This window comes from Pseudomonas sp. Soil_N_39 (genome assembly GCF_057655955.1).
This window is the reverse complement of sequence record NZ_JBDGLI010000016.1, coordinates 57,124-112,377: the sequence shown is the minus strand read 5'-3', so window position 1 is coordinate 112,377 and position 55,254 is coordinate 57,124. Positions and strand designations below refer to the sequence as shown.

Sequence of the window (55,254 nt, the reverse complement as noted above, 5' to 3'; positions counted from 1 at the left end):
TCCAGTACATGTACTGGGTGTTGCTCAACGTCAGGCGCTGGGCCGACAGGTTCTGCTCGACCATGGCCTCGGTCAGCAGCAGGACTTCCAGCTCGATGTCGAAAGCACCGCCGGCCTGGTCACGGGTGTCCAGCAGATACGGCAGCGGTTGCGGATCGCCTTCCGGGCGCGCCGGTTGCGGGCGGCGGAACGGTTCCAGGGCTTCAGCCGTCACCACCCACGGCGAAATGCTGGTGAGGAAACTCTTCGACAGAAACGGCCCCAGGGGCTGGTATTCCCAGGCCTGGATATCCCGGGCCGACCAGTCGTTGAGCAAGCAGAACCCGCCAATGTGCTCGGCGGCATCGCCGATGGGAATCGGTTCGCCCAGTGCGTTGCCTTTGCCGATCCAGATGCCCAGCTCCAGCTCATAGTCCAGCCGCGCACACGGGCCGAAGGTCGGTTCGGTCTGGCCGGCCGGCAAGGTCTGGCCCTTGGGCCGGCGCACGTCGGTGCCGGACGGGCGAATGGTCGAGGCGCGACCGTGGTAACCGATGGGCACGTATTTGTAGTTGGGCAGCAATGGATTGTCGGGGCGAAACAGCTTGCCGACATTCTGCGCGTGCTCGATACCGACGTAGAAGTCGGTGTAGTCGTTGATCCTGGCCGGCAGGTGCATTTGGCAGTCAGCGGCGACGAGCAGCAGCTTCGCCTCCAGCGCTTCGACCTTGCCGCGCAGCGGACTGTCTTCGCGCAACAGTTCCAGCAGCCGTTCACGCAGGGCCACCCGGGCGTTGCGGCCCAGGTCGAAAAAACCATTCAACTGGCCGCCGGCCATGGCTTCGACGGCTTGTTGCGCCGCGCCATCGAACAAGCCCGCGTGCAATGCCGCCTGCAGATCGAAAATCCGCTCGCCAATCGCCACGCCGCTGCGCAAGGCACCGCCATCGACGCTGAAGACACCCAATGGCAGGTTCTGCAACGGGAAGTCGGCATGGCCGTTGGCGCTGGCGACCCAGCTACGGGCAGGGGAAAGTTGAGTCATGGTTATCTCCGGGTCGGGTCGAACGTGACAGGCAGCGAGGCCCAACAAGCATCGTAGTCGGTTTGCAGTTGCGGGCAGTCCAGGGCGAAACGGCTTGGGCGCAATACCTGGCTGGTCTCGAACATGAACGCCATGGTGTTGTCGATTTTCGCCGGCTGAAGGTCAGCGTTGATCGCTTTGGTACAGGTCTCGCCGTCCGGACCGTGGGCGCTCATGCAACTGTGCAGCGACGCACCGCCCGGCAGGAAACCTTCGGCCTTGGCATCGTAGGCGCCTTGGATCAGGCCCATGAATTCGTTCATCAGGTTGCGATGGAACCACGGCGGACGGAAGGTGTTTTCCGCCACCATCCAGCGTGGCGGGAAGATCACGAAATCGAGGTTGGCCAGGCCGTGGACGCTGGTGGGCGAGGTCAGCACAGTGAAAATCGACGGGTCCGGGTGATCGAAGCTGACCGTGCCAATCGTGTTGAAGCGGCGCAGGTCATATTTGTACGGCACGTTGTTGCCGTGCCAGGCCACCACGTCGAGGGGAGAATGATCCAGCTCGCACCCCCACAACTCACCGAGGAATTTCTGCACCAGGGTGGTCGGTTGCGCGAGGTTCTCGTAATGGGCGACCGGCGTCAGGAAGTCCCGTGGGTTCGCCAGGCCGTTGCTGCCGATGGGCCCTAGGTCCGGCAAGCGCAGCGGCGCGCCATGGTTTTCGGCGAGGTAACCGCGGGCCTGCGGGTCGAGCAGTTCAACGCGAAACTTCAGGCCCCGGGGCAACACGGCGATTTCCAGCGGCGCCAGTTCCAGCACGCCCAGCTCGGTGGCGATCCGCAGCCGTCCCAGTTGCGGCACGATCAGCCATTCACCGTCGGCATTGAAAAACACTCGCTCCATGGCGCGGTTGGCCCGGTAGTGATAAAGGCTGACGCCGGCCGGTTTGTCCGCGCCGGCATTGGCCGCCATGCACACCAGCCCGTCGATGAAATCGGTGGGCTCGGCGGGAATGTCCAGCGGGTTCCAGCGCAGGCGATTGGGCGTGACTTCGCCCAATGGACCGCCCGCCAATTGCCGTTCGAGCTTGGTGAAGGCCGGGTGATTGGCCGACGGCCGGATGCGATACAGCCAGGTACGCCGCGCTTCGCTGCGGGCCATGGTGAACGCCGTGCCAGAGAACAACTCGGCATAGAGACCGTACGGGGCTTTCTGTGGGGAGTTCTGGCCGACGGGCAAGGCGCCGGGCAAGGCTTCGCTGGCAAATTCGTTGCCCAAGCCTGATTGGTAAGCCAGGTCCGACGCGGTGGAATCGAGGTTCATGGAGCCTCCTGGGGATGCGGCCCGTCACTCATCGGAGTGATTGAGGCGCACCGGGTTATTTTTATCGTAATCCAATTACGCATAACGTAATTTGCTCGACAGCGACCGTCAAGCTATAAAGACGCCCATTCGCCTCTGGACCCTGCGCCTCCATGGAAACCCCGCTCAGCAACGGTAAACAGAAAGTCCGCTCGGCCGAAGTCGGCACCGACATTCTCAAGGCCCTGGCCGAACTCTCCCCCTCCACGTCGCTGTCGCGCCTGGCCGAACACGTGCAGATGCCGGCCAGCAAGGTTCATCGCTACTTGCAGGCCTTGATCGCCAGCGGGTTTGCCGAGCAGAACGCCGCCACCAACCACTATGGCCTGGGCCGCGAAGCCCTGCGCGTGGGCCTGGCAGCGCTGAACGGCATGGACGTGCTGCAAGTGGCCGCCCTGCCCCTGGCCGAACTGCGCGACGACTTGAACGAAACCTGCTTCCTGGCGGTGTGGGGCAACCATGGCGCGACCGTGGTGCGCATCGAGCCCGCCGTGCGGGCCGTGACCGTGGTGACGCAACTGGGCTCGGTACTGCCGCTGCTCAGTTCGTCCACGGGGCTGGTGTTCAGCGCTTATCTGCCGGCACGCGAGACGATCGGCCTGCGCGAGCAGGAAGTGCAAGGCACGGAACACCACGCCCTGGCCGACGACCGCGCCTATGCCGCGCTGTGCGAGCAAATTCGCAGCCGTGGCCTGCACCATGTGCATGGCTTGCTGATGCCGGGCGTGGACGCCTTGTCCGCCCCGGTCTTCAATGCGGTCGGCGAGGTGAAGGCGGTGATGACCATCGTCGGCCCGACCTCACTGTTCCACGCCGACGAAAACGGCCCGGCGGCGCAACGCCTGTTGGCGGCGACCCGGGCCGTGAGTTGGCGGATGGGGTATGAGGCGGGTCCAGGATCAGCCCAGGAAATCCGGGACAATCCTGATCACTAGATCGTTGAGATGCGAGGTGATCAGTTGCGGATGGAGATAGCGATCTTCGCCATTGAAGGGGACGGTAAAGACCCCTTGGTGGCTGCCCTTGGAGTGATAGGGAATCACATCATTCTCGAAGTGGCCCAGTAGGTACTCGATCAGTCCCTCGGAAGACGACACCAGGCGCTTGCCGTGGCCATCCTCAACAAAGCTGGTCAGGTACACGCCGTCCGGATCGACGCTGGGCACATGGACTTTCAATGCACCGTGAATATCCTCGACGGTCAAGGGCCTGAGGGTACGCGGGGCTAAATCGATCGCAGGTTCTTCAGTCAAACTTACAACAACGGCGGTGACGATTTTTTCAAAGGCTATCAAGTCCAGCGCCTTTAACCGGTCTTCGGCGGCGAAGGAATAACGCTTGCTGAATAGATTGCTGGAGCCTTGCGTATAAGTGGGCAGGTTTTGCTTTTCAACCCAGGCCAGGGTTTCGTCGAACAGTGTTCGAGAACTTTCCACTTCAGGACTTGGAAAGGGTTTCAATGTATTTACATAGGCCGTGAATGGGTTAACGCCCAACGGCTCCAGGTAATGCCCCAATAGCACCTGCACGGCAAAATCCACGCGGGTGCTCTTCAGCGCGATCAGTCTTTCGGAGTGGGAAGAAAACAACGGGGTATTCATAAGACATCCTTGTCATTTCATGGACTCGAACTTCCTGTTCGAGCCGTTTTTAGTTATGCGGCTGATGCAACAGTACGGCATCTCGGTTCAACTGAAGCGGCAACTTAGGCTTGAACTTCAGTCACGCAGTTATACACAGGCCAGTGCCCGACTGTAAAAAAGGCAAGTGTAAGCGTGCGTGAAGTTTCGAAATCATTGCATCTAACCCATCACGCCCATGACCTTGGCTTTTGCCACCGCCTGTGTACGCCGTTGTACACCCAACTTGCTGTGGATACGCCGCGCATGGGTTTTCACCGTATGCAACGAGATGAACAACTGTTCGGCAATCTGTTGGTTTGAATGACCCTGGGCAATCAGCTCCAGGACCTCCAGCTCGCGATGGCTGAGCAAGGTGTCCTCGACGGTGACGGGAGACTCGACCTGTTCTGCCGATTGGCCCCAGCGCAACAGCTCGGGCTGGCGCATGCGCAGCTCCCACAATGCCTGGTGGGCCCGCCAGCACGTGACACGCTTGAGTCCCTCTTGCAGGCGTTCCCGGGCCTGGGCGCGATCGCCGGACAACCAGACGACCTCCGTCAGCACCAGGTGCAGTTCGGTTTCCAGGCTGTGCATTTCGCCGTGCTGCGCCTGGGCGATCAGGACCTGCAGGCGCGCCTGCGGATCCTGTGCCCGCTGCAAGTAGACCTCGGCCAGCACCAGCAGATATTCAAGTTTCGCAATCAACTCCAGGGTCGCGGGAGGCGCGTGCTTGGCCTGCGGCCCGCGGAAATGCCGCAAGACGCGGGTCAAGGCTTCATGGGCCAGTTCCGCCCGCCCCTGTTGCAACCAGAACTGGCAGCTGGTTTGCAACAACACGCCACGGTAGACGGTATCGGGGATGTGCCGTTGCTGCATGGTCCGCTCGGCGTCGCGCAGGTGCATGAAGGCCTCGCCATAGTCACCCTGGTTGGCCGCCAGGCAGGCCTTGCCGAGAAAACCATAGAGCACCTGTTTGTCTTGGCTGTGCAGGCCCGTTTCCAGGCCCGTTTGAAAGTGCTCGGCAGCCCGTTCCTCAAACCCCATGCGCAGCGCCAGGCGACCGCGCCGCAGGACAATACGCCCCAACAATGGAGAAAAATCCTGGCCCGGTTTATCCAGCAGCGCCTGGACGGCGGCCAGCAAATGATCGGCCCGATGCGGCGCGCCGCGTTGTTCCAGGACCTGGGCGTGATCCAGTTCCAGCAATCCTTCGAAGACCAGCGAGCCTTGCGCACGCGCCAGGCATAACGCCTGACGGTTGAGCCCGTGCGCCGAGGCCAGTTCTCCAGCAAGCAGCGCCTGCTGCGTCAGTCCACCCAGGCACAGCACCCGTTGGGCCCAGGCCTCGGGGTCCAGGCTGGCCTGGGCCTGGAGGAAATGTTCACGCGCCGGTTCACCATCGCCCGAAAGGTGCAGCAACCAGCCGCGCAAGACCAGCCACCTTGCCAGCACCTGTCGCTGTCGACAGGCCGAAGGCTGCGGCAGGAACCTGGCCAGTTGCTCGATACAGGTCGACGCCTGGTCGAAGCGTCCGGCGAACAACAGCGCAGCGGTGACCAGCCCCACCGATTGCGGCGTGCCGAGGGTCAGCGCGTCGCCTTGTTGATCATGCAAGCTCAGCAACAGCACCGCGTTGCGGCGCTGCAAGACGTGCTCGAAGCTCAAATGCTGCAAAAAACTGACGGCGGTCTCGAATTCCTCGGCCAACATGGCTTGCTCGAACGCCATTTGCCAGTCCTGCTCGGCCGCAAACCACTGGCAGGCCCGTCGATGCCAGGAGCGGCCTTGCGACCAGGGCTCTTCACGCACCAGCAGGGCCAGGGCTGGGAAGATTTGCAACCAGTCCGAGGTCTGCTCCCACGGCTCGATGAAACATCCCAGCTCCAGCAACAACGGCAGGCATTGCGCACCCACCGTGTCGCCGAACAGGTGCTCGCACAGCCGGGCATTGAAACGCGGCAGATGCGCCAGTACCCGCCAGGCCTGTACGAGGTCCGGGGTCAGCGTGCTGAACAGTTCGTACTCCAGGTAGTCGAGCAAGGTCCCTGGCCGGCCTGGCGATGCATGACTGCGCGCCCATTCGCAGCGCTCAAGCAGGGTGATGCGCACCCCGGCACACCAGCCACCGTTGCGCTGAATCACCTCGCGGGCCGTGCGGGCGGCCTGGGGAGCGGGCAGATGACGAAGCAGTGGCTGGACATCGTCAGGGGTGAAGAACAACGCCTGCGGGTCAAACTCGTACAACTCGTCATCGAGCAACAACCGCGGCCAGTTGCAGTGGGGGCGGCGGCGACCATTGAGCCACAGGTGCAACGCCGGGCTGCTGGTGTTCAACAAACGGTCGAGCAGTTGGTCCAGCTCGGGATTCGGCACCCGGCAATAGTCGTCCAGGAATAACCAGGTAGGCGTCTGCAAACGCGCCAGGTGGGCCAACAGCCCCGCTTCATCCAGCATCGCCAGCGCGAGGGTCTGTGCCAGGAGCTCGCACATTTGCACCACGCTCAATGCCGCGCCCCCCAGGGGCAGCCAATGCAGCCGACAGTCGCCGGGGGCCTGCAGGAAACACTCGGCGAACAACGCACTCTTGCCACTGCCCGCCGGCGCGCAGAGCAGTTTTACCCGCGCCTCGGAAGTCAGCAGCGACTCGCTCAGGGACCGCCGCGGCAGATGCGTCGAGGACAGGCGAGGCAGCAATCCTGGACGGTCCGGACACGGGGTCATGGCGGTCATGTGGGCGATCCTGTTTATTGTTATCTCAACACCCTAGTCCTGTGTCGCCGACCTTTGGAGAAGTATTCAGCGCGCTGATTGGCGCCCATAAAAAAACGACCGGCAGGGGCACTGCCGGTCGATCACGATTATCAAGTCAGGCACAACCTTGCGAGGGTTGGATTTACTGTGGGAGCAAGGCTTGCCCGCGATAGCCTCACTGCGGTCCAAAAGCTGAACCGCGTTATCGTTCATCGCGGGCAAGCCTTGCTCCCACAGATAAATCCCCTCGCCACAGTTGACTGCAGACCTTAGCGAACCCCGGTCGAGCGCAGCGCCGCCGGCGTGTAGTCGGCTGCCCGGGCTTCGAAGCCGTACTCGTAGCTGTGTTTCTCTTCGTTCTTCATCCCCAGCGCGATGTAGCGGCCGGCGATGATGTCGTAGAGCGCCTCCAGGGTGTAGCCCGGGTTCTGATGGTCGTAGTAGAACTGGGCATGACCTTCGGCCACCCGCCACAGTTGGCCGCGACCGTCATAGTGATCCACCAGCGCCGCCTGCCAGCTGTCCTCGTCGATGTACATGTGGCGCTTGGCATAGATGTGCCGTTCGCTGGGCTTGACCGTCCCCACCACTTCCCAGACCCGGTGCAGCTCGTAGCGGGTCAGGTCCTGGTTGATGTGGCCGGCCTTGATCACATCGTCGTACTTGAGGCTTGGCGAATCGAGCTTGTAGCTGTTGTACGGGATGTACATTTCCTTCTTGCCGATCAGCTTCCAGTCGTAGCGGTCCGGCGCGCCGGAAAACAGGTCGAAGTTGTCGGAGGTACGCAAGCCGTCGGCGGCGGTGCCCGGGCCGTCGTAGGCCACTTGCGGGGCGCGACGCACACGACGCTGGCCGGCGTTGTAGATCCAGGCCAGGCGTGGCTCCTTCACTTGGTCGAGGGTCTCATGCACCAGCAGCACGTTACCGGCCAGGCGCGCCGGGGCGGTGACCGACTGTTTGAAATAAGTCAGCACGTTGCTGGCCTTTTCCGGGTCGGCGTCCTTGATCAGGAACGGCACGGCGATTTCTTCTTCGAAGCGGATCGGTGTGAAGCTGCCATTGGTCTGCGGCGTGACCTGGGTGATGACCCGACGCAGGTTGCCACCGTGATAACGGGTGACGTGGTTCCACAGCACTTCCACGCCATTCTTGGGAATCGGGAAAGCGTAGTAGCGGTTGCCGGTAAAATTCGACAGGCCGTTACCGTCGTTGATGGATGTCACGTTGAGGGCGCTGCGCTTGGCCGACTCGTAGATTTCCGGCGGCAGGCCGACGCTGCGATGGGTCGGGTAGACCGGAATCTTGTAGGTCTGCGGGTAGCGCTTGAACATCGCGACCTGGCCTTCGGAGAGTTTGTCCTTGTACTTGTCCACGGTCGCGGCGGTGATGGTGAACAGCGGTTTTTCATTGGCGAACGGGTCGGCCAGAAAGCCCTTGCTGTCCACGGCCCCGGCATTTTTCGGGATGCCGCCGGTCCAGGCCGGGATCGAGCCATCGGCATTGCCGGCCTTCTCCGCACCGATTGGCGTGAGGCTGGTGCCCAGTTTGTTCGCTTCCTCCGGCGAAACCGCCGCCATCACATTCGCGGCCAGCAGGCTCAAGGCCAGGGCACCGCATTGCAGGATCATCTTGCGCATTGGGTTTTCCTTGTCAGCCAGATCAGAAGTTCACGCCGAAGCTCAACGCGAGGAAATCGCGGTCTTCGAGAACGTTGTAATCGCCGCCAAAAAAGTCGGTGTAGCTCAAGCTGGCGGTGTAGGTGTTGCGGTAATCGGCATCGACACCAACGCTGACGGCCTTGGCGCCTTCGTTGAACAGACCGTTGGGGCCATAGCCGGCCACGTCGTGGGACCAGGACACGTTGGGCTTGAAGTTCACCCCGCCGATCACGTTGGAGTAGTCGAGAATCGCCCGGGCGCGATAGCCCCAGGACGTCGAGGTGACGAAGCCATCGGTGTCACCGTTGAAGCCGTACTGGCCGTAGACCGAATCACGCCCATAACGCAGCTTGTCCTTGGACTCCAGACCGCCGACATGCACCACCGCCGCCTCGCCGACCAGGGTCAGGCGATCAGCCCCCAGCACCTGATCGAAGAAGTGCGTCAGGGTGCTCTGGACCTGGGTGACTTCCTTGCGGCGGTAGCCGGTGTTGTCGGCGCCCGGCGTGGTCGCGATGGGCGACGCCGCGCCACCGGCAATCGGGTTGACCAGGGCCAGGGTCAGGTCGTTGGTATTGACCTGCACTGGCGCGTTTGGACGGTAGCTGACTTCCCCGGTCCACGCCGTGCCGGTGGGCAACGTGGTGGAGAAACTGGCGCCGTACAGGCGGATGTCTTCCGGGTATTCAAGGTAGTACCCACCACGGCCCAGCATCACGCTTTGCGCCAGACCCGCGCCACTGCCAGGGGCCAGGCCGTTGGCAATCGTGACCATGCCCGGCAACGCCGCCAGCGTCGAGAGCCCCGCCGTGGTCGTCCCGACGGTAGGCGTACGGCTGTGGTAATTCATGAAGTACAGGCCGTACTCGGTGTCATCACCGAGCCAGCGCAACGCCGTGCCCCACTGGCCGGAGTCGCGGGCGTCGCGGTCGCCGCCACGGGGAATGATCACCCCTTCGCTGGACACCTGGATCCCCTGCCCGAATGCCTGGGTCAAGGGCACGAACGGCGCAATCGCCGGGCTGCCCACGGTGTAGCCACTGGTGCAACCGTCCGCCACCACGTCATTGCCGAAGAACGTGCCGCAGTTATCAACAACCGTCTGGTCCCACTCCAACTGGTAGAAACCTTCGATGGTCAGCTTGTCGGTCAGGCCCTGGGAGGCGAACAGCATGTTCACCGGGATCAGGCCTTCCTTGATCTCCGCACCGGGACGACGGAACGCAGACACGTCCACCGGGTTGATGCTGTTGATGGAGTTGCCGATGAAGGTACTCTCACCCCAACTGACCACCTGCTTGCCGGCGCGCACGGTGCCCGGCAAATCGGCGATGGAATAGTTGTGATAGACGAAGGCATCGAGAATCTGCGCCCCCGAGGACTTGGCGCCTTCCTTGCGATTGCTGTCGCTGATGTCCTTGAACTCGCGCCCCTCATCCTTGAGCTCGAAGTCATACCAGTACTTGCCACGCACGAACACACCAGTATCGCCGTACTTGAGCTCGAGGTCGTGCAGGCCCTTGAAGATTTTGGAAAAGGTTTCGCCTTTCTTGAAGTTCAGCCGTCCGTCATCACCGGTGGAGGATTGGCCCCGCCCGCCGTTGACCGTGCCGACCAGGTCCTTGTCGGCATCGCGCATGCCCCAGCTCGCGCCCACGGACAGCGACGAATCGAACTGACCCTCGATCTCGCCAATGTTGAATGAAACGGCCTGCGCCTGGGCACAGCAACCCAAGGCCACCGCGACGGCCAGCGCCTGCGGCTTGAAGATGGCGCGCATTGTTATTGTTGTCATGCGTCTTCCCCGGTGAGTGACAGAGGCTTCACCCTACTGCCGCACGCCATGGGCGATAAGCGCACCAAGGAGGTATTCGCGCTGTACCTCAAAAGGATTACAGCCCCTGCGCAGCGGGCCTTTGCGCGGCGCATGGACAGACTGGATGATGGGTCATCAGCGCCACGCATACTCCTGTCCCGCCTGCGACTGTTACGCGCCCTGCAACGGTGCATGTCCGGATCCGGGCTGTTTCCCGTCGGGCTCGATCCCTATGCTGGCCGGGCTTGCAGAGCAACGGGCCTGCAAGCGCAAGTCGGCCATGGCATTCCTCCTGCCTGGCGCACCGTCATTCGGATGGATTGGCGCATCGGTCCATCATCCCGTGTTCACCGACGTTGGTTTGTAGCTCCTTTGCAACGTCACGCTTAGGCCGCTGCTTTTGCAGTGGCCTTTTTTATGTGAACGAAAGACAGCGCGCCCGGCATACGGGGATGAGCCGTTGGGGAGTCGACGCAATCTGAACGAGACTTCGAGTGGCGTTGAAATCGTCGACCTCGTCACTGATCACCAAGGGCACTTTCGCCCGGCGAAATATGACGGTGTGATGGATATCGAGACCGCCGAGAACCCGGCGGCCCTAGCGAAAACATTGTCCATGAGCACGGTTGCCACAGCTGGCAGCAACCGGCCCGGGCAGTGAGTCTTAAATGGCGTGATGTTGCAGATTCGCCATCATTTCCTTCAAGGCTTCCAGATTGTCGTTCGGGTGCACGGCATTTTCGAAATCGCAGATCTGCTGCCAATGGGCGGCGACGTCTTCAGGTGAAAAGCCTTTGCGCGGGTCGAAGCCCGCCCCCAGGCTGCGCTCCCAGCGCACCTTGCCCATCCAGCCGCCGCCCACTTCGAACAAGCCGGAGGTTTCCTGGCAGGTTTCGCTGGCCAGGTACACCACCAGCGGGCTGACGAGTTCGGGCTTGAGTTGTTCGAAGACCTGCGGCGGAATCAGGCCTTCGGTCATGCGGGTGCCGCCGGTGGGGGCGATGGCGTTGACCAGGATGTTGTTCTTGCGGCCTTCGATGGCCAGGGTCCGCGTCAGGCCATAGAGGCCGAGCTTGGCCATGCCGTAGTTGGATTGGCCGAAGTTGCCGTAGATGCCCGAGGTGGAGGCGGTGAAGATCACCCGTCCGTAGTTTTGCTCACGCAGGTGCGGCCAAGCGGCGCGGGTCACCTTGTAGGCGCCCTCGACGTGGACGCGGTAGACCAAGTCCCAATCGGCGTCGTCCATTTTGTGGAACGTCTTGTCCCGCAGGATCCCGGCGTTGTTGACCACCACATCGACGCGACCGAACGCGTCGAGCGCGTTTTGTACCAGCTTGTCGCCATCGGTCACCGAGTCGTGGTTGGCCTCGGCGACGCCGCCCGCCTCGCGGATTTCGGCGACCACCCGGTCCGCAGCCGAGGCATTGGCCCCTTCCCCTTGCGCCGAGCCGCCCAGGTCGTTGACCAGCACTTTCGCGCCTTGTTTGGCGAACAGCAACGCATGGGCGCGTCCCAGGCCTCCGCCAGCTCCTGTGACGATCACGACTTTATCTTCGAAGCGCACAGACTCACTCATGGCAGAACTCCAGCAGGCGGATAGGACAATGGGTACGAGTGTCCGGCACCTGTCGGCCGGTCACAATCAACACGGTTGCCAGTGAATGGTGGGCGATAAGGTGGGGGGATGATGCACGCTCAAGCCTCGGCGGCGCATTCGATTTTCCCGCTGGCAAATGCACCGCCATCGCGAGCAAGCTCGCTCCCACAGGGGGATTTTTGTTGTCCACAAATGCTGTATTCACCATCAATCCACTGTGGGAGCGAGCTTGCTCGCGATAGCGGTCTTTCAGTCAATACACAGGGTGGCTGTGCTGACGCCATCGCGAGCAAGCTCGCTCCCACACACAGATCTGCTTCTGCAGTGCCGAGTCGTCAGGAACAGGCCATTTGTCTGTGCGGCGCGGCGATGGCTTCGCGAAACGCCTGGTAATGCTTGAGCACCTGCACCGGTGCCTCGGTGTGCGGGTAATGACCGATGTCGGGCAGCAATACCGTGTCCGGGTTCGGGATCAGCGCCTCGTAGCGCGCCACCATGTGCTCACCGGAAATCGGATCGACCGCGCCGTCGATCACCCGCAACGGCACGTCGCCGCGCTGCATCGCCTGCACCCAGCGATCACGCTGCACACGGCGTTCGGGAATATAGCCGATGAGTTTGTGCATGATCCGCGGACCGTGATGGGTCTCCACCAGGCTCCAGAAGTCATCCAGCTCACTTTCGGTAGGACCGGTCCTGGGGCCGAAAATCTTCCGAAAGCTGCAGGCCAGGCTTTCCCGGCAGAACATCCGCCCCAGCAGCCAGCCCAGGGGGCTTAACAAGAGTTTCTGGGCCCATACCGGACGGTGGGTTTCGGGGAACAGTCCACCATTGAGAAAGACACAGCTGTCGAGATGGATGCGTGCTTCGTAATGCCGCGCAAGCAGCTCCTGGGCCACGCTGTCGCCATAATCATGGGCCAGCACATGCACCGCGCTCTTCACATTCAGGTGCGCCAGCAAGGCCTGTTGCAGATCGGCCTGCTCCAGCAGGCTGTAGACGTGATCCGCCGGTTTGGCGGAATCGCCGAAACCGAGCATGTCGCACGCGATCACCCGATAGCGTTGCGCCAAGGGTTGCCACAGGTGATGCCAATCCCAACTGGCAGTGGGAAAACCATGGATCAGCAGCAGCGGCTCGCCCTGGCCCGCCGTCCAATAATGGATGGCATGGCCACGGAACAGGAAGGTCTGGCTGCGCTGGCGCCAGATACGCAGGGGAATCTGGGCCAGGGGCATCAACTTCTATACCCGGTGTCGTGTTGATCGAGCTTGCGCAGCAACGCCGGCCAGGCCAACGCGCCGCCCATGCCTTGGGCGCTTTTGGTCACCCCGGCGATCATCGCCCGGGCGCCGGCCAGAATCTGCGGCTCGATGGCTATCAATTCGGCTCCACCATTCTGGGCCAGGACCTGGATGTCACAAGCTCGTTGAAAGGTGAACATCATCAGGAAGGTATCGGCGATGGTGCCGCCGCATGTCAGCAAACCATGGTTGTGCAGCATCAGGAAATTGCTTTCCCCCAGGTCGGCCTGCAGGCGCGCTTTCTCTTTGTGATTCAAGGCCACCCCTTCGTAAGCGTGATAGCCCAGGCTCGACAGCACGAACAGCGCTTGCTGGCTGATCGGCAACACACCTTGCTTCTGCGCCGATACCGCGACGCCGGCGGCGGTGTGGGTGTGCAGCACACACGCCACATCATGGCGCACCTCATGCACCGCACTGTGGATGGTGTAGCCGGCCGGGTTGATCTCGTAGGGGCTGTCCATCAACTTGTTGCCGGCCTGGTCGACCTTGACCAGGCTCGAGGCGGTGACTTCATGGAACATCAACCCGAACGGGTTGATCAAGAAATCCTCGGTGCCGGGGACCTTCGCGGAGATATGGGTGAAGATCAGGTCATCCCAGCCGTGCAGCGCGACAAGCCGATAACAGGCGGCAAGGTCCACCCGGGTTTGCCATTCGGCCGCACTGACCTGTTCCTGGATACTGAGTGTCGTTTGGACGGGCGCTACGCTCACGGCTCTGACCTCTGGTTTCTTCTTATAGGAGTCTTGTCATCAAAACGTCTTACGCAAGAAAATCAGTCTAGTCAGGTCTTCCAGAGGCGGTAGTTGCATTGGCAGCCAGCTTACTGGCCAAACGAGTCACCACAATCGCTTCAGGGGCGCAACGTGTCGATCAATTCAGCCAGCCACGGCTCGGCGTCGGTTTCCGGGGTGACGCTTTCGCTGGCATCCAGGCGCAGCATCGGCAGCACCTCGCGCACGCCCAGTTCGGCGAACAGCTCGCCCATCTGCTCGCCGCCGGCGCAGAAAGTATCCCCGTAGCTGGCGTCGCCCAGGCCGATCACCGCGCCGGGCAAGCCGCGAAAGAACCCTGGCAATTGGTCGCGAATGGTCGAATACAACGGCATCAAACTGTCTGGCAACTCTCCCATGCCGGTGGTGGAAGTCACCGCCAACAAGGCTTCTGGCGCAAATGCCTGGACATCCGCCAGGGTCGCACGAGGGTTGTGCCAGGCATCGAAGCCCGCGTCGCGAAGCAGTTTGGCAGCATGCCGGGCGACTTCTTCGGCGGTGCCATACACTGAGCCGGAAAGAATGGCGACTTTCATCAATCTGATCCTGAACCTGAAAAAGAGCCGGGATAGTAACAGTTGCACCTACCAGGCTGCGAATGGCTCTCAACGGCAGTAGTGGCCAGTAGACATCCCTTCGATTTCTTCTAGAATGCGGCTTCAACAGGGATGTTCAAAAGGGCTCTTCCCATGATCAACGCTCAACTGATGCAACTGGTCATCAATGCTTCCAACGATGGGATTGTCATCGCTGAAAAAGAAGGCGAAGACAACATCCTGATCTACGTGAACCCGGCCTTCGAACGCTTGACCGGTTATCACCGCGACGAAATCCTTTATCAGGATTGCCGTTTCCTGCAGTCGGGTGATCGGGACCAACCTTCCCTGGAGCCCATTCGCAAGGCCTTGAGAGAAGGCGGTGTCTGTCGTGAGGTGCTGCGCAACTATCGCAAGGACGGCACGCCGTTCTGGAATGAGCTGTCCTTATCCACGGTAAAAAACCAGGCTGACGGGCACACCTATTTCGTGGGCGTGCAAAAAGACGTCACGACTCAGGTCAAGGCTCAACAACGTGTCGCCCAGTTGGAAAAGGAGTTGGCCGAAGCCCGAGAAACGATTGCCCGGCTTGAAGCGACGAACGGCACAAACAAAACCACGAATTAATGGTCAGTCACTACAATCACCAGTGAAAATGTAAATTATCATTTCGAGCCGACCATGCAGCGCGATGCCCTCCTGACGCAGGATGAACTGGATTTCATCCGGACCATGCAACACAACCCGCAGTTGAACGAGCGGGATGTCACGTCGAGCTTGCTGGTCAACGGTGGGTCGCAGATCCGTGACTTGCTGACGCGCCTGGCGGCGAATGAGCAGGTCACGCTCCAAGCCAATTTCGAAAACCAGCAAATGACCTTTCCGCTGCATCTGGTGGAAGACGAATTCCATGCGATGCACCTGCGCCTGGGTGTGCCAAGCATCTACGAGGACGGACCGAAGATCCGCCCGTGGCGCCTGACGCTCGACGAGCCGGTGGCGCTGGAAAATATCAAGGGCCAGCCGGGACCGCTGTGGGTCCACGAAGTGTCCTGCAAGGGCGTATTGCTGGAAAACCGCAGCCGCACCAAGCCACCGAAGCAGTTTGCCTTGTGGTTCAGCCCGTCAGGCTACGAGAGAATTTCGTTGCGAGGCACCTTCGAACGGGAAACCGATCGAGGATGGCTTGCCTATCACCTGAACCAGAATGACCAGGACGAGACCGAGCGCCTGCGCCAGTACATCCTGCAGCAACATCGCCTGACCCATCCCACCATGCATCTCTAATATCCTGTTTCGCAGGATGCTCCCTCAGGTATCGAGGTTGCCTTCCAGAAATTGACGCAGGCGCTGGCGCATCACCGTTCCTTCATTACCCAGGCAACCGATTGACGAGCCAGCCAGGCTTTCCTGCGCCAGATCGGATGCATCACCGGCCAGCATCAACGGACAATCCAGGCTCATCGCCAATTTGCCCAGGCGCTTGGGCAAGTCCGGGAGCGGCGCATGATTGGAAACCAGCACCAATGCCAGCGGCTGGATCTTCTGGCACACCAGGGCCAGCTCGTTGAACGGCAGGCCGATCGACAGCGCCCTGACGCCCACGTCCGCCTTGGATAGAAACAGCGCCGTGACCAGCAACTCCAGTTCACGGCATTGGCCGGCAAGGGCGCAGACCAGGACTCGCGGCGACTGGCCTTCGCGCTTGAGCAACAGCCGCTGGATGATGCGCGAACGCAGGAACCCATCCAAAAACACCCATTCACTGATCTGCCCGAACTCTGGCTGGCGATGCAGCATTCGTCGCCAAAGCGGCATCAGGATGTCCTGGAACACGATCGGCACGCTGTAGGTGGAAAAAACCTGCCCGTAGACGCGATCCAGTTCCACATCGTCAAAGTTGCCAACCGCGTCCGCCACCTGTTGCTGCCACCGGGCGTGATCGGCCATGACCAGATCCGATGAAATCAGCGTGGAGACCGGTTGCACCGACTCGGTCTTCGCCAGGATCTTTCCCACTTTGCTCACGGCTACCCCGCGCTCTATCCAGGCCAAGATGCTGCGAACCTTTTCGATATCGCTCAACGAGTACAGGCGATGCCCGCTTTCGGTGCGGGTGGGCTGGATCAGACCGTAGCGTCGCTCCCATGCACGCAGGGTCACGGGATTCACGCCGGTCATGCGCGCGACTTCGCGGATGGGAAACAAGTCTTCCCGCTTCAAGGCACCTGATGCCTGGAAAACAAAGCCATCCTCTGTGATTACACTCATTTTGGCAGACAATTCCGGCTGGCAAATTGGATCCCAGTGTCCTCCTCCAAGACACGTCATGACAAGAACAAACGTTGTCGATGCGCGGTTTTGTTGTTTTTTGCGCAATCGGGAATAATCCTTGCCTGTTTTTTGGCGACCAGACGCTACCCACCATCCCGGGGCGTCCCCCGCGAATCTCCTACCCGGAGTGCTGCGCCTGTCTTACGGAGATACATAATGTCTACCTCACCCGTCACCCTGATGGTTGCCCGCCGCGTCGCCAATGGGCGCTATCAGGATCTGATCGCCTGGTTGCGCGAAGGCGAACGACTGGCAACCGACTTCCCCGGCTACCTGGGTTCCGGCGTGCTCGCACCACCGCCCCAGGACGATGAATTCCAGATCATCTTCCGTTTTGCCGACGAGCAGACGCTGCACGCCTGGGAACACTCCGCTTCACGCACGGCCTGGCTGGGACGGGGCAGCGACCTGTTCGCCCATCCCTCCGAACATCGGGTGTGTGGCATCGATGGCTGGTTCGGCGCGGTCGGCCAGCGCCCACCACGCTGGAAACAGGCCGTGGCCATCTGGCTGGCGTTCTTTCCCGTGTCGCTGTTGTTCAATTTCCTGCTAGGCCCGCTGCTGGGCGAACTGGGCCTGTTGAGCCGTGTGCTTATCAGCACCGTCATCCTGACGCCGCTGATGGTCTACCTGTTTATCCCGATGTCGACCCATCTGCTGGCGAACTGGCTCAACGGCGCGCCGCAGCGGGCGTTGCCGGCTACGCAGAATCATTGATGCCACCCGCCTACACAGTGATTCCTGTGGGAGCCCCGGATCCATGGACGACAAAAAACCGGTGGGAGCGAGCTTGCTCGCGATAGCGTCAGGTCAGCCGACATTGATGCTGACTGACACACCGTCATCGCGAGCAAGCTCGCTCCCACTGGGGGCAGTTGAGTCGTTCCTGGATTGACCTTTGTACATAGGACGCGCCCCGTGTCGCTGTTATAGTTTTGCTCTTGCCGCGAACCGAGCCGTCCTATGTCCAGCGCCACCGCTCCGATCCTGATCACTGGTGCAGCCCAGCGCGTCGGCCTGCATTGCGCCCGGCGCTTGCTGGAGGACGGGCACCCGGTGATCGCGACCTATCGCACCGAACGCCCCGGCGTGCAAACGTTGCGGGACCTGGGAGCGGTGGTGCTATTCGCCGACTTCTCCAGCGAAACGGGGATCCTGGCCTTTATCGAACAACTCAAGCAGAACACCGACCGGCTGCGAGCCATCGTGCACAATGCCTCGGCCTGGATGACCGAGGCGCCTGGCAACGAAGCGGCAGCCTTCAACGCCATGTTCGGCGTGCACATGCTGGCGCCTTACCTGATCAACCTGCATGGCGCCGAGTTGCTGCGGCGTTCAACGCCGGCCGATATCGTGCACATCAGCGATGACGTGACTCGCAAAGGCAGCGCCCGGCATATCGCCTATTGCGCCACCAAGGCCGGCCTGGAAAGCCTGACCCTGTCGTTCGCGGCCAAGTTCGCCCCGGCGATCAAGGTCAACGGCATCGCGCCGGCCCTGCTACTGTTCAATCCCGAAGACGACGCGGCTTACCGCGCCAAGGCCCTGGCCAAGTCCGCACTGGGTATCGAACCCGGCAGCGAAGTGATCTACCAGAGCCTGCGTTATCTGCTGGACAACCCTTATGTCACCGGCACGACCCTGACCGTCAACGGCGGGCGGCACGTCAAATAGCCTTGTTTCGAGGATGCACCATGACGCTATCCCTGCCCCAGAACTACCGCGAGATCCTCATCGGCCTGGGGGAAGACCCCGAGCGCGAGGGCCTGCTCGATACCCCGGTACGTGCCGCCAAGGCCATGCAGTACCTTTGCCATGGCTATGAACAAAGCCTCGAGCAGATCGTCAATGGCGCGCTGTTCGCCTCTGACAGCGATGAAATGGTGATCGTCGCCGACATCGAGCTCTATTCGCTCTGCGAACATCACCTGTTGCCCTTCATCGGCAAGGCCCATGTGGCTTATATTCCTACCGGCAAGGTCCTGGGGCTGTCGAAGATCGCCCGGCTGGTGGACATGTTCGCCCGCCGCCTGCAAATCCAGGAGAACCTGACCCGGCAAATCGCCGACGCGGTGCAGCAGGTCACCCAGGCCGCTGGCGTAGCGGTGGTGATCGAGGCCCAGCACATGTGCATGATGATGCGCGGTGTCGAAAAACAGAACTCGACCATGAACACCTCGGTGATGCTCGGCGCCTTTCGCGACTCCAGCACCACGCGCCAGGAGTTCCTGCAATTGATTCGACGGAGCAAGTAAATGCCACAACTTCAGCCAGCCATGGCACGCATCAAGGTCAAGGACCTGCGCCTGCGCACCTTCATTGGCATCAACGAGGATGAAATCCTCAACAAGCAGGATGTGTTGATCAACCTGACCATCCTCTATGCCGCCCAGGAGGCGGTGCGCGACAACGACATCGACCATGCGCTTAACTACCGCACCATTACCAAGGCGATCATCGCCCACGTGGAAAGCAACCGCTTCGCCCTGCTCGAACGCCTGACCCAGGAATTGCTCGACCTGGTCATGGCCAACGAGTCGGTGCTGTACGCCGAAGTCGAAGTCGACAAGCCCCACGCCTTGCGATTTGCCGAGTCGGTGTCGATTACCCTCGCGGCAAGCCGGGCTACTGCGTAGCCGCTAAAAGCTTCAAGCTGTAAGCTTCAAGCCTGAAGACCGCATACCCACTTGCAGCTTGAAACTTACAACTTGAAGCTGTCTCGCAGAGATCACCATGAACGACCAACAACGCCTCGAACTCGAAGCCGCCGCTTTCCGTCGGCTGGTTGCCCACCTGGACAGCCGCAAGGATGTGCAGAACATCGACCTGATGAACCTCGCCGGCTTCTGCCGCAACTGCCTGTCCAAGTGGTACAAGGCCGCCGCCGATGAACGCCAGGTGGACGTCAGCCTCGACGACGCCCGCGAAGTGGTCTACGGCATGCCGTACGCCGAGTGGAAAGCCCAATACCAGAAAGAAGCCAGCGCCGAACAACAGGCGGCGTTCGCCAAAGGAAAACCCGATGCTTGATCTTGCTACCCTGCGTACCCGCCTCAAGAGCGGTGAACATGCCTTCGCCGACACCCTGGCCTTTATCGCCGCCGGCTACGACTACCAGCCCCAGGCCTTCAACAACGGCGGCGTGGAAAACGCCGCCGGGCAGAACGAAGGTTCGTGCAAGACCCTGGGCCTGGCGCTGCTCGAAGGCTTGAGCGATGAAGAAGCGCTGCTGGCATTTGGCGAACATTACCGTTCGGTGCTGGCCACGCCCGAAGGCAGTGATCACGGCAATATCCGTGCGCTGATGATCCATGGGCTGGCAGGTGTGCAGTTCGAGGCACCGCCACTGCAACGGCGCTGATCCACAGACTCTTGCAACCCTCTTTTGTGGCGAGGGAATTCATCTGTGGGAGCATGGCTTGCCCGCGATGGGCGCGCCGAGGTTTAACAGCCGAACCGCGTTATCGTTCGTCGCGGGCAAGCCATGCTCCCACAGGTCTTCCTCCCCCAAATAAATCCTTCCGCTCCACATCCCGACTTTTAAGATTGACCCAGCAACTTTATTTCGTTTGCCGGGCCCCTCTGCTCGCGGCTTAGATAACGGAAATTTCTCCTTCGTCCGAGCCGTCATCCATGAGCAGCGACACCATCAGTCAATCGATCTCCATCGTGCACCCCGTCAGTCTCAGCCACGGCAAGAATGCCGAGGTCTGGGACACCGACGGCAAACGCTACATCGATTTTGTCGGGGGCATTGGTGTGTTGAACCTTGGGCATTGCCATCCGCGCATCGTCGAGGCGATCCGCGAACAGGCTACCCGGCTGACTCACTACGCCTTCAACGCTGCCCCTCACGCGCCCTACATTGAGTTGATGGAACGCCTGGCGGCGTTTATCCCGCTGGATTACCCGGTCAGCGGCATGCTCACCAACAGCGGTGCCGAGGCGGCGGAGAACGCCTTGAAGATCGTGCGGGGCGCCACGGGCCGTACCGCGGTGATCGCGTTTGACGGCGCCTTTCACGGCCGCACCCTGGCGACCCTCAACCTCAACGGCAAGGTCGCGCCTTACAAACAGAAAGTCGGCGTCCTGCCCGGGCCGGTCTATCACCTGCCCTACCCCAGCCAGGACAACGGTGTCACCTGCGCAGAGGCCTTGAAGGCCATGGAGCGGCTGTTCAGCGTCGAGATCGACGTAAACGACGTCGCCTGTTTCATCGTCGAGCCGGTACAGGGCGAAGCTGGCTTCCTGGCAATGGATGTGCCCTTCGCCCAGGCCCTGCGGCAGTTCTGCGACGACAAGGGCATTGTGCTGATCATCGATGAGATCCAGTCGGGCTTCGGCCGCACCGGCGAGCGCTTTGCCTTCTCCCGGCTGGGCATCGAACCAGACCTGATCCTGTTGGGCAAAAGCATTGCCGGCGGCGTGCCCCTGGGGGCCGTGGTAGGACGAAAAGCACTGCTGGACAACCTGCCCAAGGGCGGCCTGGGCGGCACCTATTCGGGCAACCCCATCGCCTGCGCCGCCGCACTGGCAACTCTGGACGAAATGACCGACGCCAACCTGCGCGCCTGGGGTGCACAACAGGAAGAGGCGATCGTCAGCCGCTACCAATCCTGGCGCAACCGCGGGCTGAGTCCTTACCTGGGTCGCCTGACCGGCGTCGGCGCCATGCGCGGCATCGAACTGAGCCACGCCGACGGTACCCCGGCTTCGGCACAATTGACCCAACTGCTGGCCCTCGCACGGGAATCGGGCCTGCTGCTGATGCCCAGTGGTAAATCGCGGCACATCATTCGACTGCTGGCGCCGTTGACGACCGAGCCGGCCGTGCTGGAAGAGGGGTTGGATATTCTGGAAGCGTGCCTGGCGAAGCTGGCCTGAAATGCAGTGTTTTTGACTGCACACAAACCCTGTGGGAGCGAGCTTGCTCGCGATGACGGTGTATCAGTCACCATCCATGTCGACTGACCTGAAGCCATCGCGAGCAAGCTCGCTCCCACAGGGGTTCGCCGGCAGATATCCAGGCATAAAAAAACCGGCCGAAGCCGGTTTTTTAATGCCCGATAAATCAGAACGAAGCGTTCTGCAGGCCATCCAGGTAACGCTCGGTGTCCAAGGCTGCCATGCAACCAGCACCGGCCGAGGTGATCGCCTGACGGTAGACGTGGTCGGCCACGTCGCCAGCCGCGAAGATACCTTCGACGCTGGTGGCAGTGGCGTTGCCGTCGCGACCGCCCTTGACCACCAGGTAGCCGTCCTTGAGTTCCAGTTGGCCTTCGAACAGCGAGGTGTTCGGCGTGTGGCCAATGGCGATGAAGACGCCGTCGACCTTGATCTCGTCAAAGCTGCCGTCGTTGTTCTTCAGGCGGGCACCGGTCACGCCCATGTTGTCGCCCAGCACTTCGTCCAGGGTCGCGTTGAGCTTGAGGATGATCTTGCCTTCAGCGACACGGGCGTTGAGCTTGTCGATCAGGATCTTCTCGGCGCGGAAGGTTTCGCGACGGTGGATCAGGGTGACCGTGCTGGCGATATTGGCCAGGTACAGCGCTTCCTCGACCGCGGTGTTGCCGCCACCGACCACAGCCACTGGCTTGTTGCGGTAGAAGAAACCGTCGCAGGTGGCGCAGGCGGAAACACCTTTGCCCATGAAGGCTTCTTCCGACGGCAGACCCAGGTAACGCGCACTGGCGCCGGTGGCGATGATCAGGGCATCGCAGGTGTAGGTCGCGCTGTCGCCGGTCAGGGTGTACGGCTTGGCGGCAAAATCCACGGCATTGATGTGATCGAAAACGATCTCGGTCTCGAAACGCTCGGCGTGTTCCTTCATGCGCTCCATCAGCGCCGGGCCGGTCAGGCCGTGGACATCGCCCGGCCAGTTGTCGACTTCGGTGGTGGTGGTCAATTGACCGCCGGCCTGCATGCCGGTGATCAGCAGCGGCTTGAGGTTGGCACGGGCCGCATAAACCGCAGCGCTGTAGCCGGCAGGGCCGGAACCGAGAATAATCACTCGCGAATGACGCACTTCAGACATGACCTGCTCCTGTTGACCGGACCTTGCGGGCCGGAACGCCGGGTGAGCGGCGCGAATAAAAAGGACCGTTGACGCACTTGGGGAAGGCTTGGGTTCGACAGTCCTGGAAAAGAATGGGTGCAGCGTATCGAGGGAGCGAAGATTAAGGAAATACGGTTTAACAATCCAGCTCATAGGTGAGCTCTATCTGCAGCAAGCCTTTCAATAGGCGCCTTCGCCTCAAGAAACGTTGTTACACGCCATGTCGCCGCTTTCCCAGGCGGGGCAAAGCCGGTAAGGTCGGCGCGTTCATTTCGCTCGGAGCCACCTATGCCCGCCCCCGTCCTGTCCGGCCCGCAATATTTGCAAGAAGGCCTCAAGCTGGTCCTGAGCCCGGGCCTGCGCCTGTTTGTACTCTTGCCCCTGGCGATCAACCTGGTGCTGTTCGTCGGATTGATTTACTTGGCCGGCCATCAGTTCAGCCTCTGGGTCGATACGCTGATGCCGTCGCTGCCAGAGTGGCTGAGTTTCCTCAGCTATGTGCTCTGGCCGCTGTTCGTGGTGCTCGTCGTGCTGATGGTGTTTTTCACCTTCACCATGCTCGCCAACATCATCGCCGCACCATTCAACGGTTTTCTCGCGGAAAAAGTCGAAGTGGTCATCCGTGGCACCGACGACTTCCCGGCCTTCAGTTGGGCCGAGTTGATCGCCATGGTGCCGCGGACCCTCGGTCGGGAAGCGCGCAAGCTCGGCTATTTCCTGCCCCGCGCCCTGGGGCTGTTCGTGCTGTCGTTCATCCCCGTGGTCAATCTGGTGGCGGCACCGCTGTGGCTGCTGTTCGGCGTGTGGATGATGGCGATCCAGTACATCGACTACCCGGCGGACAACCACAAGCTGGGCTGGAACGAAATGCTCGCCTGGCTGCGGGAAAAACGCTGGCAGAGCCTGGGTTTTGGCGGCAGCGTGTATTTGGTGCTGCTGATCCCGGTGGTGAACATCCTGATGATGCCGGCGGCGGTGGCCGGGGCGACCTTGTTCTGGGTGCGTGAGCAAGGTGCCGAGACCGCGTTGGCCCGCCAGGGCTGAGCCGTCACAAATCCATCATCCTGTCGTCACAATGACGAAATGGCCCCGGTCGACACTGGGGTCATGACCACACCCCTGCACATTACCCTGATCACCGAAACCTTCCCGCCGGAAATCAATGGCGTGGCCAATACCTTGGGCCGCCTGTACGACGGCTTGCGCGCCCGCGGGCACCAGGTCGAGCTGATACGGCCGCGCCAGGTCGACGACCCACGCCAGGCCGGTGACGAGCAGTTGCTGCTGTGCCGGGGCTGGCCGTTACCGGGTTATCCGGGGCTGCAGTGGGGCCAGGCGTCGATGCACAAGCTGCTCCGGCGCTGGAAACGTCATCGTCCGGACGTGCTCTACATCGCCACGGAAGGGCCGCTGGGCTTGTCGGCACTGCGGGCGGCACGGCGCCTGGGCATCTCGGTAGTCAGTGGCTTCCACACCAATTTCCAGCAATACACCCAGCAGTACGGCCTCGGGCTGTTGAGTCGCATGCTCACCCATTACCTGCGCTGGTTTCACAACCGCTCCAGCCTGACCCTGGTGCCCAGTCTCAGCCAGCGCCTGGAACTGGAGCGACGACACTTCGAGCGCGTGGCATTGTTGTCCCGGGGCGTGGACAGCCAACTGTTCCATCCGGTCAAGCGCTCGTCGAGCCTGCGCGAAGCGTGGGGCCTGGGCGACGACGACATCGCCGTGCTCCATGTCGGGCGCCTGGCACCGGAGAAAAACCTGGGGCTGCTCAAGCGCAGTTTCGACACGCTGTGCAGCGCTTTTCCGGGGCGACGGATAAAGCTGGTGGTGGTCGGCGACGGCCCGCAGCGGTCCGAGCTGGAGCAGGCATTGCCCGAGGCGATCTTTTGCGGCTCGCAACGGGGCGAGGCGTTGGCCAGCCACTATGCGTCCGGGGATGTGTTTGTCTTTCCGAGCCTGACCGAAACCTTCGGCAATGTGGTGTTGGAGGCGCTGGCGTCCGGGCTGGGCGTGGTGGCCTACGATCAGGCCGCGGCGGCGCAACATATTCGCCACGGCTATAACGGCGTGCTGGCGATGCCGGGGGATGAAGAGGCGTTCTGCGATGCCGCCCGTTGGCTGCTGGAAGAGCGCGAGACCTTGCGTTGCGTGCGGCTCAATGCGCGCCAGCATGCCAGTCGCCAGGGTTGGGCGGCGGTGATCGAGCAATTCGAGACGCAGTTGCGCGGGGCTTGCGTGGGTGAGCAGGTGATGCCTGTTACACCAACTGTGCGTTAATTATTCGGTGATACTGATATCGCCATCGCGAGCAAGCTCGCTCCCACATTGGATCTTCAGCGAACGCGATATCTGTGTCCGGCCGCCCGCCCCTGTGGGAGCGAGCTTGCTCGCGATGGCGTCAGTTCAGGCGATACTCAAACCAGGGTCATCAAAGCCTCGCGACTGAACGGCAAGATCTCCTGCTCGCGCCCTTCACGGACTTTTTGCGCCCAGTCCGGATCCACCAGCAGCGCACGCCCCACCGCCACCAGGTCGAACTCATCGTTGTTCAAGCGCTCCAGCAGTTTTTCCAGGCTGGCCGGCTGCGCGACTTTGTCGGTGTTGACCATGAACTGCAGGAACTCGCCATCCAGGCCAACGCTGCCGACGGTGATGGTCGGCTTGCCGGTGAGCTTGCGGGTCCAACCGGCCAGGTTCAGCTCGGAGCCTTCGAATTCCGGCTCCCAGAAACGCCGTGTCGAACAGTGGAAAATATCCACGCCCGCCTCGGACAACGGCTTGAGGAATTCGCCCAAGGCTGCGGGGGTCTGCACCAGCCGCGCGGTGTAATCCTGCTGCTTCCATTGGGAGAAACGGAAAATGATTGGGAAGCCCTCGCCTACGGCGGCACGCACGGCACGGATCAATTCGATCGCAAAGCGCGAGCGGTTGGCCAGGCTGCCGCCATAACCGTCCGTGCGCTGATTGCTGCCTTCCCAGAAAAACTGGTCCACCAGGTAACCGTGGGCGCCGTGGATCTCCACCCCGTCCATGCCAATGCTCTGGGCATCTTTTGCCGCTTGGGCGAACGCGGCAATGACGTCATCAATATCCGCCTGGGTCATGCCGTGGACGACCACCTGGCCGTCCTTGAGCTTTTCGCTCGGACCATAACCCGGCACGCTGGCGTCCGGCTCGGTGCCGATGCGTCGCACACTGCCCACGTGCCACAACTGTGGAACGATCTTGCCGCCTTCGGCATGCACCGCATCGACCACCTGTTTCCAACCGGCCAGCGCGGCATCGCCGTAGAAATGCGGTACGTTCGGATAACCGTTGGAGGCCTTGTGCCCGACCGTCGTGCCCTCAGTGATGATCAAGCCGACCCCGGCCGCCGCACGGCGACGGTAGTACTCGACCACCTTGGCGTTCGGCACGCCGCCCGGCGAAAAGGAACGGGTCATCGGCGCCATCACCACCCGGGTCGGCAATTCGAACGCGCCGAGGTGGAAGGGTTTGAACAGGGCTTTTGCAGGCATTGGGCACTCCACGGGACAACGTCACAGGTCGATATGACGAGGATAATATGTGCCGTGCAGGGTGCTGGGTAGCACTATTGATTTGGGTGATTAAGGATTAGAAGATCGCGACTGTCGGGATTGAGCCGAATGCCCAGCCGGGTGCAAAACCTGTGGCGAGGGGATTTATCCCCGCTGGGTTGCGAAGCAGCCCCCCAAAACCTGCTAACTCGGCGTGTCAGAAAGGCCCGGTCGCAGTTGATGGGGTTGCTGCGCAACCCAGCGGGGATAAATCCCCTCGCCACAAGGGTCCAGCGCATGGCTTCAGCTCAGCGCTTTTTCGATCGCCTGGATCACGGAAGAATCATCCGGCGCCGTGCGCGGCGAGAAACGCGCCAGCACCCGACCGTCCTTGCCGACCAGGAATTTCTCGAAGTTCCAGGTAATGTCCCCGGGAAACTCGGCCCCCTCGCCCGCTAGCAGGCGGTACAACTGATGACGATCATGACCATTCACTTCCAGCTTGCTGGACAGCGGGAACGTCACGCCATAGTTGAGGCTGCAGAACTCCTGGATTTCCTGCTCGGTCCCAGGCTCCTGCCCGGCGAACTGATTGCAGGGCAGGCCCAGCACGCTGAACCCCTTGTCCTTGTATTGCTGATAGAGACTTTCCAACGCCGCGTACTGAGGCGTCAGGCCACATTTGGAGGCGACGTTGACCACCAGCACGACTTGCCCCTTGAACGGTGCCAGAGCAAGCTCCTGACCATCCAGGGCTTTCAGTTTAAGGTCGTGGAAAGCACTCATGACGAACTCCAGGGTTTGCGGATCTTTTGAAACAGACATGGGCGATGCTAACAGCAAGCGACTAAAAAGGCGCCATAGGGCGCCTTTCCAGTTCACTGATTACCTGAGCGTAGCGCAGAAATCAGTGGTGATGGCCGCCTTCGCCATGGACGTGACCATGGGCGATTTCTTCCTGGCTGGCGTCACGGATATCGACGATCTTGACTTGGAAGTTCAAGCGCTGGCCGGCCAACGGGTGGTTGCCGTCGACAGTGACGTCGTCGCCTTCCAGGTCGCGGATGGTGACGATCTGCATCTGGCCGTCGGGCGCCGAGGCGTGGAACTGCATGCCCACTTCCAGCTCATCCACACCTTCGAACATGCTGCGGCTCAAGGTGCTGACCAGTTCAGCGGAATATTCGCCATAGGCGTCTTCCGGCTCAACGGCCACTTTCAGCTCGTCACCGACGGCTTTGCCCTCCAAAGCCTTTTCCAAGCCTGGAATGATATTACCTGCGCCTTGCAGGTAGACCAGCGGAGCGCCGCCGGCAGAACTGTCGATGACCTCACCAGCGTCGTTGGTCAGGGTATAGTCAATGGAGACAGCCTTATTGGCGGCGATCAGCATGGGGCGAGACCTTTTGCATAAGAATGAAGAACGGACAAGTCTAAACAAGGATTTGCCCGAAAGCGAACGGAACCCGGACAAACGGGCCTGCTCGAACAGACCGACGGTCATCGGTTTCCATCAGGACGAGGACGGGCACTGGGTGGCCGAGCTGTCCTGTGGCCATACCCAGCACCTGCGCCACCAACCCCCGTGGCAATCCCGGGCCTGGGTACTGGACTCGGCGCAACGTATTGAAAAAATAGGCCAGCCCTTTGATTGCGGCTGGTGCGCTCAAGGCCCGGTTAGCGATAACCTTGGCGACTGAATTGTGGGTAGACGACCAGTCATAGGTCGCGCCATTCCCCCTTAGAGAATTCGCATGCAAACTTTTTTTATCGCACCCACCGATTTTGGTGTAGGTCTGACCTCCATCAGCCTCGGGCTGGTGCGTACCCTCGAACGGGCCGGGCTGAAAGTCGGCTTTTTCAAACCGATTGCCCAGCCGCATCCCGGCGACACCGGGCCGGAGCGCTCCACCGAGCTGGTGGCCCGCACCCATGGCCTCAAGCCTCCACAGCCCCTGGGTTTGGCTCATGTCGAGCGGATGCTTGGCGACGGCCAGCTCGATGAGTTGCTGGAAGAAATCATCACCCTGTACCAGCAAGCGGCCATCGGCAAGGACGTGCTGGTCGTCGAAGGCATGGTCCCGACCCGCAACGCCAGCTACGCCGCCCGGGTCAACCTGCACCTGGCCAAGAGCCTCGACGCCGAGGTCATCCTGGTGTCGGCACCGGAGAACGAAGTGCTGACCGAGCTTTCCGGGCGGGTGGAGTTGCAGGCTCAATTGTTCGGCGGGCCTAAAGATCCGAAAGTCCTCGGGGTGATCCTGAACAAGGTCCGCACCGAGGAAAGCATGGAAGCGTTTTCCGCACGACTCAAGGAGCACTCGCCCCTGTTGCGCAGTGGCGATTTCCGCCTGCTTGGTTGCATCCCGTTTCGCCCTGAACTCAACGCCCCGCGCACCCGCGACGTGGCCGACCTGATGGGCGCCCAGGTGCTCAATGCCGGCGACTACGAAACCCGGCGCATGAGCAACATCATCATTTGCGCCCGCACCATGCGCAACACCGTGGAACTGCTCAAGCCTGGCGTGTTGGTGGTGACCCCCGGCGATCGTGACGACATCATCCTCGCCGTGAGCCTGGCGGCGATCAACGGCGTGCCCCTGGCCGGCCTGTTGCTGACCAGTGACACCCTACCCGACCCACGCATCATGGACCTGTGCCGCGGCGCCTTGCAGGCAGGATTGCCGGTGCTGTCGGTGAGCACCGGCTCCTATGACACCGCCAACCTGCTCAACGGCCTGAACAAGGAAATTCCCATCGATGACCGCGAACGTGCGGAGATCATCACCGATTTTGTCGCCAGCCACCTGGACGCCAACTGGCTGCACCAACGCTGCGGCACGCCACGGGAAATGCGCCTGTCACCGGCGGTGTTCCGCTATCAGTTGATCCAGCGCGCCCAGGCCGCCAACAAACGCATCGTGCTGCCCGAAGGCAGCGAACCGCTGACCGTCCAGGCCGCCGCCATTTGTCAGGCCCGGGGCATCGCCCGCTGCGTGTTGTTGGCAAAACCGGCCGACGTCGAAGCGGTGGCCCGCGCCCAAGGCATCGAGTTGCCGCCGGGGCTGGAGATTCTCGACCCGGATTCGATTCGCGAGCGTTATGTCGAGCCGATGGTGAGGTTGCGCAAGAGCAAAAGCCTGAACGCGCCGATGGCCGAGCAGCAATTGGAAGACACCGTGGTCATCGGCACCATGATGCTGGCCCTGGATGAAGTGGACGGACTGGTCTCCGGGGTCATTCACTCCACCGCCAACACCATCCGTCCGGCGCTGCAACTGATCAAGACCGCGCCGGGTTGCTCCTTGGTGTCCTCGGTGTTTTTCATGCTGTTTCCCGAAGAAGTGCTGGTCTACGGCGACTGCGTGATGAACCCACACCCCAGCGCCGCGGAACTGGCGGAAATCGCCCTGCAAAGCGCCGACTCGGCCGCGGCGTTCGGCATTACGCCGCGGGTGGCGATGCTCAGCTATTCCAGCGGTGAGTCGGCCAGTGGCGAAGAGGTGGAAAAAGTCCGCGAAGCCACCCTGCTGGCCCACGAGGCCCAGCATGGCCTGCTGATCGACGGTCCGCTGCAATACGACGCCGCCGCCAACGAAACCGTGGCGCGACAATTGGCGCCCAACAGTCAGGTGGCCGGCCGGGCGACGGTGTTCATCTTCCCGGACCTCAACACCGGCAACACCACCCACAAGGCCGTGCAACGCAGCGCCGATTGCGTCAGCCTCGGGCCGATGCTGCAAGGCTTGCGCAAACCAGTGAATGACTTGCCCCGCGGCGCCCAGGTCGACGACATCGTGTACACCATCGCCCTGACCGCGATCCAAGCCGCCAACCGACCATTGGATATTTAAATGCTGGACTTCCTGCCTGCCCCCTTGCGCGGCGTCATTGCCTCGCTGCTATTGGCGCTGAACACCATCGCCTGCTGCACACCGCTGTTCATCGTGGCAATTTTCAAGCTGTTGCTGCCCTTCCCCACCGCCCAGCGCTTCACCAACTGGTTGATGAGCCACATCCATGAAGCCTGGATCAGCAACAACAAGGCCTGGATGAACCTGCTGCGTCGTACCCGCTGGCACCTCAGCGGCCTGGAGGGCCTGGATTACCAGCATTCATACCTGATCACCAGCAACCACCAGAGCTGGGTCGACATCATGGTGCTGCAGTACGTGCTGAACCGACGCATCCGGCCGTTGAAGTTCTTTCTCAAGCAGGAACTGATCTGGGTGCCGGTGATCGGCCTGGCCTGGTGGGCCCTGGGCTTCCCGTTCATGAAGCGTTACTCCAAGGCTTATCTGGAAAAACACCCGGAAAAGAAAGGCAAGGACCTGGAAACCACCCGCAAGACCTGCGCGAAGTTTCGCGACAACCCCGTAGGCATTTTCAACTTTGTCGAAGGCACGCGCTTCACCGACGGCAAGCATGCCCAGCAGCAATCGCCGTTTCGCTACCTGCTCAAGCCCAAGGCCGGCGGCATCGCCTTCGTGCTCGATGCCATGGGCGAGCAACTGGAATCGATCATCAACGTGACCATCCATTACCCGGGCGGGCGTCCGGGGTATTGGGATTTGCTCTGCGGCAACGTTGGGGAAGTGGTGGTGCATTTCCAGGAGCTGAAGATCCCACCGCAGTTCATCGGCAAGAACTATGACCAGGACGGTGTGTATCGCCTGGAGTTCCAGGGCTGGATCAACCAGTTGTGGCAGGACAAGGATGCGTTGTTGGAACAGATGCATCGGGAGTATCCCTGCAAGTCTTGAGGCGCCTGTACTGGCGTCATCGCGAGCAAGCTCGCTCCCACAGTCGATTTGTGGTGTTCACACATACCCTGTGGGAGCGAGCTTGCTCGCGATGGCGTCCCTCCAGACAACGAAAAAGCCCGCGGATGATCACTCATCCGCGGGCTTTTTTATTTACAGCGGCGGTCCTTAGATCGCCCCACGCTTGCGCAGCAGATCCAGCACCTGCTTGACGCTCTCTTCCAGTGTCAGCGCCTGGGTGTCGATCACCAGGTCGGCATCCAGCGGCACGTCATACGGGAAGGATTCGCCCGGGATGTTGTCGCCAGCGGCGGCATATAGCCCTTGCGGGTCACGCTGGGCACACACCGTTGGCGAAGCCTGGACGTAGACCGTCAGCAGACGCTCACGTCCGATCAGGTCCTTGGCCTGCTCACGCCCTTCGGCACTCGGCGCAACGAACGCGGCGAGGGTCAGCAGGCCGGCTTCGTTGAACTGACGAGCGACATGGGCCGCACGGCGCCAGTTCTCGGTCCGCCCGGCGCGATCCTGGGGCAGGCCCTTGTTCAGGTCATGGCGCAGGTTCTGGCCATCGAGGACAAAGACCGCACGGCCCGAATCGAACAACTTGCGCTCGACCGCGTAGGCCAGCGTGCTTTTGCCCGCGCCCGAAAGGCCACTGAACAAGACCGTGGCCGGTTGCTGGCCGAAGCGCTGGGCGCGTTCTTCCACCGACACATGGGCGAGTTTGCCGTGGTGCGTGCTGCTGCCGTGGGTCAGCGGCTGGGCGACGATCATGCCGGCGCCGACCGTACCGTTGGTCAGGCGATCGATGACGATGAACGCGCCGGTGGTGCGGTTGCTCTCGTAACCGTCCAGGGCGATCGGCGCATCCAGGGCGATCTTCACCTTGCCGATTTCGTTGAGCTGCAACGCGCTGGCCGGGCCTTCTTCAAGGGTGTTCACATCGACCTTGTTGACGATGCTGGCAATCGAGCCCGGCACATAGCTGGTGGCGCGCTTGATGTCGTATTTCTTGCCCGGCAGCATCGGCTCTTCGGCCATCCACACCAGCATCGCTTCGAAGCTGTCGGTGACCGGCGGGACGTTGTCGGCATGCACCAACAGGTCGCCACGGGAGATGTCGATCTCGTCTTCCATGGTCAGCGTGACCGCTTGACCAGGGCCTGCGTGTTCCAGCTCGCCTTCGAAGGTGACGATGGATTTCACGCGGCTGCTCTTGCCCGACGGCAGCACCACCACTTCGTCGCCCTTGTGCACGATGCCGCTGGCGAGGGTGCCGGCAAAACCGCGGAAGTTCAGGTTCGGACGGTTGACGTACTGCACCGGGAAACGCAGGTCGGTGAAGTTGCGGTCGCCCGCCACTTCCACGGTCTCGAGGATTTCCATCAGCGACTGGCCGGTGTACCACGGCGAACGCTCGGACTTGTTCACCACGTTGTCGCCCTTGAGGGCGGACATCGGCACGAAGTGCATGCTGGTGGGCTTCATCTTCAAGCCTTCGGCGAACTTCAGGTAGTCGGCCTTGATCGACTCGAACACGCCCTGGTCGAAGTCCTTGAGGTCCATCTTGTTGATGGCCACGACGATGTGCTTGATGCCCAGCAACGAGGCGATGAAGCTGTGGCGACGGGTCTGGGTCTGCACGCCGTAGCGGGCGTCCACCAGGATGATCGCCAGGTCACAGGTGGACGCACCGGTGGCCATGTTGCGGGTGTACTGCTCATGGCCCGGGGTATCGGCGATGATGAATTTGCGCTTGGCGGTGGAGAAATAGCGGTACGCGACATCGATGGTGATGCCCTGCTCGCGCTCGGCCTGCAGGCCGTCGACCAGCAACGCCAAGTCGATATCGTCACCGGTGGTGCCGACTTTCTTCGAATCGCGGGTGATGGCTTCCAGGTGATCTTCGTAGATCATCTTGGAGTCGTGCAGCAGGCGCCCGATCAGGGTGCTCTTGCCGTCGTCGACGTTACCGCAGGTCAAAAAGCGCAGCAGCTCTTTACGCTCGTGCTGGCCCAGGTAGGCGAGGATGTCCTCGCTGATCAAATCAGATTGATGCGACATGACAGCCCCTTAGAAATAACCTTGACGTTTTTTATCTTCCATCGAGCCTGCGCCATCGTGGTCGATGACCCGGCCCTGGCGCTCGGAAGTTCGCGTCAGGAGCATTTCCTGGATGATGTCCGTCAGGCTTTCGGCCTCGGACTCCACCGCGCCCGTCAACGGGTAGCAGCCAAGGGTACGGAAACGCACTTTCTTCTTGACGATACGGGCTTTGTCTTCGTCGGACAGGTGCTCGAGGATGCGCTCGTCGTCGATCATGATCAGCGTGCCGTTCTTCTCGATCACTTCACGCTCGGCGGCGAAGTACAGCGGCACGATCGGGATGCCTTCGAGGTAGATGTACTGCCAGATGTCCAGCTCGGTCCAGTTCGACAACGGGAATACCCGGATCGACTCGCCCTTGTTGACCTTGCCGTTGTAGACGTTCCACAACTCCGGACGCTGGTTCTTCGGGTCCCAGCGGTGCTTGCTGTCACGGAACGAGTACACACGCTCCTTGGCGCGGGATTTCTCTTCATCGCGACGGGCACCGCCGAACGCGGCGTCGAAACCATACTTGTCCAAGGCCTGCTTGAGGCCTTCGGTCTTCATGATGTCGGTGTGCTTGGCACTGCCGTGGGTGAACGGGTTGATGCCCTGCGCCACGCCGTCCGGGTTCACGTGAGTGATCAGGTCCAGGCCGAGTTCCTCGACCATGCGGTCGCGGAACTTGTACATTTCCTGGAATTTCCAGCGGGTGTCGACGTGCATCACCGGAAACGGCAGCTTGCCGGGGAAGAACGCCTTGCGTGCCAGGTGCAGCATCACGGCGGAGTCTTTACCGATGGAGTACAGCATCACCGGGTTATCGAACTCGGCGGCCACCTCGCGGATGATGTGGATGCTTTCCGCCTCCAGCTGTTTCAGATGCGTCAGTTTGTCGACCATGGCTACTCACGAAAACTTTCTTATGAACGGCCAGCGGGCCGTGTTCGAGCGGGGAATCCTAGCACAGCGACCTCTTCTAATCAGGGCGCCAACTAGATCGAAACAGCATATGGATATGCCTGGTGGTTCGGGCGTTGCGGTGAGTTCTGGGGGAGCCAGTGAACTCTGTGGGAGCAAAGCTTGCTCGCGATAGCGGCGTTGCATGTGCCGACGTCATCGCGAGCAAGCTTTGCTCCCACAGGCCCGCTTCCACATTTGGTTCAGCGTTAGTCAGATGGGGTTCGGGCAATCGATGAAGATGTGCTCCAGGGCAAAGCGTCGCGCCAGGTACTCACCCAACGCCTGCACGCCGTAGCGCTCAGTCGCATGATGCCCGGCGGCGATGAAGCTGATGCCATTTTCCCGCGCGCTGTGGAATGTCTGCTCCGAGGCCTCGCCACTGAGGTACAGGTCGACACCGGCCAGTACCGCCTGATCGATATACCCCTGGCCGCCGCCGGTGCACCAGCCGACCCGGCGGATCATCTGCTCGCCTTCGATCAGCAAGGGCTCGCGGCCCAGGGCTTCCTGGACCTTGCGCGCGAAGTCCCGCGCCGTCATCGGTTCGGACAGGGAGCCGACCAGGCCGACAACCTTGGGGTTATCCGGGTCCAACGGCCCCTCGACGGTGATGTCCAACTGGCGAGCCAGTTGCACGTTGTTGCCCACCTCGGGGTGCAGGTCCAAGGGCAAGTGGTAAGCCAGCAGGCTGATGTCATGCTTGAGCAACGTCTTGAGGCGACGCTGCTTCATGCCGGTGATGCAAGGGTTCTCGCCCTTCCAGAAATAACCGTGATGCACCAGCACCAGGTCGGCCTCGGCCTCGACAGCCGCATCGAGCAGTGCCTGGCTGGCGGTGACGCCGCTGACGATGCGCATCACCTGGGGCGCGCCTTCGACCTGCAGGCCATTGGGGCAATAATCGGCAATCCGACTGCTGGCCAGGTAACGGTCCGCTTCTTCAACCAGGGTGTTCAGGGCTACGGCCATGAAAAGACTCCTAAATATCCCGTTCAGAGGCGCGCGCGGCCTCGTATAATGCGCGACATTATGGGCGGTCTCATACCGCCTGCAACCTTTGTAGGACGTGCTTAATGCTCAAGGCGCTGCGTTTTTCCGGCTGGCCGCTGTTGGCCGGCGTGCTTGTCGCTCTACTGATTATCCAGCGCTACCCGGAATGGGTCGGCCTGCCGAGCCTCGACGTCAACCTGCAGCAGGCGCCACAAACCAAGGCGGTGCAACAGGGGCCGGTGTCCTATGCCGACGCCGTGACCACCGCCGCGCCGGCGGTGGTGAACCTGTACACCACCAAGGTCATCAACAAACCCAGCCATCCGCTGTTCGAAGACCCGCAATTCCGGCGCTTCTTCGGCGACAACTCGCCCAAGCAGAAGCGCATGGAATCAAGCCTGGGATCGGGTGTGATCATGAGCCCGGAAGGCTACATCCTGACCAACAACCACGTCACCAGCGGTGCCGACCAGATCGTGGTGGCCCTCAAGGATGGCCGTGAAACCCTGGCCCGGGTGATCGGCAGCGACCCGGAAACCGACCTCGCGGTGCTGAAGATCGACCTCAAGAACCTGCCGGCCATCACCATCGGCCGCTCCGACAGCATCCGCATCGGCGACGTCGCCCTGGCCATCGGCAACCCGTTCGGCGTTGGCCAGACCGTGACCATGGGCATCATCAGCGCCACCGGGCGCAATCAATTAGGCCTGAACAACTACGAGGATTTCATCCAGACCGACGCCGCGATCAACCCCGGCAACTCCGGCGGCGCACTGGTGGATGCCAACGGCAACCTCACCGGGATCAACACGGCGATCTTCTCCAAGTCCGGCGGCAGCCAGGGCATCGGTTTCGCCATTCCGGTGAAGCTGGCGATGGAAGTGATGAAGTCGATCATCGAACACGGCCAGGTGATCCGTGGCTGGCTGGGGATTGAAGTCCAGCCGCTGACCCAGGAACTGGCGGAATCCTTCGGTTTGTCCGGGCGGCCCGGCATCGTGGTGGCGGGGATCTTCCGCGACGGTCCGGCGCAGAAGGCCGGTCTGCAACTGGGCGATGTGATCCTGAGCATCGATGGCGAACCGGCCGGCGATGGCCGCCGCTCGATGAACCAGGTGGCGCGGATCAAGCCCACCGACAAAGTGACGATCCAGGTCATGCGCAACGGCAAGGAGCTCAAGCTCACCGCTGAAATTGGCCTGCGCCCACCGCCGGCGCCGGTGGTGCTCAAAGAAGAGCAGTAAACCGCGCAACGCTTCCTGAAGTGGCCAAACAAATCCCTGTGGCGAGGGGATAAATCCCCTCGCCACAAAAAAATCCTACCCGCCCCTCCAGAGTGATCCCCCTGACAATCCATCCGTATTTCCCTCGAAAATACAGATAGCATGAATTCTCATTAGTAGTGTTATATTATTTCAATACTAAAAATTGGAACAACATAACATGTCATCCCTAAAACGGATTTCCGTTGCCAGTCTCGCCCTGGGCCTGCTCGGCGATCCCGCCTACGCCGAAGAAATCCAGCCCCTGGAACTGGACGCCATCAGCGTCACATCCGAGTACGAATCGCCCACTGGCCCCGTGACGGGCTATCGTGCCACCCGCTCTGCCAGTGCAACCAAAACCGACACGGCCCTGCGCGACATCCCGCAATCGATCAGTGTAATTCCCGCCAGCGTACTCAAGGACCTGGGCAGCACCAGCGTCGAGCGGGCATTGGAATATGCCGGCGGCGTGTCGAAGCAGAACAACTTCGGTGGCCTGACGCTTTACGAGTACAGCGTGCGCGGCTTTACGACGTCGGAGTTCTACAAGGACGGCTTCAGCGCCAATCGCGGTTATCCGAGCACGCCGGACGCGGCGAACATCGAACGCATCGAGGTGCTCAAGGGCCCGGCCGCCAGCCTGTATGGCCGGGGCGATCCCGGCGGTACGGTGAACATTGTCACCAAGAAACCCCAGCCTGAAGCCTTCACCACCCTGCAGACCAGCGCCGGCAGTTGGGACCGCTACCGCACCGCATTGGACGTCAACACGCCCCTGGACGCCGAAGGCCAGTTGCTGTCGCGGGTCAACCTGGCGGTCGAGGACAACCACAGCTTTCGCGATCACGTCGACAGCAAGCGCGTCTTCGTCGCGCCTTCCATCAGCTGGCAATTGAACCCCGACACGCGGTTGCTGGTGGAAAGCGAAATCGTGCGCCACAGCTCGACGTTCGACCGTGGCATCGTCGCCCCGAACAATCGCTGGAGCGGCGTTTCCCGCTCGACCTTTTTGGGCGAACCCAACGACGGCGACATCGACAATCACAACAACATGCTCCAGGCCGCCCTCGAACATCAGCTCAACGACACTTGGCAGTTGCGCTTGGCCAGCCACTACAAGCAGGGGGAACTCTGGGGTTTCGCCTCCGAAGCGCGTCCGCTGAACCCCGACGGCCACACGGTGAACCGCCGCTATCGCGAGCGCGACAACAATTGGCATGACAGCATCACCCAACTGGAATTGCGCGGCTTGTTCGACCTCGGCCCGTGGCAGCACGAACTGCTGATCGGCAGCGAATACGAGGACTACCGCAAGAACGAGCGCGTGACCACCATCGGTGGCAGCACCTACCCCATCGACATCTATCAGCCGATCTACGGCCAGCCGAAACCCAATGGTGCTCGGACCGGCACCGACTTCTTCGAACATGTGCAAAGCCGCGCGCTGAACCTGCAGGACCAGATCGTTTTCACCGACAAGCTGCGGGGCATGCTTGGCGTGCGTTATGAGCATTTCGAGCAGAGCATCGACGATCACACCCGCAGTAAAACCAGCCGCCAGCGCCACGACACCCTGACGCAGCGGGCCGGCCTGCTGTATCAACTGACCCCCGAAGTCGGCCTGTTCGCCAACGCTTCCACCTCGTTCAAGCCCAACAATGGCCTGGATGCCAGCGGCAAGACGTTCGATCCCGAGGAAGGGGTCGGCTATGAAGTGGGGATCAAGAGCGAGTTGTTCGACGACCGCCTGAGCACCACCCTGGCGGCATTCCATATAGAGAAGGAAAACGTCCTGAGCCCGGTCGCCGGGACCGACTTCAGCCGCGCCATCGGCAAGGCCCGCAGCCAGGGCATCGACCTCCAGGTGACGGGGCAGGTGACCGACGCCGTGCGGGTGATCGGCGCCTATGCCTACATCGATGCCGAAGTGACCCAGGGTGACCGGGACAATCCCACCGGCAGCCGGATCCTCGGCGTTGCCAAACACAGCGGCAGCCTGCTGGGGGTCTACGAATTCCAGGATGGGCACCTGCGCGGTTCGGATGTCGGCGCGGCGTTCACGTACGTCGGCGATCGTTCGGGCGAAGCCGGCAAGGATTTCGAATTGCCGGCCTACCACACCGTGGATCTGCTGGCCCACTACAAGGCCAGCGATGACGTCACCGTGGGCCTGAACCTGAACAACGTCTTCGACGAAAAATACTACGAGCGCGCCTACAGCAACTACTGGGTCACCCCCGGCGATCCGCGCAACTTCACCATCAGTCTTACCCTCGCTCTGTAAAAGGAAAATCGCAATGAAACACCCCAAGACCTTCGTCCTGCTCGGCCTGCTCCTGGCCACACAAGCCTCGGCCCATGGCCTGTGGACCGAGCAGCGCCGCGGCAACATCGAAGTGATCTACGGCCACGGCGCCGAAGACAATGCCTTCAAAGCGCAGAAAATCAGCGGTGCCTGGGCCTATGACTTGGGCGGCAAGATGATTCCGGTCACCGTAGAGCGCCTACCGGACCACGCCCGTCTGCAACCGCTCAAGCCCCCGGCCGTGCTGGCGGTGGCGCTGGACAATGGCATGTGGTCCCAGACGGCGGACAAGAAATGGATCAACGAAGGCCGCAGCAAAGTGCCCGGGGCGATCGAGTCGACCCAAACGTTCAAGTACAGCCTGGCGATCTATGAGCCGGGGGCGAAACTGCCGGCGCTTGCACCGATCAAGTTCGTGATCCTGCCGGAAGTCGACCCGCTGACCGTAGGTCCGGGCCAGTCATTGCCGGTGCGGGTGCTGCTGGACGGCAAACCGGCGGCCGGTGTGAAACTGGTGGGCGACTACCGCAGCGCGCCGGACACCGTCTCGGCGGAAACCGACGCAGAAGGCCGGGCCAAGGTGCTGGTGCGCAACGAGGGCTTGAATGTGATCGCGGCGCAGATGGAAATTGCCCTCAAAGACAACAAGGACGTGGCCACCCGTGGTGTATTCACCTCGCTGACCTTCCTAGGCGAACCGCACCACGAGTAACCCCAGAACCTAATGTGGGAGCGAGGTTGACTGACACGGCGCCATCGCGAGCAAGCCCGCTCCCACAGGGAATAGCGGTGAACACATTTTTTGTAGACACCGGCAGCCTATTGTGGGAGCGGGCTTGCTCGCGAAAGCGGGGGGTCAGCTTGCATGAATGTTGGATGTCACGCTCCTTTCGCGAGCAAGCTCGCTCCCACAGGGGATGGCGGGTGTACGGAAGATTTGAATACACCTGCCGCCCATTGTGGGAGCGAGCTTGCTCGCGATGAGGCCAGCACAATCGCCGCAAGACTCAAGCCGGCGTCAGGCACTCCGGCCCATTGAGCTTCGGATCATTGACCATGTTGGCCAATACCCGCTCGCGCAGCGGCGCTGGCTCGCTTGCCAGCAGCCCTTGCAAGGCATGCAACGGTGTCTCGGGGTCGAGCCAAAGGCGCTGGCCTTCTTCGTCCAGGATCAGCGGCCGGCGTTGACCCGCCGCGGGCTGGGTGATGACCGCCGTGCTCAGCCACACCTGTTCCTGCACCGGGTACGCCTCCCAGATCGCGGCGAAAAACAACGACGAGCCCTCCCCTGGCGTCAGCCAGTACGGACGCTTGCGCGTGCCACCGCGCCATTCATAAAAGCCGTTGGCCGGCAGCAGGCAGCGGCGCAGGCGCAAGGCCTCGCGGAACATCGGTTGCTCGGCCACGGTTTCGGCCCGGGCATGGGCCGGGGTGCGGGACAGGTCGGTCAGCCACGGCGGCGTCAGGCCCCAGCGCGCCCGAGCCAGTTCACGCTGGCCCTCGGCGCCAGCCCGCAGCATCAGCACCGAGTCGTTGGGCGAAATATTCCACTGCGCCTTCTGATCGGCGGGAAAGCCGGGCAGGGCCGCGAAGGCGGGGTTCCAGCGAAACAGGGCATAACGTCCACACATGGGGTAACACGACTCTTGATCAACAAACGACCGCCAGCCTAACAGACCAGCGTGCCAGGGTAGCTGTCCGGTTCATCGCCGGGCAGCGGCAGTGCGGCATTGTACGCGGCGATCAACTCCCGGGCGTATTGCGCCTGCTCGTCTTCCACCGCCAGCCCCAGCAGGCCCTGCATGGGCAACTCCCCCGCGCCGCCCAGCAGATCGCGCCCCACCAGATGCGCCGTGATGCCTTCGCTGGCAAGCATGCCCTGCAATAATTCACCTTCCATCAGGTTTTCCAGCTCGTAGATTCGCTGCATGGGCGCCCCATCATTCGTTTTCGCTGAAGACTTCCAGATGCCATTCCTCGCCATGGACCTGCAACACAAAGGTGATCGGCCGACAGCACACCTGACAGTCCTCGATGTAGGTCTGGTCGCCGCCGGACAAATCCACGGATGTCTCAACTTCCTCCCCGCAATAGGGACAATCATAACGAGCGTTTTCCAGCATCGCGGTCTCCCAGGTGACTTGTGCGTATAATCGCCGGTCTATTTGCAGGGCTATTTTCGTCTGGCTTATCTTCCAGGCCGTGCCCCGTCGTTTTTTCGATCCGAACCTTTACTTACCCTAGCCGTTTCCAACAAGAGAGCATGATGGGCGAATTCGATGCCATCCGACCTTACGACGACAGCGAAGTCCCAGCGGTGCTGGCACGGCTGCTCGGCGACAAGGCGTTTCTAGATATCCTCACCCACTTCCGCTTCCCACGCCTGGCCGGCGCCTTCGGCTGGATGCTCAAACCCCTTATAGCGCAAAGATTGCGCCGTGAGTTCGCCGGTGTGACGTCGGTCGCCACTTTGCAGGACAAGGTGGAGTTTTACGTCGACCACACCATCGAGCGCGCCACCGATGGCGTGACCTACACCGGGGTGGAGCAATTCAAGTCCGGCAGCGCGTACCTGTTCATCGCCAACCACCGCGATATCGTGATGGACCCGGCCTTCGTCAACTACGCCGTGTACCACGCCGGCCTGCCGACGCCACGCATCGCCATTGGCGACAACCTGCTGCAAAAGCCCTTTGTCAGCGACCTGATGCGCCTGAACAAGAGTTTCATCGTGCACCGCTCCATCACCGGGCGGCGGGAAAAAATGGCGGCGTACCAGTTGCTGTCGGCCTACATCAACCACTCGATCCGCAACGACTGCGCCTCGATCTGGATCGCCCAGGCCGAAGGTCGGGCCAAGGACGGTGACGACCGGACCGAATCGGCGATCCTCAAGATGTTCCACATGAGCCGCAAGGACGAGCCGTTCGGCGAGGTGATCCAGTCGCTGAACCTCACGCCGGTGTCGATCAGCTATGAATACGACCCCTGCGACCAGGCCAAGGCCCGCGAGTTGTACATCCGCGCCACCACCGGCACCTACACCAAGGCCCCGGGCGAGGACGACGTGAGCATCGCCAAGGGCATCACCGGCTATAAGGGCCGGGTCCACGTGAACTTCGCCGCGCCCATCACCGAGCTGTTCGAGGATACCAAGCAATTGGCCCTGGAAATGGACCGGCAGATTCTCGGCGGCTACCGCCTGTTCCCGGTGCATTACCTGGCTTACGCCCAATGGGCCGACGCCGACCCGCAGTTGCAGGTGCCAACGGCGGCCGAGGTGTTTGAAGCCGATGAACTGGCCAAGGCCCAGGAAGAATGGCAGCGCCGGCTGGACGCTTGCCCGCCGGAACACCGGCCGTTCCTGGTGCTGCAATATGCGACGCCGGTGCGTAATCAGTATCGGGTCAAGGCGGGGTTGGCGCTTTAAGCGATAGGTCTGCGGACACCGGTTCCCTGTGGCGAGGGAGCTTGCTGTGGCGAGGGGATTTATCCCCGCTGGGCTGCGCAGCAGACCCAAACCCTGACAGCTCGGTGAGTCAGGTCGATCACATCAAACCGATCAGGGCTGCTACGCAGCCCAACGGGGATAAATCCCCTCGCCACAGGTCACCATGTCCCAGATCAAAACGGCTACTTCGTCAGAACTGCGTACTGATCCACGACACCAGCAACGCCAGCGCCAGGCAGCCAAAGCCGAAGCGGTAGAAAAATCGGTTCATGCGCTGGGTGGCCAGGTCCAGCAGTGCTTCGAAACGTTCCTCGCCCTTGCCATTGCGTGCTTGCAGGCAGGCCCGCGCCCGTTGTTCACGGCGGCGCGTCGCATGTAGCACCCAGCCGCCGGGACAGGCAAACAGCAGCGCGAGCAGGTTGATCAGTTTGGCGGGGTGGGCGGCGAACAACGAAAACAGATGCGACGACATCACGAACCTCAAGCGAAAAACGGACAGGACAGACACGCCCGTGGCCTATGAACAGGGCGCGGATTCTACCGAAAGCCTGACGCCCTGCGCCGTTTTTTCCGACCAGTAACGACCCCGCCGCCGCACTGTAATGCTGTTCACTTAAGGCTTGTGTGAGTCATTGTGACGAGGGGAGCTTGCTCCCGCTGGGCCGGGCTGGCGCTCCAGCGCGAAGCGGCCCTGTTTTGGGGCTGCTGCGCAGCCCAGCGGGAGCAAGCTCCCTCGCCACAGGCTCGTCGCCAGGCGTTCGGGCCGTGTGCATTTTGTTGAGCAGGCTTGGTCATTACAGGGTCGGCAACCACGTCTTGGATTAATTTCCCCGTCACGGTTTCGTCATCTGATTAGGCCACTCTGTCGCCCTTCAAACCTGCACGGAACCCGTCATGCTGCACGCCGAAAACCAGGATCGCCTCTATCTCATCAGCCCGAGCGACGAACAACAGAACCTCGTCGACAGCCTGTCCTTCAATGTGCAGGACCGCCATTGGCTGGTGTATTGCGCCCTCGGCGGCCATCAACATGCCGACCTGCCGGAGACAGACCTGCTGACCGGGATCAGTGTGCTGGAATTTTATTCCCAGGCAGCCTGAAAATCTCACCCATAAAAAACCCCTGTGGGAGCGAGCTTGCTCGCGATAGCGGCGTGTCAGCCATCGCAATGTCAGCTGATCTACGCTATCGCGAGCAAGCTCGCTCCCACAGGGGATACAGGGCTTAACGCTTACTCAGCCAGCACCTGGCCAACGGTCGGGTCCTTGAACAGCCGGGTCAGGGCATCGCTCAACACGTCGCTGACCAGCTTGGTGTTGGTGTCCTGGTTAGGCGCCATGCCGAAGCGTTGGTCCAGGGACGCACCGTAACGACCGCTGTAGCGGCGGTTGGCGTTCTGCACATCGGAGCGGAAAGTCGCGCCGATGGTGGCTTCGGTCACGTACATGCCTTCCTTGGGCGACTGATACTTGAGCTCGGCCAGGGTCACGGTCAGTTGCGGTGCATTCAAGGCATTGGCGGTCGGCGTGAAGCCCAGCAAACGCACCGCGGCTTCAGCCTGGGCCTGCAGCTTGGGCAGGATCTGCGCGCCCTGCACCGTGATCACGCTGGTTTCCGGATACAGCCCGCCACGGGTGCCGAGCGTCGGCGACGGACGACCGTCCACGACCCGCACCACCACCGGCTGGCCACGACCCACAGGCGCCAGTTGGGCATTGAGCTTGGGCTCCGGGTTAAGTTGTTGCGGGCTGTGGGCGCAGCCGACGAGGGTCAGACTGGTCACAGCGATCAAACCGAACAACAGGCGTTGCAACATGCTCTTCTCTCCAGAATCGGGCACAAACAGGCCGGCAGTATAGCGGTGCGCCATCGCGGTGAACTAGCGCCTTACGATGAATACTGAAATGTCTGACACGGGGCATGGTTGCCGGTTCCTGTCACCCCATTGTCACGGTCCTTACACCGGCATGTCATGCCTCGCTGTCAGGCTTGCTCCAAGCTTCCTGACCCGGTATCCGCTCATGCGCTTCCTCATTTCCCTGTTCACCCCGCGTCCTCATCACCGCAGCTTCGCCCTGCTCGATCGCAACGGCCGTTGCCAGGCCTTCAAGCAGTGCAGCCTGCAACCCATGGGCGAAGGCTGGGTGGAAATCGACGAGATTCGTCTCAACTGGTTGCACCAGCCATTGCCTGCCAGCGCCCGCGTGCAACCGCTTCGTGCCCGCGCACGCAACCGGCAACTGTTGACCATCTGACCGGACGGCTAATAAAAGTCATTAAACACGACCATTTCCCTGCGTTTCTTCGATACAATCTCCCCCCGATTATAAGGACGTCTCCTGATCGGGCCTCGCAACACCGCTGATGCGCTGGTATTGGCACCCCGCACCGCCCACAGAGAGCCGCCCACACAGATCGAGTGAAGCTGGCGCGCTTGCTGTTCTCTCAGGCAAATCACCACTTTTCGCGAATCTGCAGAGCTGTCATTACGCTCGGTCACTGAGCTGTCTGCCCGTTTTGCCTGTCATGTACTCCATGGGGGCAACCAAACCGGGCGCAGTGCCAGGCTGGGACAGCCCTTTTTTGAGGTTCACGTCTTCAAAAGAGCGTGAAAAAACGGGTTTTCACAACTTCACGAGAGTGTGGCGAGCAAATGAAGAGTTTTGCGTCTGAACAAGCACCATTAGCGTCTGGAACAGCCCAACGACACAGGACCGGATATCGCTCAAGAACCGGCGCCTGAAGCCTGTCCGCTACGGATTTGGTTGCACGAACGGATGTCTCGGCCATAAGTCGAATTGCCCGCCCGGCGCTTAAATGAGTTCATGTGACTCTTGAGGCCAGGCTGCATGCATCCGCAGTAGGTGCGAAAAATTGCGAAGATTCGGACATGGCGATCCTGGCCATGGATAACTGGGGCGCAACTGACCTGCCCCGCCACTCCTGGCCGCTATGCCGACAATTTGGTGCTGCAGATTTTGGAGACGCGTTAAATGGCGCATAACGAAGCAGTCGATGTAGTTCTGGTAGGGGCCGGCATCATGAGTGCCACCCTGGCCGTGCTGCTCAAGGAGCTCGACCCCGCGATCTCGCTGGAGGTCGTCGAGCTGATGGATTCCGGTGCCGCGGAGAGTTCCAACCCGTGGAACAACGCCGGCACCGGCCACGCCGGGCTGTGTGAGCTCAACTACACGCCCCAGGCGGCCGACGGCACGGTCGACATCAAGAAAGCCGTGCACATCAACACCCAGTTCGAAGTGTCGAAGCAGTTCTGGACGTACCTGACCAAAAAAGGCACGTTCGGCTCCTCCAAGTCCTTCATCGCCCCGGTGCCACACCTGAGCTTCGTGCAAGGCGAAAAAGGCGTGGAGTTCCTGAAGAAGCGCTTCGAGCTGATGCACCAGCATCACGCCTTCGCCGACATGGAATACACCGAAGACAAAGACCAGATGGCCGAGTGGATGCCGTTGATGATGCCAGGCCGGCCGGACGATGAAGTCATCGCCGCCACCCGCGTCATGAACGGTACCGACGTCAACTTCGGCGCCCTGACCAATCAGTTGCTCAAGCACCTGACCAGCGCTCCGGACACCCAGGTCAAATACTGCAAGCGCGTCACCGGCCTCAAGCGCAACGGCAGCGGCTGGACCGTGAGCATCAAGGACGTCAATTCCGGCAGCACCCGCGACGTCGACGCCAAGTTCGTGTTCCTGGGTGCCGGCGGCGCGGCCTTGCCGCTGCTGCAAGCCTCGGGCATCGAGGAAAGCAAGGGCTTCGGTGGCTTCCCGGTCAGCGGCCAGTGGCTGCGTTGCGACAATCCGGAAGTGGTCAAGCACCACCAGGCCAAGGTCTACAGCCAGGCCGCCGTAGGCTCGCCGCCCATGTCGGTACCGCACCTGGACACCCGCGTGGTCGATGGCAAGAAATCCCTGCTGTTCGGGCCATACGCCGGTTTCACCACCAAGTTCCTCAAGCACGGTTCGATCATGGACCTGCCGCTGTCGGTACGCGCCGGCAACATCGGCCCGATGCTGGCCGTGGCCCGGGACAACATGGACCTGACCAAGTACCTGATCAGCGAAGTGATGCAGTCCATGGAGCAGCGCCTGGAATCCCTGCGTCGCTTCTACCCCGAGGCGAAAGCCGAAGATTGGCGTCTGGAAGTGGCCGGCCAACGGGTGCAGATCATCAAGAAAGACCCGAAGAAAGGTGGCGTCCTGCAGTTCGGCACCGAACTGGTGGCCGCCAAGGACGGCACCCTCGCCGCCCTGCTCGGCGCATCGCCGGGTGCTTCGGTGACCGTATCGATCATGCTGGAACTGATCGAACGCTGCTTCCCGGACAAGGCCAAGGGCGAGTGGGCCAACAAGCTCGCAGAGATCTTCCCGGCCCGGGAAAAAGTGCTGGAAACCGACGCGGCGTTGTATCGCAAGATCAACGCGCAGAACAACATTGCGTTGGAGTTGGTTGAGGACAGCAAGGCTAAAAGTTACGCCTGATACCTTGCAGTCAATATAAAAAGCCTCCCATGCAAATGGGAGGCTTTTTATTTTCCGCGTCGTTAGTTCATGCTGAATTTGATGCGCGTTCCACCGTGACGAACATACTCGTCATCATCTTCAACATAAAACAATTCAGCGACACAGGCACCCGCCGGTTCCGCTTTGACCCAGCGATGATAAAGCATTGCACTTTCATCACTGACCGGTGCCCTTGGGACATGCCCAAAGCTGAAATAGCAAGTGCGGCTGCCTTGTGTATAGCTGAAGGCCTCTCGTTCGGCACGCGATTGCGGCAAGTAGTAGGTTAATTCCTGGCTCTCACCCGGGCCTATCGAAAAGCTGTGGCCCGCATTGGCCGGATTCTGCGTCCAGGTAAAATCGCTGCCGGGAACGATGAGCGCGGTGGTTGCGTTGTAGATTTCGACGTTGACAATGTCATCCCGCGCACAAGAAGCTGAACTTGCCAGACACGCCGCCAGAGACAACAACACTCCGGCAATACACTTTTTTTGATCTTCCATGATAAATACAGCTCCATTAAAACAATGACGTTAAAGCCAATTGGCTTCGACGCAAAAATAATGGAAATTCAAATAAAACAAAACCGCCCGAATGGTGACATAACCTTTCGGAGCAACTTTCAAAGGAAGAAATTAGTTGCGGTCAAGCGCAATGCTCAACGCTCCGAAGAGCGTTGACAGGGTTTCAACGTGTTCAGCCGCGCGCCTTGTTGAATAGCTCGATGTATTCCTCGGCATTACGCTGGTCCTGGATCAGCGCAACAAAATCGTTGCCGTGTTCATCCTTGCCATTGAGGTCATGGCCGGCCTCGACGAAGAACGTCAAAAAGCGCTCGAAATCGTCGACCCGCAGGCCACGGTAGGCCTTGATCAATTTGTGCAACGACGGCGAAGTGGCATCGACCGGTTCGAAATTGAGGAACAGCTTGATCTGCTCATCACCAATCTCGTCGCCAATCACTTGTTTCTTGTCTTTACGCATTGCCGGCTCCAACTCGCACAATTCACGGGGCGGGCAGTTTACCCCCGCCAGGCCTCGGGGCTCAACGCGGGCGTTCGGCGCCGGTGTGCAGGTCGGCCCAGATATGGCCGTTGGCGTAGGTGAGGAACTGCACATAAACGGTGTTGTTGCGCAGCAGATCGATGACCACCCGGTACTGAGCCTGTGGATAAGACAGCGTCAGGGTCTTGCTCGCCTCATCGAAGACTGGCTTCTTCAGGCTTTTGCTTTCGCCGTCGAAGTTGAGGATCACCTGGCTGATGCTCGCCCCCTTGTTCAAGGACTTGCCCTTGAGGCGGACCAGCAAGGGCGAAGTGACCGGGATCGGTTGCTGGTTGGACTGGCGCTGGTTACCCAGCACCACCGAATACTCGGTCACTTGCAGCAATTGCTGCTGTTCCGGCTGTTCCTGGCGCACCACCAGGTCATCCGGCGGCAGGAACTGGCTGTGCATCGGCGCGGCCACGGCCGTCAACGGCAGGCTGGCGATCAACAGCGAAGTGGCGCAGCGACGGATCGATACACGCATGACAACCTCCAGAATCTTGGCCGGGCACTCTAGCATGAGCCCGGACGGTAAAAATAAGCGATCCGGATCAATACATCCGAACAGCGGGCGCGGCATACTCGAAGGGCCATCAGAGCTGACACCCGCCAGGCGATGCCTCTGTGGCGAGGGAGCTTGCTCCCGCTGGTTGGCGCAGCCGCCCCAACAACAGACAGCTGCAATTCCCCAGTAAACTGCGTCAACCTTTTTTACGACGGCTGCGCCGCCGAGCGGGAGCAAGCTCCCTCGCCACAGGGATCGGTGCTCGGCAGGCCCAGGTGTAACACCCGTTCATTTTGTGTGGAGTACTTATGTCTTTCTCCGCCCCACCGCTGTTCGCCGCCTGGCGCCAAACCTGGCGTGCCGGCTACACCCTGGAACGACTGCGCGGCGATCTGGTGGCCGGGCTGACCGTTGGCATTATCGCCATCCCCCTGGCCATGGCCCTGGCAATTGCCGTCGGCGTACCGCCGCAGCACGGCCTGTACACGGTGTTGGTGGCGGCGCCGCTGATCGCCCTCACCGGCGGCTCGCGCTTCAACGTCAGCGGGCCGACAGCTGCGTTCGTGGTGATCCTGCTGCCCATCACTCAACAATACGGCCTGGGCGGCCTGCTGCTGTGCACCATGCTCGCCGGCCTGATCCTGATCGCCCTGGGCCTGATACGCGCCGGCCGCTTGATCCAGTACATTCCCTATCCGGTCATCCTCGGTTTCACGGCGGGCATCGGCGTGGTCATCGCCACTTTGCAACTCAAGGATCTGCTGGGGCTGACCACCGCAGGCCAAGCCAAACACTACATCGAACAGCTGGGTGAATTGATCGTGGCGCTGCCCGGTGCCCGTCTCGGCGATGGAGTGATCGGCGCCGTGTGCCTGGCGGTGCTGATTGCCTGGCCACGCTGGGTGCCACGGGTGCCCGGGCATCTGGTGGCCCTGCTGGTGGGCACACTGTTGGGGCTGGCGATGGAGCGCGGCGGATGGCCGATCGCGACGTTGGGCGAACGTTTCAGCTACGTCGTCGATGGCGTCGCTCATCCGGGCATCCCGCCCTTCTTACCGAGCTTCGACTGGCCCTGGAACCTGCCGGACAGCCAGGGGCATCCGCTGATCCTGTCCTATGACCTGATCCGCCAATTGCTGGCGCCCGCCTTTGCCATCGCCATGCTCGGTGCCATCGAATCCCTGTTGTGCGCGGTGGTGGCGGACGGCATGACCGGCAGCAAGCACGATCCCAACGCCGAGCTGATGGGCCAGGGCCTGGGTAATCTGGTGGCGCCGCTGTTCGGCGGCATCACCGCCACCGCCGCCATTGCCCGCAGCGCCACCAATGTGCGCAGTGGCGCCTTTTCACCACTGGCCGCGATCATCCACAGCCTCGTGGTGCTGGTGGCGATTGTGCTGCTGGCGCCGCTGTTCAGCTACTTGCCCATGGCCGCACTGGCCGCGCTGCTGGTGATGGTTGCCTGGAACATGAGCGAAGCCGGGCATGTGCTGCACACCCTGCGCATCGCCCCGCGCAGCGACGTGCTGGTGCTGCTGACCTGCCTGGGCCTGACGGTGCTGTTCGACATGGTCCTGGCCGTCGCCGTCGGCCTGCTGCTGGCCGCCGGGCTGTTCATCAAGCGCATGAGCGAACTGACCGACAGCGCCGAGTTGCCGCGCCACTTCCACCAAGCCTTGCTGGACATGCCCGAGCATGTCCGCTGCTACGCCATTCGTGGACCGTTGTTCTTTGGCGCGGCGGAAAAAGCCCTGGATGTGCTGCGCCGGTTCGACCCGGGCGTTCGGGTGGTGGTCGTGGAAATGAGCGCCGTGCCGATGCTGGACATGACGGCGCTGGCCGCGTTTGAAAATATCCTGAAGGATTACCGCAAGCACGGCATCGGCCTGATCCTGGTCGCGACCGCGCCCAGGGTGCGCCTGAAACTGCGCCGCGCCGGGATTCATCGCGAACAGCGGCAATTGGCGTATGTGCAGACCCTGGAGCAGGCGCGAGTCAAGAGCGAAAAATGGCTCACTGCCGGCAGCGCCGCTCATTCAAGACTGGCTTGATCGGTAGTGAGGGTGCAGCTGATTCATGTGGCGAGGGGATTTATCCCCGCTGGGTTGCGAAGCGACCCAAACCGATCGACTCGATCAGCCTGACATACCGGGTTGCCTGTTTTTAGGGCTGCTTCGCAGCCCAGCGGGGATAAATCCCCTCGCTACAGTTCAGTCGAACTGGGCACGCATCCAGGCGTGGTACTCGGCCACGCCGGCCTCGCCTTCACGGGGCGCCCAGTGGGCCAGTTCGCCCTCGCCCACGGGCCGGTAAGGGCCGGCCTTGCATTCGAACATCAGGCTGTCGGCTTCCAGCACCACCAACCCGTGATACACGCCAGCCGGCAGGTCGACGCCGAGGCAATCGCCACCGGCCTGCAGGATGCGTTTATCCACCACCGTACCCGTTTCGTCGAAGATCAACACCCCCAGCCGCCCCTTGAGCACCAGCAAGGTTTCCGCCTTATCAGCGCTCAGGTGGCGGTGCGGTGGGATGTAGGTGGACGGCTGCAAGCCAACCGCCATGCGGTGGCACGGTTCATCCATTTCATGAAAGTTATGGTGCTGTCGTCCGCGAGGACTGGCCGCGGCTTTCTCGGCCAATTCATCGAACAACGCGTGGTCCAGAAAGCTTGGCCGAGTCATCGATTACATGCCCTTGACGGCGAAAATGCCGTTGGCGTTGCGCCAGTAACCTTTGTAGTCCATGCCGTAGCCGAAGATGTAGCGGTCGATACATGGCAGACCGACGAAATCGGCTTTCAAGTCCGGCCGCGCCTTGCGGTCATGGTCCTTGTCGATCAGCACGGCGGTGTGCACGGCGCGGGCGCCGGCGTGTTTGCAGAAGTCGATGATCGCGCCCAGGGTGTGACCTTCGTCGAGGATGTCGTCGATGATCAGCACGTCGCGGTCGATGAACGAGACTTCCGGCTTGGCTTTCCAGAACAGGTCGCCACCGCTGGTTTCGTTGCGATAACGCGTCGCGTGCAGGTAGGACGCTTCCAGGGGGAAGTTCAGATAGGTCAGCAGCTTGCCGGAGAAGATCAGCCCGCCGTTCATGACGCAGAACACCACCGGATTGGCATCGGCCAGTTGCTCATTGATTTGCGCACCGACACGGGCGATGGCCGCTTCGACTTCGGCTTCGGTGTACAGGCAGTCAGCCTCTCGCATGATTTGACGGATATGCTCGAGATCAGCGGACATGGCGCTCTCCAGGGGAAGTTGAGGGGCGGGACGGGTTCGGAAAAGCCGGCAAAGGTACGCATCAAGCAAGGCCAGATCAAGCGTTTGTGGACTAACGTTCTGTATTGTCTATAGGACAACACCCTCGGATAGATTAATCTAGGCCGGTTTTTTTGCCCGCCGCCGGAGCCTTCCCCATGCCCATCCTCGAGATCCGCCACCCGCTGATCAGACACAAACTCGGCCTGATGCGCCGCGCCGATATCAGCACGAAAAACTTCCGTGAACTGGCCCAGGAAGTCGGTGCCCTGCTCACCTACGAGGCCACCAAGGACCTGCCGCTGGAGTCCTATGAAATTGACGGTTGGGCCGGTACGGTCCAGGTCGAGAAAATCGCCGGCAAGAAAATCACCGTGGTGCCGATCCTGCGCGCCGGCATCGGCATGCTCGAAGGCGTCCTGAGCCTGATCCCCGGGGCCAAGGTCAGCGCGGTGGGCGTGGCTCGCAACGAGCAGACCCTGCAAGCGCACACCTACCTGGAAAAACTGGTGCCGGAAATCGACGAGCGCCTGGCGATGATCATCGACCCGATGCTCGCTACCGGCAGCTCCATGGTCGCCACCATCGACCTGTTGAAAAAGGCCGGTTGCCGGGACATCCGCGCCATGGTGCTGGTCGCCGCCCCCGAAGGCATCAAGGCCGTGCAGGACGCTCACCCGGACGTGACCATCTACACCGCGTCCATCGACCAGAAACTCAACGAGCATGGCTACATCATCCCGGGCCTGGGCGATGCCGGCGACAAGATCTTCGGCACCAAGCAGAAGGACGCTTGAGCATGCAGGATGAGTTCAACGATCCGCTCTGGCGCCAGGTCCTGTCCGGCGCGCAGATGCTGTTCGTCGCCTTCGGCGCGCTGGTATTGATGCCGCTGATCACCGGGCTGGACCCTAACGTGGCGCTGTTCACCGCCGGCCTGGGGACGATCCTGTTCCAGCTCGTCACCGGACGCCAGGTGCCGGTGTTCCTGGCCTCGAGCTTTGCCTTCATCACCCCGATCATCCTCGCCAAGGGTCAGTTCGGCCTGGCGGCGACCATGGGCGGCGTGATGGCGGCGGGTTTCGTCTACACCTTCCTGGGCCTGGCGGTGAAGATCAAGGGCACCGGGTTCATCGACCGGCTGCTGCCGCCTGTGGTCATCGGCCCGGTGATCATTTCCATCGGCCTGGCCATGGCGCCGATTGCCGCCAACATGGCGATGGGCAAGGCCGGCGACGGCACCGAGCTGATTCATTATCAGACCGCGATGATGATTTCGATGCCGGCCTTGCTCACCACCCTGATCGTCGCGGTGTTCGGCAAAGGCATTTTCCGCCTGGTGCCGATCATTTCCGGCGTGCTGGTGGGCTTTGCCATGGCGTTTTTCTTTGGGGTCGTGGACACCGCGAAGATCGCCGCCGCGCCATGGTTCGCCCTGCCGGCCTTCACCGCACCGGAGTTCAACTGGCAGGCGATCCTGTTCATCGTGCCGGTCGCCCTGGCGCCGGCCATCGAGCACATCGGCGGCGTGATCGCCGTGGGCAGCGTGACCGGTCGCGACTACCTGAAGAAACCCGGCCTGCACCGCACCCTGCTCGGTGACGGCATCGCCACCACCGCCGCTGGCCTGTTCGGCGGCCCGCCCAACACCACCTATGCCGAAGTGACCGGCGCGGTGATGCTGACCAAGAACTACAACCCGAAGATCATGACCTGGGCGGCGATCTTTGCCATCAGCCTGGCGTTCATCGGCAAGTTCGGCGCGCTGCTGCAAAGCATCCCGGTGCCGGTGATGGGCGGGATCCTGTGCCTGTTGTTCGGTTCGATTGCGGCGGTGGGCATGAACACACTGATCCGCCACAAGATCGACTTGGGCGAGGCGCGCAACCTGGTGATCGTTTCGGTGACGTTGGTGTTCGGCATCGGCGGTGTGCTGGTGGGCACCGGCACCGGCCCGGACGATTTCGGTCTCAAAGGCATCGCGCTGTGCGCGGTGGTGGCGATCGCGCTGAACCTGCTGCTGCCGGGCAATGACGGCTGGAAGCAGAAGAAGGCGGATGAGCCGCTGATCTGACCCCAGCTTGATATTTTGTTGTCAGCCAGATAGCTATCGCGAGCAAGCTCGCTCCCACAGTGGATCTCGAGTGGTCACACAATTTGTGTACACAGCAGATCCCATGTGGGAGCGAGCTTGCTCGCGATGGGGCCCTTGAATTTTACAAAGCGATCGGCGCCCGTTCGCAGAGGGTACTCAACGCCTGCGCCCACTGCGACCCATCATTGAGGCAAGGCACCAGCACCAACTCCTCCCCCCCTGCCGCACGGAACTGCTCACGGCCGCGATCACCGATTTCTTCCAGGGTTTCGATGCAGTCGGCCACGAACGCCGGGCACATCACCAACACTTTCTTCACGCCGCTTTTGGCCAGTTCCTCCAGGCGCGCCTCGGTGTAGGGTTCGATCCACTTGGCCCGCCCCAACCGCGACTGGAACGACACCGACCATTTGCCCTCCCCCAGCCCCATGCGTTGGGCGAACAGTTCGGCCGTGCGGATGCATTGCGCGCGATAACAGGTCGCCATGACCTCTGGCGGCGCGTTCTTGCAGCAGTCGGCATCCTTGAAGCAATGAAACCCTGTCGGGTCGAGCTTGGTCAGGTGCCGTTCCGGCAGACCGTGGAAACTCAACAACAGATGATCGTGTTCTTGCATCAGGTACGGCTTGGCGCTGGTCACCAGGGCGTCGAGGTATTCGGGCTGATCGTAGAACGGCTGGAGAATCGAAAACTGCACATTGAGTTTCTTTTCCCGTACGACCCGCTTGGCCTCCTCGATCACCGTGGTCACGGTGCTGTCGGCGAACTGCGGGTACAACGGCGCCAACGTGATCTTCTTGTGCCCCTGGCTCGCCAGTCGCACCAGTGCCGACTCAATGGACGGCTCGCCATAACGCATCGCCAGCTCAACCGGGCCCTGGGTCCACTGCGCGGTCATGGCCTGCTGCAGCCGGCGACCGAGCACCACCAGCGGCGAACCCTCGTCCCACCAGATCGAGGCGTAAGCATGGGCCGACTGCTCGGGACGTTTGATCAGGATCAGCGATACCAGCAGACGCCGCACCGGCCAGGGCAGGTCGATGACATACGGGTCCATCAGAAATTGATTGAGGTAGCGGCGCACATCGGCCACTGAGGTGGAGGCAGGCGAACCCAGATTCACCAGAAGCAACGCGTGATCGGTCATGCAACGTCCTATTTCAAAGGCGGCTGGACAAGTCTTCCAGGGCCGCAGGCAAATCAGTGAAGCGGAATGTGAAACCCGCCGCCTGCAATCGGGCTGGCGTGGCGCGCTGGCCGCCGAGCAACAGCAAGGACAATTCCCCCAGCGTGACCTTCAGCGCAAGCTCCGGCATCGGCACCACGGCCGGCCGATGCAATACGCGCCCCAGGGCCTTGGCAAAATCGCGGTTGCGCACCGGGTTCGGCGCGCACGCATTATAGGGACCGCTGGCATCGGTGCGGTGCAGAAGAAAATCAATCAGGGCGATTTGATCGTCAATGTGAACCCACGGCATCCACTGCCGACCATTGCCGATACGCCCGCCCAGCGCCAGTTTGAAGGGCAACAGCAGCCGCGACAAAAAGCCGCCCTCTGCAGACAGGACCAGACCGGTACGCACCAGCACCACGCGCAGCCCCATGGCCTCGGCCCGTTGCGCGGTTTCTTCCCAGGCGATGCACAACTGGCT

Annotated in this window: 55 protein-coding genes (2 of these 55 cut by a window edge); 25 read left to right on the top strand and 30 right to left on the bottom strand. The window is 61.4% G+C overall.

Annotated features, from left to right (window positions below):
* Both fahA and hmgA read right to left on the bottom strand, forming a co-directional pair.
* Positions 1-1,024: the 5' portion of a fumarylacetoacetase gene (gene fahA / locus AC3A5O_RS21890; protein WP_122567055.1), read on the bottom strand. 281 nt of this gene lie to the left of the window's left edge; only the first 1,024 of its 1,305 coding nucleotides appear in the window; it begins with the start codon at positions 1,022-1,024; its stop codon lies beyond the left edge, outside the window.
* A gap of 2 nt (positions 1,025-1,026) precedes the next feature.
* Positions 1,027-2,331, bottom strand: coding sequence for a homogentisate 1,2-dioxygenase (gene hmgA, locus AC3A5O_RS21885; RefSeq protein ID WP_305468398.1), 1,305 nt, complete (start codon positions 2,329-2,331; stop codon positions 1,027-1,029).
* A 152-nt stretch (positions 2,332-2,483) separates the two neighbouring features.
* On the opposite strand from hmgA, the gene AC3A5O_RS21880 reads away from it, so the two are divergent.
* Entirely contained in the window at positions 2,484-3,305 is an 822-nt protein-coding gene (locus AC3A5O_RS21880) for an IclR family transcriptional regulator (protein ID WP_305482181.1), read from the top strand.
* Here the strand turns inward: AC3A5O_RS21880 and AC3A5O_RS21875 are convergent.
* From AC3A5O_RS21875 to AC3A5O_RS21840, 8 genes are all read right to left on the bottom strand, one after another.
* Positions 3,270-3,971 (bottom strand): hypothetical protein, encoded by a 702-nt coding sequence (locus tag AC3A5O_RS21875; RefSeq protein WP_460081896.1) that lies wholly within the window; start codon positions 3,969-3,971, stop codon positions 3,270-3,272. The genes AC3A5O_RS21880 and AC3A5O_RS21875 overlap by 36 nt on opposite strands.
* A 201-nt stretch (positions 3,972-4,172) precedes the next feature.
* Entirely contained in the window at positions 4,173-6,722 is a 2,550-nt protein-coding gene (locus tag AC3A5O_RS21870) for a helix-turn-helix transcriptional regulator (protein WP_487753711.1), read from the bottom strand.
* A 290-nt stretch (positions 6,723-7,012) separates the two neighbouring features.
* Complete coding sequence (locus AC3A5O_RS21865) at positions 7,013-8,380, bottom strand: DUF1329 domain-containing protein (RefSeq protein WP_305482180.1); 1,368 nt, start codon at positions 8,378-8,380, stop codon at positions 7,013-7,015.
* 22 nt (positions 8,381-8,402) lie between these two features.
* The gene (locus AC3A5O_RS21860; protein WP_305468406.1) at positions 8,403-10,196 is read right to left on the bottom strand and encodes a DUF1302 domain-containing protein; all 1,794 of its coding nucleotides are present in this window, start codon (positions 10,194-10,196) and stop codon (positions 8,403-8,405) included.
* Between the two features lie 685 nt (positions 10,197-10,881).
* Positions 10,882-11,793, bottom strand: coding sequence for an SDR family oxidoreductase (locus tag AC3A5O_RS21855; protein WP_305482178.1), 912 nt, complete (start codon positions 11,791-11,793; stop codon positions 10,882-10,884).
* A gap of 356 nt (positions 11,794-12,149) precedes the next feature.
* Positions 12,150-13,052 carry an alpha/beta fold hydrolase gene (locus AC3A5O_RS21850; RefSeq protein ID WP_305482177.1) on the bottom strand — a complete coding sequence of 301 codons (903 nt, stop codon included), beginning with the start codon at positions 13,050-13,052 and terminating at the stop codon, positions 12,150-12,152.
* Positions 13,052-13,834 (bottom strand): class II aldolase/adducin family protein, encoded by a 783-nt coding sequence (locus AC3A5O_RS21845; RefSeq protein WP_487753710.1) that lies wholly within the window; start codon positions 13,832-13,834, stop codon positions 13,052-13,054. Before AC3A5O_RS21845 ends, AC3A5O_RS21850 begins: the two co-directional genes overlap by 1 nt.
* Before the next feature lie 140 nt (positions 13,835-13,974).
* Positions 13,975-14,430, bottom strand: coding sequence for a flavodoxin (locus AC3A5O_RS21840; protein ID WP_305468412.1), 456 nt, complete (start codon positions 14,428-14,430; stop codon positions 13,975-13,977).
* Between the two features lie 153 nt (positions 14,431-14,583).
* Between AC3A5O_RS21840 and AC3A5O_RS21835 the strand changes: the two genes are divergently transcribed.
* Together AC3A5O_RS21835 and AC3A5O_RS21830 are read left to right on the top strand one after the other, a co-directional pair.
* The gene (locus AC3A5O_RS21835) at positions 14,584-15,057 is read left to right on the top strand and encodes a PAS domain-containing protein (RefSeq protein ID WP_305482174.1); all 474 of its coding nucleotides are present in this window, start codon (positions 14,584-14,586) and stop codon (positions 15,055-15,057) included.
* 54 nt (positions 15,058-15,111) lie between these two features.
* Positions 15,112-15,717 carry a hypothetical protein gene (locus AC3A5O_RS21830; RefSeq protein WP_305468416.1) on the top strand — a complete coding sequence of 202 codons (606 nt, stop codon included), beginning with the start codon at positions 15,112-15,114 and terminating at the stop codon, positions 15,715-15,717.
* A gap of 24 nt (positions 15,718-15,741) precedes the next feature.
* On the opposite strand, the gene AC3A5O_RS21825 is transcribed toward AC3A5O_RS21830, so the two are convergent.
* Positions 15,742-16,701, bottom strand: a complete 960-nt coding sequence (locus AC3A5O_RS21825; RefSeq protein WP_305468417.1) for a MerR family transcriptional regulator — start codon at positions 16,699-16,701, stop codon at positions 15,742-15,744.
* Positions 16,702-16,920: 219 nt separating this feature from the next.
* On the opposite strand from AC3A5O_RS21825, the gene AC3A5O_RS21820 reads away from it, so the two are divergent.
* The 7 genes from AC3A5O_RS21820 (at position 16,921) to AC3A5O_RS21790 (ending at position 21,648) form a co-directional block, all read left to right on the top strand.
* Positions 16,921-17,481, top strand: coding sequence for an antibiotic biosynthesis monooxygenase (locus tag AC3A5O_RS21820; RefSeq protein WP_487753709.1), 561 nt, complete (start codon positions 16,921-16,923; stop codon positions 17,479-17,481).
* Between the two features lie 246 nt (positions 17,482-17,727).
* Positions 17,728-18,438 carry a dihydromonapterin reductase gene (folM, locus tag AC3A5O_RS21815; RefSeq protein ID WP_487753708.1) on the top strand — a complete coding sequence of 237 codons (711 nt, stop codon included), beginning with the start codon at positions 17,728-17,730 and terminating at the stop codon, positions 18,436-18,438.
* 20 nt (positions 18,439-18,458) lie between these two features.
* Positions 18,459-19,019: a GTP cyclohydrolase I FolE gene (folE, locus tag AC3A5O_RS21810; protein ID WP_487753707.1), complete on the top strand. Its 561-nt coding sequence runs from the start codon at positions 18,459-18,461 to the stop codon at positions 19,017-19,019.
* Positions 19,020-19,400 carry a dihydroneopterin triphosphate 2'-epimerase gene (gene folX, locus AC3A5O_RS21805; protein ID WP_122567075.1) on the top strand — a complete coding sequence of 127 codons (381 nt, stop codon included), beginning with the start codon at positions 19,020-19,022 and terminating at the stop codon, positions 19,398-19,400. It begins immediately after the preceding gene.
* A gap of 97 nt (positions 19,401-19,497) precedes the next feature.
* Positions 19,498-19,794, top strand: coding sequence for a DUF1244 domain-containing protein (locus AC3A5O_RS21800; RefSeq protein WP_305468423.1), 297 nt, complete (start codon positions 19,498-19,500; stop codon positions 19,792-19,794).
* Positions 19,787-20,125 (top strand): HopJ type III effector protein, encoded by a 339-nt coding sequence (locus AC3A5O_RS21795; protein WP_305468424.1) that lies wholly within the window; start codon positions 19,787-19,789, stop codon positions 20,123-20,125. The genes AC3A5O_RS21800 and AC3A5O_RS21795 overlap by 8 nt, the downstream gene beginning before the upstream one ends.
* 272 nt (positions 20,126-20,397) lie before the next feature.
* The gene (locus tag AC3A5O_RS21790) at positions 20,398-21,648 is read left to right on the top strand and encodes a 2-aminoadipate transaminase (RefSeq protein WP_305482170.1); all 1,251 of its coding nucleotides are present in this window, start codon (positions 20,398-20,400) and stop codon (positions 21,646-21,648) included.
* Between the two features lie 187 nt (positions 21,649-21,835).
* Here the strand turns inward: AC3A5O_RS21790 and trxB are convergent, their stop codons facing one another.
* A complete protein-coding gene (trxB, locus tag AC3A5O_RS21785; protein ID WP_003205459.1) occupies positions 21,836-22,798 on the bottom strand; it encodes a thioredoxin-disulfide reductase in 963 nt (320 codons plus the stop codon).
* Between the two features lie 309 nt (positions 22,799-23,107).
* Between trxB and cysZ the strand changes: the two genes are divergently transcribed.
* On the top strand, positions 23,108-23,863 hold the full coding sequence (gene cysZ / locus AC3A5O_RS21780) for a sulfate transporter CysZ (protein WP_122567079.1): 756 nt from the start codon (positions 23,108-23,110) through the stop codon (positions 23,861-23,863).
* Between the two features lie 39 nt (positions 23,864-23,902).
* Positions 23,903-25,102, top strand: coding sequence for a glycosyltransferase family 4 protein (locus AC3A5O_RS21775; RefSeq protein WP_487753706.1), 1,200 nt, complete (start codon positions 23,903-23,905; stop codon positions 25,100-25,102).
* Positions 25,103-25,239: 137 nt separating this feature from the next.
* Here the strand turns inward: AC3A5O_RS21775 and AC3A5O_RS21770 are convergent, their stop codons facing one another.
* The 3 genes from AC3A5O_RS21770 to AC3A5O_RS21760 all read right to left on the bottom strand — a co-directional run bounded on the left by AC3A5O_RS21770 (position 25,240) and on the right by AC3A5O_RS21760 (position 27,736).
* Positions 25,240-26,343 carry an NADH:flavin oxidoreductase gene (locus AC3A5O_RS21770; protein WP_305468430.1) on the bottom strand — a complete coding sequence of 368 codons (1,104 nt, stop codon included), beginning with the start codon at positions 26,341-26,343 and terminating at the stop codon, positions 25,240-25,242.
* A 303-nt stretch (positions 26,344-26,646) separates the two neighbouring features.
* Entirely contained in the window at positions 26,647-27,129 is a 483-nt protein-coding gene (locus AC3A5O_RS21765) for a glutathione peroxidase (RefSeq protein ID WP_122567082.1), read from the bottom strand.
* 121 nt (positions 27,130-27,250) lie between these two features.
* Positions 27,251-27,736, bottom strand: a complete 486-nt coding sequence (locus AC3A5O_RS21760; protein WP_018612607.1) for an FKBP-type peptidyl-prolyl cis-trans isomerase — start codon at positions 27,734-27,736, stop codon at positions 27,251-27,253.
* On the opposite strand from AC3A5O_RS21760, the gene AC3A5O_RS21755 reads away from it, so the two are divergent.
* Genes AC3A5O_RS21755 through yihG form a run of 3 tightly spaced genes read left to right on the top strand, consistent with a single transcriptional unit; the run spans position 27,705 to position 31,106 of the window.
* The gene (locus AC3A5O_RS21755; RefSeq protein WP_122567095.1) at positions 27,705-28,043 is read left to right on the top strand and encodes a DUF3565 domain-containing protein; all 339 of its coding nucleotides are present in this window, start codon (positions 27,705-27,707) and stop codon (positions 28,041-28,043) included. The two genes, AC3A5O_RS21760 and AC3A5O_RS21755, sit on opposite strands and share 32 nt — an antisense overlap.
* Positions 28,044-28,097: 54 nt before the next feature.
* Positions 28,098-30,197: a phosphate acetyltransferase gene (gene pta / locus AC3A5O_RS21750; protein ID WP_305468435.1), complete on the top strand. Its 2,100-nt coding sequence runs from the start codon at positions 28,098-28,100 to the stop codon at positions 30,195-30,197.
* Positions 30,198-31,106, top strand: coding sequence for a 1-acylglycerol-3-phosphate O-acyltransferase, YihG family (yihG, locus tag AC3A5O_RS21745; protein WP_122567084.1), 909 nt, complete (start codon positions 30,198-30,200; stop codon positions 31,104-31,106).
* Between the two features lie 168 nt (positions 31,107-31,274).
* Here yihG and cysN read toward each other — a convergent pair whose 3' ends face one another.
* From cysN to AC3A5O_RS21730, 3 genes are all read right to left on the bottom strand, one after another.
* Complete coding sequence (gene cysN / locus AC3A5O_RS21740) at positions 31,275-33,173, bottom strand: sulfate adenylyltransferase subunit CysN (protein WP_092172079.1); 1,899 nt, start codon at positions 33,171-33,173, stop codon at positions 31,275-31,277.
* A gap of 9 nt (positions 33,174-33,182) precedes the next feature.
* Positions 33,183-34,100, bottom strand: a complete 918-nt coding sequence (cysD, locus tag AC3A5O_RS21735; protein ID WP_003178041.1) for a sulfate adenylyltransferase subunit CysD — start codon at positions 34,098-34,100, stop codon at positions 33,183-33,185.
* A gap of 270 nt (positions 34,101-34,370) precedes the next feature.
* The gene (locus AC3A5O_RS21730) at positions 34,371-35,129 is read right to left on the bottom strand and encodes a Nif3-like dinuclear metal center hexameric protein (protein WP_460081866.1); all 759 of its coding nucleotides are present in this window, start codon (positions 35,127-35,129) and stop codon (positions 34,371-34,373) included.
* A gap of 104 nt (positions 35,130-35,233) precedes the next feature.
* Between AC3A5O_RS21730 and algW the strand changes: the two genes are divergently transcribed.
* The 3 genes from algW to AC3A5O_RS21715 all read left to right on the top strand — a co-directional run bounded on the left by algW (position 35,234) and on the right by AC3A5O_RS21715 (position 39,432).
* Positions 35,234-36,394, top strand: coding sequence for a Do family serine endopeptidase AlgW (gene algW, locus AC3A5O_RS21725; RefSeq protein WP_072344423.1), 1,161 nt, complete (start codon positions 35,234-35,236; stop codon positions 36,392-36,394).
* 199 nt (positions 36,395-36,593) lie between these two features.
* Positions 36,594-38,699, top strand: a complete 2,106-nt coding sequence (locus AC3A5O_RS21720) for a TonB-dependent siderophore receptor (protein WP_122567087.1) — start codon at positions 36,594-36,596, stop codon at positions 38,697-38,699.
* Between the two features lie 13 nt (positions 38,700-38,712).
* A complete protein-coding gene (locus tag AC3A5O_RS21715) occupies positions 38,713-39,432 on the top strand; it encodes a DUF4198 domain-containing protein (RefSeq protein WP_305468441.1) in 720 nt (239 codons plus the stop codon).
* A 295-nt stretch (positions 39,433-39,727) separates the two neighbouring features.
* On the opposite strand, the gene AC3A5O_RS21710 is transcribed toward AC3A5O_RS21715, so the two are convergent.
* The 3 genes from AC3A5O_RS21710 to AC3A5O_RS21700 are packed head-to-tail and all read right to left on the bottom strand — an operon-like array spanning position 39,728 to position 40,843.
* The gene (locus AC3A5O_RS21710) at positions 39,728-40,351 is read right to left on the bottom strand and encodes an SOS response-associated peptidase (protein WP_207964445.1); all 624 of its coding nucleotides are present in this window, start codon (positions 40,349-40,351) and stop codon (positions 39,728-39,730) included.
* A 38-nt stretch (positions 40,352-40,389) separates the two neighbouring features.
* The gene (locus AC3A5O_RS21705; RefSeq protein WP_092202539.1) at positions 40,390-40,650 is read right to left on the bottom strand and encodes a putative signal transducing protein; all 261 of its coding nucleotides are present in this window, start codon (positions 40,648-40,650) and stop codon (positions 40,390-40,392) included.
* 10 nt (positions 40,651-40,660) lie between these two features.
* Positions 40,661-40,843, bottom strand: a complete 183-nt coding sequence (locus AC3A5O_RS21700; RefSeq protein WP_122567091.1) for a CPXCG motif-containing cysteine-rich protein — start codon at positions 40,841-40,843, stop codon at positions 40,661-40,663.
* Positions 40,844-40,983: 140 nt separating this feature from the next.
* Between AC3A5O_RS21700 and AC3A5O_RS21695 the strand changes: the two genes are divergently transcribed.
* Positions 40,984-42,150 (top strand): 1-acyl-sn-glycerol-3-phosphate acyltransferase, encoded by a 1,167-nt coding sequence (locus AC3A5O_RS21695; RefSeq protein ID WP_122567092.1) that lies wholly within the window; start codon positions 40,984-40,986, stop codon positions 42,148-42,150.
* A gap of 211 nt (positions 42,151-42,361) precedes the next feature.
* On the opposite strand, the gene AC3A5O_RS21690 is transcribed toward AC3A5O_RS21695, so the two are convergent.
* Positions 42,362-42,643, bottom strand: a complete 282-nt coding sequence (locus tag AC3A5O_RS21690; protein WP_122567093.1) for a hypothetical protein — start codon at positions 42,641-42,643, stop codon at positions 42,362-42,364.
* A gap of 422 nt (positions 42,644-43,065) precedes the next feature.
* Here AC3A5O_RS21690 and AC3A5O_RS21685 point away from each other — a divergent pair, with 422 nt between their 5' ends.
* The gene (locus AC3A5O_RS21685) at positions 43,066-43,272 is read left to right on the top strand and encodes a hypothetical protein (protein ID WP_003185312.1); all 207 of its coding nucleotides are present in this window, start codon (positions 43,066-43,068) and stop codon (positions 43,270-43,272) included.
* 131 nt (positions 43,273-43,403) lie between these two features.
* On the opposite strand, the gene AC3A5O_RS21680 is transcribed toward AC3A5O_RS21685, so the two are convergent.
* Positions 43,404-43,988: a YajG family lipoprotein gene (locus tag AC3A5O_RS21680; RefSeq protein WP_106270605.1), complete on the bottom strand. Its 585-nt coding sequence runs from the start codon at positions 43,986-43,988 to the stop codon at positions 43,404-43,406.
* A gap of 205 nt (positions 43,989-44,193) precedes the next feature.
* On the opposite strand from AC3A5O_RS21680, the gene AC3A5O_RS21675 reads away from it, so the two are divergent.
* Positions 44,194-44,427, top strand: a complete 234-nt coding sequence (locus tag AC3A5O_RS21675; RefSeq protein ID WP_014340171.1) for a hypothetical protein — start codon at positions 44,194-44,196, stop codon at positions 44,425-44,427.
* Positions 44,428-45,165: 738 nt separating this feature from the next.
* Positions 45,166-46,671, top strand: coding sequence for a malate dehydrogenase (quinone) (gene mqo / locus AC3A5O_RS21670; RefSeq protein WP_122564688.1), 1,506 nt, complete (start codon positions 45,166-45,168; stop codon positions 46,669-46,671).
* Between the two features lie 62 nt (positions 46,672-46,733).
* Here mqo and AC3A5O_RS21665 read toward each other — a convergent pair whose 3' ends face one another.
* From AC3A5O_RS21665 to AC3A5O_RS21655, 3 genes are all read right to left on the bottom strand, one after another.
* Positions 46,734-47,195 carry a hypothetical protein gene (locus AC3A5O_RS21665; protein WP_305468446.1) on the bottom strand — a complete coding sequence of 154 codons (462 nt, stop codon included), beginning with the start codon at positions 47,193-47,195 and terminating at the stop codon, positions 46,734-46,736.
* A gap of 193 nt (positions 47,196-47,388) precedes the next feature.
* Positions 47,389-47,676 (bottom strand): PA4642 family protein, encoded by a 288-nt coding sequence (locus tag AC3A5O_RS21660; RefSeq protein WP_122564690.1) that lies wholly within the window; start codon positions 47,674-47,676, stop codon positions 47,389-47,391.
* 61 nt (positions 47,677-47,737) lie between these two features.
* Positions 47,738-48,223, bottom strand: a complete 486-nt coding sequence (locus AC3A5O_RS21655) for a hypothetical protein (RefSeq protein WP_487753705.1) — start codon at positions 48,221-48,223, stop codon at positions 47,738-47,740.
* 329 nt (positions 48,224-48,552) lie between these two features.
* Between AC3A5O_RS21655 and dauA the strand changes: the two genes are divergently transcribed.
* Positions 48,553-50,295 carry a C4-dicarboxylic acid transporter DauA gene (gene dauA, locus AC3A5O_RS21650; RefSeq protein WP_122564692.1) on the top strand — a complete coding sequence of 581 codons (1,743 nt, stop codon included), beginning with the start codon at positions 48,553-48,555 and terminating at the stop codon, positions 50,293-50,295.
* Between the two features lie 159 nt (positions 50,296-50,454).
* Here the strand turns inward: dauA and AC3A5O_RS21645 are convergent, their stop codons facing one another.
* Both AC3A5O_RS21645 and AC3A5O_RS21640 read right to left on the bottom strand, forming a co-directional pair.
* On the bottom strand, positions 50,455-50,928 hold the full coding sequence (locus AC3A5O_RS21645) for a WbuC family cupin fold metalloprotein (RefSeq protein WP_122564693.1): 474 nt from the start codon (positions 50,926-50,928) through the stop codon (positions 50,455-50,457).
* A gap of 3 nt (positions 50,929-50,931) precedes the next feature.
* Positions 50,932-51,489 carry a hypoxanthine-guanine phosphoribosyltransferase gene (locus AC3A5O_RS21640; RefSeq protein ID WP_053125250.1) on the bottom strand — a complete coding sequence of 186 codons (558 nt, stop codon included), beginning with the start codon at positions 51,487-51,489 and terminating at the stop codon, positions 50,932-50,934.
* Between the two features lie 176 nt (positions 51,490-51,665).
* On the opposite strand from AC3A5O_RS21640, the gene upp reads away from it, so the two are divergent.
* The gene (gene upp / locus AC3A5O_RS21635; RefSeq protein WP_003185330.1) at positions 51,666-52,304 is read left to right on the top strand and encodes a uracil phosphoribosyltransferase; all 639 of its coding nucleotides are present in this window, start codon (positions 51,666-51,668) and stop codon (positions 52,302-52,304) included.
* A gap of 2 nt (positions 52,305-52,306) precedes the next feature.
* Positions 52,307-53,581 (top strand): uracil-xanthine permease family protein, encoded by a 1,275-nt coding sequence (locus AC3A5O_RS21630; protein WP_207280930.1) that lies wholly within the window; start codon positions 52,307-52,309, stop codon positions 53,579-53,581.
* A gap of 142 nt (positions 53,582-53,723) precedes the next feature.
* On the opposite strand, the gene hemH is transcribed toward AC3A5O_RS21630, so the two are convergent.
* Both hemH and AC3A5O_RS21620 read right to left on the bottom strand, forming a co-directional pair.
* Positions 53,724-54,749: a ferrochelatase gene (hemH, locus tag AC3A5O_RS21625; protein WP_487753704.1), complete on the bottom strand. Its 1,026-nt coding sequence runs from the start codon at positions 54,747-54,749 to the stop codon at positions 53,724-53,726.
* Positions 54,750-54,762: 13 nt separating this feature from the next.
* Positions 54,763-55,254: the 3' portion of a TIGR01777 family oxidoreductase gene (locus AC3A5O_RS21620; protein WP_122564696.1), read on the bottom strand. It continues 408 nt past the right edge of the window; 492 of the gene's 900 nt are visible here — the last part of the coding sequence; its start codon lies off the right edge, out of view; the stop codon is at positions 54,763-54,765.

Bases quoted from the DNA above. Each gene is read 5' to 3' on its own strand.
- AC3A5O_RS21830 (WP_305468416.1), top strand. From the start codon at position 15,112: ATGCAGCGCGATGCCCTCCTGACGCAGGATGAACTGGATTTCATCCGG.
- AC3A5O_RS21685 (WP_003185312.1), top strand. From the start codon at position 43,066: ATGCTGCACGCCGAAAACCAGGATCGCCTCTATCTCATCAGCCCGAGC.
- AC3A5O_RS21840 (WP_305468412.1), bottom strand. From the start codon at position 14,430: ATGAAAGTCGCCATTCTTTCCGGCTCAGTGTATGGCACCGCCGAAGAA.
- cysN (WP_092172079.1), bottom strand. From the start codon at position 33,173: ATGTCGCATCAATCTGATTTGATCAGCGAGGACATCCTCGCCTACCTG.
- AC3A5O_RS21675 (WP_014340171.1), top strand. From the start codon at position 44,194: ATGCGCTTCCTCATTTCCCTGTTCACCCCGCGTCCTCATCACCGCAGC.
- AC3A5O_RS21820 (WP_487753709.1), top strand. From the start codon at position 16,921: ATGTCTACCTCACCCGTCACCCTGATGGTTGCCCGCCGCGTCGCCAAT.
- AC3A5O_RS21795 (WP_305468424.1), top strand. From the start codon at position 19,787: ATGCTTGATCTTGCTACCCTGCGTACCCGCCTCAAGAGCGGTGAACAT.
- mqo (WP_122564688.1), top strand. From the start codon at position 45,166: ATGGCGCATAACGAAGCAGTCGATGTAGTTCTGGTAGGGGCCGGCATC.
- AC3A5O_RS21760 (WP_018612607.1), bottom strand. From the start codon at position 27,736: ATGCTGATCGCCGCCAATAAGGCTGTCTCCATTGACTATACCCTGACC.
- upp (WP_003185330.1), top strand. From the start codon at position 51,666: ATGCCCATCCTCGAGATCCGCCACCCGCTGATCAGACACAAACTCGGC.
- AC3A5O_RS21640 (WP_053125250.1), bottom strand. From the start codon at position 51,489: ATGTCCGCTGATCTCGAGCATATCCGTCAAATCATGCGAGAGGCTGAC.
- AC3A5O_RS21690 (WP_122567093.1), bottom strand. From the start codon at position 42,643: ATGTCGTCGCATCTGTTTTCGTTGTTCGCCGCCCACCCCGCCAAACTG.
- AC3A5O_RS21765 (WP_122567082.1), bottom strand. From the start codon at position 27,129: ATGAGTGCTTTCCACGACCTTAAACTGAAAGCCCTGGATGGTCAGGAG.
- AC3A5O_RS21680 (WP_106270605.1), bottom strand. From the start codon at position 43,988: ATGTTGCAACGCCTGTTGTTCGGTTTGATCGCTGTGACCAGTCTGACC.
- AC3A5O_RS21660 (WP_122564690.1), bottom strand. From the start codon at position 47,676: ATGCGTAAAGACAAGAAACAAGTGATTGGCGACGAGATTGGTGATGAG.
- hmgA (WP_305468398.1), bottom strand. From the start codon at position 2,331: ATGAACCTCGATTCCACCGCGTCGGACCTGGCTTACCAATCAGGCTTG.
- AC3A5O_RS21875 (WP_460081896.1), bottom strand. From the start codon at position 3,971: ATGAATACCCCGTTGTTTTCTTCCCACTCCGAAAGACTGATCGCGCTG.
- hemH (WP_487753704.1), bottom strand. From the start codon at position 54,749: ATGACCGATCACGCGTTGCTTCTGGTGAATCTGGGTTCGCCTGCCTCC.
- AC3A5O_RS21835 (WP_305482174.1), top strand. From the start codon at position 14,584: ATGATCAACGCTCAACTGATGCAACTGGTCATCAATGCTTCCAACGAT.
- AC3A5O_RS21705 (WP_092202539.1), bottom strand. From the start codon at position 40,650: ATGCAGCGAATCTACGAGCTGGAAAACCTGATGGAAGGTGAATTATTG.
- AC3A5O_RS21645 (WP_122564693.1), bottom strand. From the start codon at position 50,928: ATGACTCGGCCAAGCTTTCTGGACCACGCGTTGTTCGATGAATTGGCC.
- AC3A5O_RS21860 (WP_305468406.1), bottom strand. From the start codon at position 10,196: ATGACAACAATAACAATGCGCGCCATCTTCAAGCCGCAGGCGCTGGCC.
- pta (WP_305468435.1), top strand. From the start codon at position 28,098: ATGCAAACTTTTTTTATCGCACCCACCGATTTTGGTGTAGGTCTGACC.
- algW (WP_072344423.1), top strand. From the start codon at position 35,234: ATGCTCAAGGCGCTGCGTTTTTCCGGCTGGCCGCTGTTGGCCGGCGTG.
- AC3A5O_RS21880 (WP_305482181.1), top strand. From the start codon at position 2,484: ATGGAAACCCCGCTCAGCAACGGTAAACAGAAAGTCCGCTCGGCCGAA.
- folM (WP_487753708.1), top strand. From the start codon at position 17,728: ATGTCCAGCGCCACCGCTCCGATCCTGATCACTGGTGCAGCCCAGCGC.
- folE (WP_487753707.1), top strand. From the start codon at position 18,459: ATGACGCTATCCCTGCCCCAGAACTACCGCGAGATCCTCATCGGCCTG.
- AC3A5O_RS21730 (WP_460081866.1), bottom strand. From the start codon at position 35,129: ATGGCCGTAGCCCTGAACACCCTGGTTGAAGAAGCGGACCGTTACCTG.
- AC3A5O_RS21720 (WP_122567087.1), top strand. From the start codon at position 36,594: ATGTCATCCCTAAAACGGATTTCCGTTGCCAGTCTCGCCCTGGGCCTG.
- AC3A5O_RS21775 (WP_487753706.1), top strand. From the start codon at position 23,903: ATGGCCCCGGTCGACACTGGGGTCATGACCACACCCCTGCACATTACC.
- AC3A5O_RS21710 (WP_207964445.1), bottom strand. From the start codon at position 40,351: ATGTGTGGACGTTATGCCCTGTTTCGCTGGAACCCCGCCTTCGCGGCC.
- trxB (WP_003205459.1), bottom strand. From the start codon at position 22,798: ATGTCTGAAGTGCGTCATTCGCGAGTGATTATTCTCGGTTCCGGCCCT.
- yihG (WP_122567084.1), top strand. From the start codon at position 30,198: ATGCTGGACTTCCTGCCTGCCCCCTTGCGCGGCGTCATTGCCTCGCTG.
- AC3A5O_RS21630 (WP_207280930.1), top strand. From the start codon at position 52,307: ATGCAGGATGAGTTCAACGATCCGCTCTGGCGCCAGGTCCTGTCCGGC.
- AC3A5O_RS21665 (WP_305468446.1), bottom strand. From the start codon at position 47,195: ATGGAAGATCAAAAAAAGTGTATTGCCGGAGTGTTGTTGTCTCTGGCG.
- AC3A5O_RS21790 (WP_305482170.1), top strand. From the start codon at position 20,398: ATGAGCAGCGACACCATCAGTCAATCGATCTCCATCGTGCACCCCGTC.
- AC3A5O_RS21870 (WP_487753711.1), bottom strand. From the start codon at position 6,722: ATGACCGCCATGACCCCGTGTCCGGACCGTCCAGGATTGCTGCCTCGC.
- AC3A5O_RS21825 (WP_305468417.1), bottom strand. From the start codon at position 16,701: ATGAGTGTAATCACAGAGGATGGCTTTGTTTTCCAGGCATCAGGTGCC.
- AC3A5O_RS21850 (WP_305482177.1), bottom strand. From the start codon at position 13,052: ATGCCCCTGGCCCAGATTCCCCTGCGTATCTGGCGCCAGCGCAGCCAG.
- AC3A5O_RS21770 (WP_305468430.1), bottom strand. From the start codon at position 26,343: ATGCCTGCAAAAGCCCTGTTCAAACCCTTCCACCTCGGCGCGTTCGAA.
- cysD (WP_003178041.1), bottom strand. From the start codon at position 34,100: ATGGTCGACAAACTGACGCATCTGAAACAGCTGGAGGCGGAAAGCATC.
- AC3A5O_RS21655 (WP_487753705.1), bottom strand. From the start codon at position 48,223: ATGCGTGTATCGATCCGTCGCTGCGCCACTTCGCTGTTGATCGCCAGC.
- dauA (WP_122564692.1), top strand. From the start codon at position 48,553: ATGTCTTTCTCCGCCCCACCGCTGTTCGCCGCCTGGCGCCAAACCTGG.
- AC3A5O_RS21855 (WP_305482178.1), bottom strand. From the start codon at position 11,793: ATGAGTGAGTCTGTGCGCTTCGAAGATAAAGTCGTGATCGTCACAGGA.
- AC3A5O_RS21700 (WP_122567091.1), bottom strand. From the start codon at position 40,843: ATGCTGGAAAACGCTCGTTATGATTGTCCCTATTGCGGGGAGGAAGTT.
- folX (WP_122567075.1), top strand. From the start codon at position 19,020: ATGCCACAACTTCAGCCAGCCATGGCACGCATCAAGGTCAAGGACCTG.
- AC3A5O_RS21695 (WP_122567092.1), top strand. From the start codon at position 40,984: ATGATGGGCGAATTCGATGCCATCCGACCTTACGACGACAGCGAAGTC.
- AC3A5O_RS21715 (WP_305468441.1), top strand. From the start codon at position 38,713: ATGAAACACCCCAAGACCTTCGTCCTGCTCGGCCTGCTCCTGGCCACA.
- AC3A5O_RS21755 (WP_122567095.1), top strand. From the start codon at position 27,705: ATGGAGACAGCCTTATTGGCGGCGATCAGCATGGGGCGAGACCTTTTG.
- AC3A5O_RS21800 (WP_305468423.1), top strand. From the start codon at position 19,498: ATGAACGACCAACAACGCCTCGAACTCGAAGCCGCCGCTTTCCGTCGG.
- AC3A5O_RS21865 (WP_305482180.1), bottom strand. From the start codon at position 8,380: ATGCGCAAGATGATCCTGCAATGCGGTGCCCTGGCCTTGAGCCTGCTG.
- cysZ (WP_122567079.1), top strand. From the start codon at position 23,108: ATGCCCGCCCCCGTCCTGTCCGGCCCGCAATATTTGCAAGAAGGCCTC.